The organism is Rhodococcus pseudokoreensis, assembly GCF_017068395.1.
Taxonomy (GTDB): domain Bacteria; phylum Actinomycetota; class Actinomycetes; order Mycobacteriales; family Mycobacteriaceae; genus Rhodococcus_F; species Rhodococcus_F pseudokoreensis.
The window spans coordinates 1-57,671 of sequence record NZ_CP070614.1; the positions used below are offsets into that span (position 1 = coordinate 1).

Annotated in this window: 47 protein-coding genes and 4 pseudogenes (1 of these 51 running past the window's edge); 38 read left to right on the top strand and 13 right to left on the bottom strand. The window is 63.1% G+C overall.

The genetic code is table 11. The features are described from left to right. Nucleotides 1-301: 301 nt before the first annotated feature. The 5 genes from JWS13_RS00005 to JWS13_RS00025 form a co-directional block, all read right to left on the bottom strand. Complete coding sequence (locus tag JWS13_RS00005; RefSeq protein WP_206003873.1) at nucleotides 302-4,489, bottom strand: telomere-binding protein; 4,188 nt, start codon at nucleotides 4,487-4,489, stop codon at nucleotides 302-304. Nucleotides 4,490-4,795: 306 nt separating this feature from the next. Then, entirely contained in the window at nucleotides 4,796-5,053 is a 258-nt protein-coding gene (locus JWS13_RS00010) for a hypothetical protein (RefSeq protein ID WP_206003874.1), read from the bottom strand. Nucleotides 5,054-5,433: 380 nt separating this feature from the next. Continuing rightward, nucleotides 5,434-6,081, bottom strand: coding sequence for a hypothetical protein (locus JWS13_RS00015; RefSeq protein ID WP_206003875.1), 648 nt, complete (start codon nucleotides 6,079-6,081; stop codon nucleotides 5,434-5,436). A gap of 164 nt (nucleotides 6,082-6,245) precedes the next feature. Next, nucleotides 6,246-7,166 carry a ParA family protein gene (locus JWS13_RS00020; RefSeq protein ID WP_206003876.1) on the bottom strand — a complete coding sequence of 307 codons (921 nt, stop codon included), beginning with the start codon at nucleotides 7,164-7,166 and terminating at the stop codon, nucleotides 6,246-6,248. 908 nt (nucleotides 7,167-8,074) lie between these two features. Beyond that, nucleotides 8,075-8,791 carry a hypothetical protein gene (locus JWS13_RS00025; RefSeq protein WP_206003877.1) on the bottom strand — a complete coding sequence of 239 codons (717 nt, stop codon included), beginning with the start codon at nucleotides 8,789-8,791 and terminating at the stop codon, nucleotides 8,075-8,077. Between the two features lie 862 nt (nucleotides 8,792-9,653). Between JWS13_RS00025 and JWS13_RS00030 the strand changes: the two genes are divergently transcribed. From JWS13_RS00030 to JWS13_RS00100, 15 genes are all read left to right on the top strand, one after another. Then, nucleotides 9,654-10,049 (top strand): hypothetical protein, encoded by a 396-nt coding sequence (locus tag JWS13_RS00030; protein ID WP_206003878.1) that lies wholly within the window; start codon nucleotides 9,654-9,656, stop codon nucleotides 10,047-10,049. A gap of 2 nt (nucleotides 10,050-10,051) precedes the next feature. Further along, nucleotides 10,052-10,765 (top strand): SAF domain-containing protein, encoded by a 714-nt coding sequence (locus JWS13_RS00035; RefSeq protein WP_206003879.1) that lies wholly within the window; start codon nucleotides 10,052-10,054, stop codon nucleotides 10,763-10,765. Between the two features lie 10 nt (nucleotides 10,766-10,775). Beyond that, nucleotides 10,776-11,627, top strand: coding sequence for a CpaE/TadZ family protein (locus JWS13_RS00040; RefSeq protein WP_206003880.1), 852 nt, complete (start codon nucleotides 10,776-10,778; stop codon nucleotides 11,625-11,627). After that, nucleotides 11,620-13,269 carry an ATPase, T2SS/T4P/T4SS family gene (locus tag JWS13_RS00045; RefSeq protein ID WP_206003881.1) on the top strand — a complete coding sequence of 550 codons (1,650 nt, stop codon included), beginning with the start codon at nucleotides 11,620-11,622 and terminating at the stop codon, nucleotides 13,267-13,269. The genes JWS13_RS00040 and JWS13_RS00045 overlap by 8 nt, the downstream gene beginning before the upstream one ends. Then, nucleotides 13,251-14,150 carry a type II secretion system F family protein gene (locus JWS13_RS00050; protein WP_241031970.1) on the top strand — a complete coding sequence of 300 codons (900 nt, stop codon included), beginning with the start codon at nucleotides 13,251-13,253 and terminating at the stop codon, nucleotides 14,148-14,150. Before JWS13_RS00045 ends, JWS13_RS00050 begins: the two co-directional genes overlap by 19 nt. Further along, nucleotides 14,147-15,058 carry a type II secretion system F family protein gene (locus JWS13_RS00055; RefSeq protein ID WP_206003882.1) on the top strand — a complete coding sequence of 304 codons (912 nt, stop codon included), beginning with the start codon at nucleotides 14,147-14,149 and terminating at the stop codon, nucleotides 15,056-15,058. The genes JWS13_RS00050 and JWS13_RS00055 overlap by 4 nt, the downstream gene beginning before the upstream one ends. Nucleotides 15,059-15,286: 228 nt before the next feature. Continuing rightward, nucleotides 15,287-15,511: a hypothetical protein gene (locus JWS13_RS00060; RefSeq protein WP_206003883.1), complete on the top strand. Its 225-nt coding sequence runs from the start codon at nucleotides 15,287-15,289 to the stop codon at nucleotides 15,509-15,511. Nucleotides 15,512-15,727: 216 nt separating this feature from the next. Then, nucleotides 15,728-16,075: a TadE family protein gene (locus JWS13_RS00065; RefSeq protein ID WP_206003884.1), complete on the top strand. Its 348-nt coding sequence runs from the start codon at nucleotides 15,728-15,730 to the stop codon at nucleotides 16,073-16,075. Beyond that, on the top strand, nucleotides 16,069-16,527 hold the full coding sequence (locus JWS13_RS00070; protein WP_206003885.1) for a TadE/TadG family type IV pilus assembly protein: 459 nt from the start codon (nucleotides 16,069-16,071) through the stop codon (nucleotides 16,525-16,527). Before JWS13_RS00065 ends, JWS13_RS00070 begins: the two co-directional genes overlap by 7 nt. Further along, nucleotides 16,524-17,021 (top strand): TadE/TadG family type IV pilus assembly protein, encoded by a 498-nt coding sequence (locus JWS13_RS00075; RefSeq protein ID WP_206003886.1) that lies wholly within the window; start codon nucleotides 16,524-16,526, stop codon nucleotides 17,019-17,021. The genes JWS13_RS00070 and JWS13_RS00075 overlap by 4 nt, the downstream gene beginning before the upstream one ends. Beyond that, on the top strand, nucleotides 17,018-17,290 hold the full coding sequence (locus JWS13_RS00080) for a hypothetical protein (RefSeq protein ID WP_206003887.1): 273 nt from the start codon (nucleotides 17,018-17,020) through the stop codon (nucleotides 17,288-17,290). Before JWS13_RS00075 ends, JWS13_RS00080 begins: the two co-directional genes overlap by 4 nt. Further along, complete coding sequence (locus JWS13_RS00085) at nucleotides 17,287-21,162, top strand: AfsR/SARP family transcriptional regulator (RefSeq protein ID WP_206003888.1); 3,876 nt, start codon at nucleotides 17,287-17,289, stop codon at nucleotides 21,160-21,162. The genes JWS13_RS00080 and JWS13_RS00085 overlap by 4 nt, the downstream gene beginning before the upstream one ends. A gap of 95 nt (nucleotides 21,163-21,257) precedes the next feature. Then, a complete protein-coding gene (locus tag JWS13_RS00090) occupies nucleotides 21,258-21,881 on the top strand; it encodes a hypothetical protein (RefSeq protein WP_241031971.1) in 624 nt (207 codons plus the stop codon). A gap of 298 nt (nucleotides 21,882-22,179) precedes the next feature. Continuing rightward, on the top strand, nucleotides 22,180-22,851 hold the full coding sequence (locus JWS13_RS00095; RefSeq protein WP_241031972.1) for a hypothetical protein: 672 nt from the start codon (nucleotides 22,180-22,182) through the stop codon (nucleotides 22,849-22,851). A gap of 351 nt (nucleotides 22,852-23,202) precedes the next feature. Continuing rightward, on the top strand, nucleotides 23,203-24,519 hold the full coding sequence (locus JWS13_RS00100) for an ISL3 family transposase (protein ID WP_206003889.1): 1,317 nt from the start codon (nucleotides 23,203-23,205) through the stop codon (nucleotides 24,517-24,519). On the opposite strand, the gene JWS13_RS46265 is transcribed toward JWS13_RS00100, so the two are convergent. Together JWS13_RS46265 and JWS13_RS46270 are read right to left on the bottom strand one after the other, a co-directional pair. Further along, nucleotides 24,440-24,955, bottom strand: coding sequence for a zinc-ribbon domain-containing protein (locus JWS13_RS46265; protein ID WP_420854982.1), 516 nt, complete (start codon nucleotides 24,953-24,955; stop codon nucleotides 24,440-24,442). The two genes, JWS13_RS00100 and JWS13_RS46265, sit on opposite strands and share 80 nt — an antisense overlap. Continuing rightward, nucleotides 24,935-25,213 (bottom strand): annotated as a pseudogene (locus tag JWS13_RS46270) (zinc-ribbon domain-containing protein); the annotation flags it as partial. The gene JWS13_RS46265 and the pseudogene JWS13_RS46270, both read right to left, overlap by 21 nt. A 93-nt stretch (nucleotides 25,214-25,306) precedes the next feature. Here JWS13_RS46270 and JWS13_RS46275 point away from each other — a divergent pair. Then, nucleotides 25,307-25,738, top strand: coding sequence for a hypothetical protein (locus JWS13_RS46275; RefSeq protein WP_012687137.1), 432 nt, complete (start codon nucleotides 25,307-25,309; stop codon nucleotides 25,736-25,738). Between the two features lie 14 nt (nucleotides 25,739-25,752). Then, nucleotides 25,753-26,793: pseudogene (locus JWS13_RS00120) on the top strand (IS3 family transposase); the annotation flags it as partial. Here the strand turns inward: JWS13_RS00120 and JWS13_RS46280 are convergent. Further along, a complete protein-coding gene (locus tag JWS13_RS46280; protein ID WP_206003891.1) occupies nucleotides 26,753-27,592 on the bottom strand; it encodes a zinc-ribbon domain-containing protein in 840 nt (279 codons plus the stop codon). The pseudogene JWS13_RS00120 and the gene JWS13_RS46280 overlap by 41 nt on opposite strands. A gap of 957 nt (nucleotides 27,593-28,549) precedes the next feature. Further along, nucleotides 28,550-28,669, bottom strand: a pseudogene (locus JWS13_RS46285) (hypothetical protein); the annotation flags it as partial. A 321-nt stretch (nucleotides 28,670-28,990) separates the two neighbouring features. On the opposite strand from JWS13_RS46285, the gene JWS13_RS00130 reads away from it, so the two are divergent. From JWS13_RS00130 to JWS13_RS00140, 3 genes are all read left to right on the top strand, one after another. Continuing rightward, nucleotides 28,991-29,638 carry a hypothetical protein gene (locus JWS13_RS00130; protein WP_241031973.1) on the top strand — a complete coding sequence of 216 codons (648 nt, stop codon included), beginning with the start codon at nucleotides 28,991-28,993 and terminating at the stop codon, nucleotides 29,636-29,638. A 370-nt stretch (nucleotides 29,639-30,008) separates the two neighbouring features. Beyond that, complete coding sequence (gene vapB, locus JWS13_RS00135) at nucleotides 30,009-30,230, top strand: type II toxin-antitoxin system VapB family antitoxin (protein WP_206003892.1); 222 nt, start codon at nucleotides 30,009-30,011, stop codon at nucleotides 30,228-30,230. Then, nucleotides 30,227-30,637 (top strand): PIN domain nuclease, encoded by a 411-nt coding sequence (locus tag JWS13_RS00140; protein WP_206003893.1) that lies wholly within the window; start codon nucleotides 30,227-30,229, stop codon nucleotides 30,635-30,637. The genes vapB and JWS13_RS00140 overlap by 4 nt, the downstream gene beginning before the upstream one ends. Nucleotides 30,638-31,180: 543 nt before the next feature. Here JWS13_RS00140 and JWS13_RS00145 read toward each other — a convergent pair. Then, nucleotides 31,181-32,653, bottom strand: coding sequence for a plasmid pRiA4b ORF-3 family protein (locus JWS13_RS00145; protein ID WP_241031974.1), 1,473 nt, complete (start codon nucleotides 32,651-32,653; stop codon nucleotides 31,181-31,183). Between the two features lie 478 nt (nucleotides 32,654-33,131). Here JWS13_RS00145 and JWS13_RS45150 point away from each other — a divergent pair. From JWS13_RS45150 to JWS13_RS00165, 5 genes and pseudogenes are all read left to right on the top strand, one after another. Continuing rightward, nucleotides 33,132-33,278, top strand: a pseudogene (locus tag JWS13_RS45150) (zinc-ribbon domain-containing protein); the annotation flags it as partial. A gap of 129 nt (nucleotides 33,279-33,407) precedes the next feature. After that, complete coding sequence (locus JWS13_RS00150; protein ID WP_241032015.1) at nucleotides 33,408-34,379, top strand: hypothetical protein; 972 nt, start codon at nucleotides 33,408-33,410, stop codon at nucleotides 34,377-34,379. A gap of 393 nt (nucleotides 34,380-34,772) precedes the next feature. Beyond that, on the top strand, nucleotides 34,773-35,234 hold the full coding sequence (locus JWS13_RS00155; protein WP_206003896.1) for a recombinase family protein: 462 nt from the start codon (nucleotides 34,773-34,775) through the stop codon (nucleotides 35,232-35,234). A 226-nt stretch (nucleotides 35,235-35,460) separates the two neighbouring features. Beyond that, complete coding sequence (locus JWS13_RS00160; protein WP_206003897.1) at nucleotides 35,461-36,171, top strand: hypothetical protein; 711 nt, start codon at nucleotides 35,461-35,463, stop codon at nucleotides 36,169-36,171. A gap of 900 nt (nucleotides 36,172-37,071) precedes the next feature. After that, complete coding sequence (locus tag JWS13_RS00165; RefSeq protein ID WP_206004216.1) at nucleotides 37,072-38,199, top strand: RNA-guided endonuclease InsQ/TnpB family protein; 1,128 nt, start codon at nucleotides 37,072-37,074, stop codon at nucleotides 38,197-38,199. A 556-nt stretch (nucleotides 38,200-38,755) separates the two neighbouring features. On the opposite strand, the gene JWS13_RS00170 is transcribed toward JWS13_RS00165, so the two are convergent. Further along, complete coding sequence (locus JWS13_RS00170; protein ID WP_206003898.1) at nucleotides 38,756-40,174, bottom strand: cutinase family protein; 1,419 nt, start codon at nucleotides 40,172-40,174, stop codon at nucleotides 38,756-38,758. A gap of 49 nt (nucleotides 40,175-40,223) precedes the next feature. Then, on the bottom strand, nucleotides 40,224-41,282 hold the full coding sequence (locus tag JWS13_RS00175) for a hypothetical protein (RefSeq protein ID WP_206003899.1): 1,059 nt from the start codon (nucleotides 41,280-41,282) through the stop codon (nucleotides 40,224-40,226). A 644-nt stretch (nucleotides 41,283-41,926) separates the two neighbouring features. Here JWS13_RS00175 and JWS13_RS00180 point away from each other — a divergent pair. The 6 genes from JWS13_RS00180 (at nucleotide 41,927) to JWS13_RS00205 (ending at nucleotide 50,879) form a co-directional block, all read left to right on the top strand. Next, nucleotides 41,927-42,913, top strand: a complete 987-nt coding sequence (locus JWS13_RS00180; RefSeq protein WP_206003900.1) for a conjugal transfer protein — start codon at nucleotides 41,927-41,929, stop codon at nucleotides 42,911-42,913. 15 nt (nucleotides 42,914-42,928) lie between these two features. Next, the gene (locus JWS13_RS00185; protein ID WP_206003901.1) at nucleotides 42,929-43,258 is read left to right on the top strand and encodes a hypothetical protein; all 330 of its coding nucleotides are present in this window, start codon (nucleotides 42,929-42,931) and stop codon (nucleotides 43,256-43,258) included. Nucleotides 43,259-43,924: 666 nt separating this feature from the next. Next, nucleotides 43,925-46,459 (top strand): ATP-binding protein, encoded by a 2,535-nt coding sequence (locus JWS13_RS00190; RefSeq protein WP_206003902.1) that lies wholly within the window; start codon nucleotides 43,925-43,927, stop codon nucleotides 46,457-46,459. After that, complete coding sequence (locus JWS13_RS00195; RefSeq protein ID WP_206003903.1) at nucleotides 46,456-48,642, top strand: hypothetical protein; 2,187 nt, start codon at nucleotides 46,456-46,458, stop codon at nucleotides 48,640-48,642. Before JWS13_RS00190 ends, JWS13_RS00195 begins: the two co-directional genes overlap by 4 nt. Before the next feature lie 420 nt (nucleotides 48,643-49,062). Further along, nucleotides 49,063-50,259 carry a M23 family metallopeptidase gene (locus tag JWS13_RS00200; RefSeq protein WP_206003904.1) on the top strand — a complete coding sequence of 399 codons (1,197 nt, stop codon included), beginning with the start codon at nucleotides 49,063-49,065 and terminating at the stop codon, nucleotides 50,257-50,259. Nucleotides 50,260-50,276: 17 nt separating this feature from the next. Continuing rightward, nucleotides 50,277-50,879: a hypothetical protein gene (locus JWS13_RS00205; protein ID WP_206003905.1), complete on the top strand. Its 603-nt coding sequence runs from the start codon at nucleotides 50,277-50,279 to the stop codon at nucleotides 50,877-50,879. Between the two features lie 385 nt (nucleotides 50,880-51,264). Here JWS13_RS00205 and JWS13_RS45860 read toward each other — a convergent pair whose 3' ends face one another. Further along, nucleotides 51,265-51,399: a hypothetical protein gene (locus tag JWS13_RS45860; RefSeq protein ID WP_259375192.1), complete on the bottom strand. Its 135-nt coding sequence runs from the start codon at nucleotides 51,397-51,399 to the stop codon at nucleotides 51,265-51,267. Between the two features lie 661 nt (nucleotides 51,400-52,060). On the opposite strand from JWS13_RS45860, the gene JWS13_RS00210 reads away from it, so the two are divergent. The 7 genes from JWS13_RS00210 to JWS13_RS00240 form a co-directional block, all read left to right on the top strand. Further along, a complete protein-coding gene (locus JWS13_RS00210) occupies nucleotides 52,061-54,193 on the top strand; it encodes an FtsK/SpoIIIE domain-containing protein (protein WP_206003906.1) in 2,133 nt (710 codons plus the stop codon). 16 nt (nucleotides 54,194-54,209) lie between these two features. Further along, nucleotides 54,210-54,539, top strand: coding sequence for a hypothetical protein (locus tag JWS13_RS00215; protein WP_206003907.1), 330 nt, complete (start codon nucleotides 54,210-54,212; stop codon nucleotides 54,537-54,539). 276 nt (nucleotides 54,540-54,815) lie between these two features. Further along, a complete protein-coding gene (locus JWS13_RS00220; protein WP_206003908.1) occupies nucleotides 54,816-54,989 on the top strand; it encodes a hypothetical protein in 174 nt (57 codons plus the stop codon). A gap of 89 nt (nucleotides 54,990-55,078) precedes the next feature. Then, nucleotides 55,079-55,669, top strand: a complete 591-nt coding sequence (locus JWS13_RS00225; RefSeq protein ID WP_206003909.1) for a hypothetical protein — start codon at nucleotides 55,079-55,081, stop codon at nucleotides 55,667-55,669. Further along, the gene (locus JWS13_RS00230; protein ID WP_206003910.1) at nucleotides 55,656-56,408 is read left to right on the top strand and encodes a prepilin peptidase; all 753 of its coding nucleotides are present in this window, start codon (nucleotides 55,656-55,658) and stop codon (nucleotides 56,406-56,408) included. The genes JWS13_RS00225 and JWS13_RS00230 overlap by 14 nt, the downstream gene beginning before the upstream one ends. A gap of 281 nt (nucleotides 56,409-56,689) precedes the next feature. Further along, on the top strand, nucleotides 56,690-57,103 hold the full coding sequence (locus JWS13_RS00235; RefSeq protein WP_206003911.1) for a hypothetical protein: 414 nt from the start codon (nucleotides 56,690-56,692) through the stop codon (nucleotides 57,101-57,103). Nucleotides 57,104-57,551: 448 nt separating this feature from the next. After that, nucleotides 57,552-57,671: the start of a hypothetical protein gene (locus JWS13_RS00240; protein WP_241031975.1), read on the top strand. 708 nt of this gene lie beyond the right edge of the window; only the first 120 of its 828 coding nucleotides appear in the window; the start codon lies at nucleotides 57,552-57,554; the stop codon falls past the right edge of the window.

Consider the following 57,671-nt stretch of genomic DNA (forward strand, 5'->3'; position numbering starts at 1 on the left):
TCGGTTTCGGTGTTGCTCATCTGTGCAGGCGGCACGGGGTCCGACGGTGCGAACATTCCTTGCGGTCCTTCGCCGCGTGCTGCTCATCAGATCGAAACCAGTGGAGGCGGCCGACATCGCCCACGGGAACCGCAAGGCAGACGCGAACAGTGAGAGGCGATGCGCCAGCAACGCGGTGACGGATCATCAGCGAGGACCGGCATCTCGAGTTCATCGCGGCTCATCGCCGAAATGAACGCCACCACACCACCACGTCGTTCACCACGCCATACCGTGTCCAGGTACCTAGCGCGTACCGGTCTTACGCCGAGCTCCAGCCTTGAGCGAGTGCCTCGGTCACGAAAGGCAGTCCGCCGGTCAACTTCCGCATCTCGTCCGCACGCTTACGCGGGTCGTCGCCGAGCTGGTCAGGATCGAGCCCGAACCGGCGAGCCAGCGCATCGGTGATCCACACCTGGCCTGGCTCACTCCATCGATCATTGACCGCGGTCCCCAGATTGAGGGTGTGCGCCAGCTCGGCGACATGGCCCACATGGCTGAACTCTTCGGGAAGGTCGCGGCGAGTGCCGTCCGGCAACCAAATGCCATCGACATCGACGATCGCAGCGGTCGCGGTGAAGGACGCGCGCGTGCGTGCGGTCTTCCGCGGTTGTGTCGTCTGGACTTCGGCCGGAGCTCGACCGTGGGCCGGTTGTTCGCGGGGTTCTTCCGTCGGCTCCGGAACCGGTGCCGACACCGGCTTCTGCACCGGTTCTTCCGCCGGCGTAGAAGGAATGGACGGCGCCTGACTGTTCGCGCGGGCAGCGACCGCTGCACTCCGCGTCGCCGCGGTGCTCCGCGTCCAGCAGGTGATGTGGACGGGCAAACCCTCGTATCCCACACCGGCAGGAGTGCCACACATCAGACACGGCACTGCGCCCATGAAAGTCTCGAGCTTTGCGCGATGCCCCTCGGCATCTGACGACTCCACAGCCTCAGCCTCCTCAACATCTTCGGTGAGCGTCATGGACTCTATGTCCGAATCACGACGCCCAGCGCTGGACTCGAGTAGTCCCAGCAGGTCAGCGGGCCGATCCGCATCGACGTCATTACGCCCTGTCGGATCCGGGCTGCTGTCGCCGGTAACTGCAGGAGTGTGCCCGCCATCAGGATCGTCACCGATCACTGCCCACAACCGAAGCGAGGTCAGGCGTTGGCGCCGCCCCTCACAATGGATAGTGCGCTGGACCGTGTACCGCGGCGTCTTCCCTGCCCGCTCCTCCGCGATCAAAATGCCCTCGTCGTATAGGGCCCGAAGCGCAGTGCCACGGTCGATTTGCGGGGCATCCGACATGGTCCCCGCAACCGCCTTGAGTACCTGCTCGAGCGCTGTCGACTCGATCAGCAGCTGCGCTTCCCCACCATCACGAGGCCCCGGATCCGACAACACATATCCCAGACGAATCCCACGTGCATCATCACGCCACTTGGTAATCCCCTGATACTCGCCAACGTTGGTGCGCCGCCACCCCAGACGTCCCGCCAAAGGCGACTCAGGCGCCTGCCCTGTCCGTACGTCGTCGACATACGCCAGTCCGGTACGGAGAGCGTGAGCAAGCAGCTCCCGCACCCGTGCCCCCGTACGCGATGGCAGATCCGGATCCGAGGCTGCGGCAAGGGCATCAGTAAGCCCACCGCGAACGATCTGCAGGATCTGTTCGACCTCATCCTGTGACAGGGCGCCGGCGTCGAGGAGGAAACGGGTCATCGCAACCCAGCCACCCCACATCTCACCGACCGCCTCCGCTTGGCGGACACTCTCTCCCGAATCGCGCAGGACCTTCGCATATGCCGCAGCCTCGGCGAAGGCATCAACGCGCACCTGCTCGAGATTCGCGGCCAAGTACTGCAAGAAACTCGCCATCAGCAGCGCTCGACCGTGACGACTCTCGTCCCGGTCGAGGTCCGTGAGCACTTCGAGGCTGATCTCATCCTTTTGCAGCGGAACTGCCAGCATGCGCTGTGCACCGGACCCGGGCCGCGGCATGACCTCGGAGGTCACGATCGCGGAGGCGCGCGGTGGTGTTCCGTCCAGGATGCTGAGACCGTCACGAGACGAACGCGAACGCTGCTCCCCGTTGTGCACCATCCGGGCGAACTCTTCGAGGCTCTTCTGTGCCGCACCCCAGTCCCGGGTAGGCGCGACGTCATCTGCCCAGTACAGTGCGTCCTTCGCTGAATGCAGCTTGATACGAAGCGCGTTGAGGGTGTCACCATTGCCCGACATCGACGACGCAGGTCGCCGCCGGTCCCACAGCTCACCCCAGTGATGCATCCCAATCGACGCCGTCGACGTCTTGTACGACCCAGGCGATCCCACCAGCAGCAACACCCACGGATTCGGGCCCAATGCCGACCGGTAGACATGGCCGAGCAGGGCCGAGGAAATCCGTGTGGGCAAAGTCGTCAGCATCGCCGCGGAGTCCGTTAGGAACGCATGTCGCAGCCTCCCGGACTCTTGGCTCGGCGCGGGCAGGTCGTAGCGCGCAAGCGGACCGCTGAGCAAGACCGGAGCGTTGCGCGCCCCCTCAGCGCTGATCGCCCCGCCGGCATGGACGAAGAACCACTCCCCCGCCGCATCACGTCGCCACCCGGTCGATCGGAAACGCACTGTCCGGGTAATGGTGCCACCGGCGACCTTGAGAGCGTCCCGCAACTTCGCCACACCCGAGGGTTTGGAATCGTAGGCGGGCGGTCCAGGCAGAGACTCCACCCAACCGCAGTCCCGATAGTCAATCGCATCGATCCGCAGACGCATGAATTCGCCGGAATCTGGATGCGTGTATCCGATGATCACGGCAGAAAGCTGCTCAGGAGCAGGCGGATTGGCCTCCTTCTGCCCCAGCATCCCTTCGCGGCCCATTAACTTCGGTGCATCGACATCGACGGAGTCATCGTGGGCTTCGAGATACTCCATTTCCACGATTCGGGCATCGATCCCGAGAACGAGTTTGGCCTGCTCGTCACCATCTTTGTTGGTGGTGATCTCGACGAGCTGACGATCGACGATCCGGAACATGGGAGCAGAAATCGCGACACCCCGACGAGACTGCTTCTCCCCGACTGGCGCCGATGCTCCCGCCTCGAACACCCCGGTGTGTCCGTGCTCGCGAGGTGAACCCCCCGAACCGCTGTCAGCAACCTCACCATTAGCGTGAACAACGTCCTCTTCGAGCGACTGCTCATGCTGCAGCGACGGCGGCACCGGAACTTTCGCCACGTCATGGGCGAGACGGGCAGCGCTACGGGCGAGCCGCCACATCGCCACCGCCTCATCGGCCGCGGTGCCCGCCCACTCTGTCCCGGCCTCAGCTGCCTGCCGCCGCGTGTGATCAACGACGTCACGCAAGGCTTCGAACCGGATCTCAGCCTCAGCAGCCCACCGTTTTGCTCGCTTGAATTCGAGCTCATCGTTCCCCTGGGCGTCGGCAAGTTCTGCCCTGGCCTGCGCCTCGGCCGCGGCCTTTTCGACCAACACGGCCTTCGCGCGGGCCATCCCGGCGATCGAATGAGCAGCGACCTCGCTGGCAGTGACAGGGATCAGACCCCCGAACTCAACGTCATGAGCCCACAGGCCAGCCTCGACATGATCCGTGAAATCCGACTTCGCAACGACCGTGCCCGGAAGTAGCAGGTCAACCTTTGCGCCGACTCCTCCCAGGAGCGAAACAAGGTCAACGCCCCGGTCCCAACCAGCGTCGTCGCGATCGAGCACAACACGCACCGTCGCCCCAGCGAGCAGCTCTGCACACTCGGACGGGAACGCCCGCCCACCCTGAGCATTGGTAGTGGCAACCAGGCCGAGCCGCTCGGCGGTGGCAACGTCCTTCTCCCCCTCGACCAGCCATATCGGTTGACCAGCAGCAACGGCAGCGATCACTGCCGGCATGCGATACAGCACCCGCGCGAACCCACGAGGCTTCTGCTTCACCCGCCGCCCGAGCGCATTGATGAACACCTGCCGAAATTGCTTGTGTCGCCCGAACTCGCAGGTCGTGCACTCTTCTCGCACCACTTCCTGCACCAGACTGCCGTCGGCATCGGTATAGGGATAGACCTCGACCTGTTCCCAGGTGTGCTCGACCTCGGCTGCCGCGCTTTTCTGCACGATGGCCTTCGGGAGCGCCCCCAACCTTCCCCGGCGCTGCCCGCCAATGCGCTGCAGCGGGGACCGTCCGACGCGCTTACCAGCAGGCCGAGACGGCAACGGCACGTCGAACAGGTCGCCAAGCGAAATCCCCAACGCACCGGCAAGGTCTTTCCCACTCGCCCCGCAGCCGTGGCAGTGCAACAGAACCTTGCCGCCATGACCGTCGTCGGTCCACGTCACCGAAAGAGAAGCGTGTGCATCGTCGTGAACCGGACACCGCGCCGAGAACTGCGTATCGCTGCGGATCTTCATTCCGCCGGCAGGTTCCAGCAGGTTACGCAGATTTTCGATCGACCACATGCGCCCACGAGACGACGGGATCGACCGCATGCGCCGGCGGGCCGACATTGATTGGACTCGGTCTTCGCCGACCGAGACGGACGGGGAAGTCACATCACCTCACCACCGACACGACGTGGTATACGTCGCAAGGTATGGGTGTGCCCATGTTGTGGGCTATCATTGGAATTGACCACCTTCCGATTTGTCGGTGCGGCCACCTACGAGTTGGTTTGGTCGGGGAACTGCCAGGTTCCCGTGGAAGTGCGAGTGAATTGCCCCCCTCCGCCGCCAAGCATGGGGGGCTTTTCGCTGTCTACGGACCCATCACGCGCCCTTGGCGAGCTGAGCAGTCCGCTGAGAAGCGTTCTGAACCTCGACTTCGAGCAGGCGCAGTTGATCCGGGTTGAGCTTCTTCGAAATGTATTCGGGCACGTCAAGCCCATGAACGAGCGCAAGAATGAGCGCCGAATAGTCGCCAGCAGGGATCCCCAATTCCTCCGCCCGCTGCTCATATAAGCGATGCTGCGGAAGGGGCGCACGGAGGGAGATCTGCCCGCGTGGTCCTTTGTGTCGCATTGCCATGAGGCAACACTAGAGCGAATCTGAATCAGCTTTAGGAATTGGGGTTGCGTCGGCGTGTCGCCAAAGTTCTGCTTACTCAGTATCGACGGCATATGTCCTCCTCGCGCCTGGCTACACCTCTATCTGAGGTAGATCGGCCTCGACCGGCCCTGTGACATTCCCGCGCAAACTTTCTTCGTGAGCTCCGAAGACGCACGACGCAACGTGTTGTGTCCTGCTTTTACGCGCGATCTGCCGCGAAATGAGTGGGGAGCATGGGGAGCGTTTCAAAGATCATGGTCAGGACATAAAAAATGCTCCCCACCATGGTGGGGAGCATGGTGGGGAGCACGGTGGGGAGCGCGGGAGCAAGACGCTCGAATGTGCGCGCGGAGCAGTTTTCAGCGAGTAGAAGAATCGGGCAACGTGCCAAGTTTCAACTGCAACGCCAAGGCGACAACGATGCTGCGGTTCGGCGCACCGAGTTCGTCCTTCTTGCGATCGAGCCAGTCGCGCTGTTCCTTGCTGAACCGCAACTGGACCTGGATCCCGCCCCGTACCTTCTGCTTCTTTCGTCGCCGCGGAACGGTTCCGACCGGCTTGCTGGGCTGCCGGAGAATGAGGGCAACCTCGTCGATGCGCTCCTCGAGTGCTTCTTCGGCGACATCTGCGTAAGTGCCGCCGATTCGGCCCTTTTCAGCCTTGAGTGCCTTCAAAGTGGGTGCATCGAGATACACGGGCATGTTCTCGATGCTCTCGTCACCCTGAGCCTCCGTTGGCGTATCGGTGTCATTCAGGGCGTCATCAGGCTCCGTGCTCGTCTTGATGGTGTCTGAAGTCTCTGCGGCGACGGTGTCCACAGCAGCGTTCGCGCGCGCCGTCTGGGCGATGCTGGAGCCGACGGAGTGCGGTTCTGTGATCGTCGCCGTGGTCAGTCCGTCTGCTACGAGTCGGGCATGAACATCGGAATCACCTGTGACTGCATCGCTTACCTGCTCGGTCGTGGCAAGAGAGGACGTCCTGCTCTCGACATCGGACGGTGCGGGCACCGTCGTGGCGGGTCGCTCGATCGGTGCTGGAGGCTCAGTCGCGGGTTTTGGGGCGTCCGGTCGGGCCTGTAGGAAAGTGGCCAGGCCCTCCCCTCGCTTCGGGGCGGGCGGCGCCGCGAATGCCCCTTCGAGGCTCGCCGGCCGTCGGTTCCGAGACTTACTCGTCATGCGACGACCTCTTGTTCGGCATCGAACTCGCTCATCCGCGCGAAAATCTCCATCGTGAGCTGCTCGTAGTCCTCAGCCAGACCGGAGGCGCTTCTCGCAAGGTATTCGTCGACGGGCTTCTTCCCTGCCCGGAGCGCCGCAAGGCGACTGACCTGCGCATTCGCGGCTTCGGACTCGAGTTCGTGGGCCAGCAATCCCTTGTCCCGGAGGTCGTACGCCGCAGTCTCCAGATGACGGATTCTGGTGGCGAAGACGGGCGCTGCGGCGCCGATCATCTCGGTGACACGGTCCCGGACCGCCTCCTCGAGGCGCTTCGAGCGGGACCCGATCTGAAACAGTGCGACACCGGCGAGACGCAACGACGGGTTGGTTTTGCGAGCGACGGTGAACGCCTCGGCGACAGCCTGCAGGCCGCCGATGCTGGCTGAATCGGCGCGTGTGGGGATGACGAGCGCGCGGGTGCACTCGAGGGTGCCGTTGATGATCGCGGGATAGCCCGGCGGCAGGTCGAAGACGATGAGGTCATAGTCCGACGCAATGGGGCTCAACGACGCATGGAGCAGGTCACCGAAGGTATCGGGACGTTGTGAGGGGTCCTCCATGCGTGCAGCGCGTCCGGCGAGGACGTTCGTGATGTCTGCGAGTGCGCGACCGCCGGGTACGACGTCAAGGTTGGTGCGGACATTCTTGATGATCGGGACCGGCGTGCCGGTCATGAGGGATGTCAGGAGGGCGTTGCCGTTGTCCTGTTCGAGTCCGAGGTCTTCGGACAGGTTCCCCTGGGGGTCGAAATCAGCGACGAGGACACGCCATCCGGCGGCAGCGGCGAGACCGCCGCAGTTTGACGACATGGATGTCTTGCCGACACCGCCTTTGCCGTTCGCGAACGCGAGGGTGTGCTCAACGAAGTTCGTCATGGAATTCGCTCTCCTAAGCGCGTCGCTGCGTTCCGCCGGCGGTATCTGATGCGAAAATCAGGCCGGGAAGCAACGTGGGTTTTCATCGTGGAAACAGGACGGGTAAACACGGTTGAGACCCAGCCGTATTTCCCATGGGAAATACGGCCTGTAACAAGGCGTTACGTCCGGTGGTCAATCCGGCTGCAACACCCGTGTTCATGCACGTAGCAAAACATACTTGATGTAGCGCTGCAAGTCCTACGTGTAAACACGCTGGTAAACCAAGTGGAAACCACGCCAGAAGTACCGGTGGTTAGAACAGTGGAAGGGCAACCGCAAACATCGGTATTACTACCGCCAGTGAGATAACCGGAATCTTAGTTGGAAAGTCAGCGGGAGTTCCTACGAGAACCTGAGCCATAAAAGCCGCGCGTTAGAGAGGTGGAGATCCCACCAGAAGAGGCACGGCAAACACAGCCGGACTACTCACCGGATCACTCACCGGATTACTGGGCCGAAATGAGGGCGGAACTGGTGATGGAACTAAAGCCAGGTTGAACAGTAGGAACGCCAGAGGAACTTGTACCAGAACAGAGGGGACAATTCGCAGGAGGCGTGATACCGGAATTTGCAAGGGAGAGATCGGTAGTCATCGCATTGGAACAGTCACCAGAAGATGTACCGCATCAGCCGCCAGGAGTGCAGACGGAACTCGCACGGGAAGGGCCAAGATAAGGGGTGCGTTACTCGCTGCCAGAGAGCCTGGGAGTGTCCGTACCAGTGATCGGAGTGAAATGCTCACAGAACGCGCAGTAGAACGGAAGAAGGAACTCGCCGGGCCGACAGCGGGCGCGACCGAAACTTCATCCGGAAGCTGCTGTCCCACTACGCCATAACTGGCAACGGAAACTTCACCACAAATCCGCTCAACCAGCTGATATGTCGGCAATGGGGGGAATCGGACGGAAGACCTGATGCTCACACCGGCGAGGATCTCCGACGGCTCCCCGATGTGATCTTTGGCGCTCGATCCGGTCCTGCAATCCATGCTCACCGACCAGCCCGACGGCACGTGCGAGATCGCCGGGCCAGCACCGCTCCGACAGCTCAACAAGGAGGTCGACGAGCGTGTCCTCGAGGACGTTCTCGGCGGCCTGATAGAGCGCCCAAAGTTGACGCAATTCCCACGCAAGGAGCAGGGGACTGGCGAACAAGAAACCAGCACACATTTTCTCGATCCGCTGCACTTGCGGATTGCTGATCTCGCGATCGTCATAGGGGTCGGCCCACGTAGCCAAGTAGGCGCTCTCAGCGCACTCCTGCACCTCAAGGTCCAGCAGCCGTGACAGGTGATTCCATCCCTGCAAACGGAGCCCTGTACGGGCCTGTTTCAGCGCCACCCCCATCGCCCGCTGACAGGTGAGCGCGTACTCACTGAGGGCGAGACGATAGGTTTCGAGCTCGCGGAGCTCGCCGATCGTCGTGAAGCTGTGCCGGCCGCCCGTGAACTCTGACGCCACCAGAATTGGTTCGTTGTCCCACCAGCGGTACTTCGACTGCTTGTACGTCTGGCGATGCCATACGAGATCCTCGATCCAGTGCGAAGCCTGATCAGAGTCAGGAAATCCGGCTGGCCGCGTCATAGACCCATGGTCGCAGGTCCACGCCATCGTGTCACGAGTCCCTCATCACGATGGCGCAACTCCACTGGAGCAACAGCAATGAAGCAGCATCCAGTGAACGACGATCACTCAGAACTCAAACAAACATCGAACTACAGTGCAGCGTCAGAGAACCGGTAGGCGAATAACAGCCGAACTAGATATACGACACGGGCAACAACGACGATGCGACATGCTAACAAGGTCCTACCAGATACCTACCGATCGGCGACCAGGTGCGAAACAGTCGCTCACCCCTACCCGTCCATATGGCCGAGATATCGACATCAACTATCAGGAGCTCGCGCCCAGTTGGCCGCAAGCGCACTAAGCGCGACCGAAATGCGACGAGTACGGCATGCGAGTGGTCGTTGACGACGTCTCACGTGCTGGGGCGACGATATGTGCACGGCGGAAAAACAATCGATGAAGTACGGTATGTGACCGAATGAGGCCCGGGGGTGAACTGTCTGTGCAGCTCAGCACCCACATGACGGGGGAGTTTGACACAGATAGGGGAGGGGTACGTCGACGAACCGTGTCCTGTGAGCCGCGCCGAGTGTCCCTATCGACCGGTATATGTCGGGGCGACACAGATGGTGTCCTTTTCGACGTAAGGAGGGACAGCACGTAATGAGACCAGCACACCGAACCGTTTGTCCAGCAGGGGATTTAATGCCCTGCACGACGGGACGGTGCATACAGTTACAGGGAGAGGTTCTGCGACGTGAGCGCGTCACCTTCACGGCCTGAGTCCGGTCACGCCCGCCCCGGATCCCTCGAGCACACCTTCGCTCCTCCTGCTCGCCATACTCCGCCGACAGAGAAGCAGAAGGAGCCACCAGTGACGCAGCTCGTGCCCGAGGTGCCGGCAGACGACGATCCCGTCGTCGCCTCGAACGTTCACCTACCGATTCAGACATCGGAGCGAATCGCGAAGGAATGCGAGAGCCGATCGATGACTACCGGCGAACTGTTCATCGAAGCACTCGAGGCCACGTACGACCGCCTCAATGACTTGATCCACCCAGGCGGAACAGTCGGTGGAACCCTGTTCAAGGCCAGGGGAATCGGATCGACACCGAAGCAGAAGACATCGACCAAGCAGGTCGCCTACTCGTTGCTCAGCTCAGATTTCGAGGTCATCGACCGACTCAAAGTTGAAGTCTCGGCCCGCTCACGCTCGCAACTTCTCACCGCCGCGCTCGACGCGCATCTACAGATCAAGGAAGACGACTGACCATGGGGATCACCACCAAGATCAAGGATCGTGCACTCTCCAAAGCCATCGGCGAAGAACAAGACACCACCCGCAACGGGACCGCGAAGCCAGATGCCGATTTCACCGCCACCTCCCGAACCAAAGTGCGCCGCCGCCCCGCCTTCCTTGCTGCCGGCATCGCACTGTGCGTCGTCTTCGTCGTCGGTGCTGTCGTCCTCGTCAACGGCCTCCGCCACGTCACCGAGGTCCTGGTCGTCTCGAACGGAATCAGCCAAGGCGAGAAGATCACCTCCGACGACCTGACCACCGTCCAGATCAACTCAGACGCAAATGTATCCAGCATCCCTATCGAGCAGAAGAACGCCGTCATCGGTAAGTCCGCCGCAGTGACCCTGCCCGCCGGCACAGTCCTCAACCCCAATGCCATCACCGAAGCGGTCATCCCCGGCAAAGGCCTGACCGTAGTCGGAATCACCGCCTCCTACGCCAAGCTCCCCGCGCAGCCCCTTCAACCCGGCGACATGGTCCGCGTCGTCGACACCCCACGCGATCAGGACGACGCACCCGTCCAGGGCCCCATCGCGACGAAAGCTCAGGTCGTCTCCACCAAAGAGATTCCGGAAACGGGCGAGATCACCGTCGACGTGATCGTTCCCGATGCCGAAGGCAGCTGGGTTTCCGCGCGCGCCGCCACCGGCCGCGTCTCCATCGTCCTCGACTCCAGCGAGAAGTAAGGCGCACACCATGTTCTTCGCCCTGACCTCAGCAAGCGGAGCACCCGGCGTCTCGACCACCGCACTCGGACTCGCACTCAGCTCCCCATCCGACCGCGTCCTATTCGTTGAAGCCGACCCGGTGGGTTCCTCACCGGTCCACGCCGGCTACCTGCAATCCGCCCGCGAGGCATTCGACCGCCGCGCAGACCGATCACTGATCAACCTCGTCGACCCAACACGGCGCGGCCAAATTTCGAGCGCATTCGCCGAACAAGCCGTACCGCTGCCCGGATCTGACGTGTGGGTCATCCCCGGACTGAAGCGGACCATCCAAGCCGACGCCATGACGAGCACCTGGGCCCCTCTCGGAGCCCACCTCAGCGGACTGTCCCGCCGGGGAGCGACCGTCATCGTCGACGCCGGCAGACTCGGACACCGGTCCGGTCCTGACGACCTGATCCGCCAAGCAGACCTCATCGCGATCGTCACTCGCCCCACCCTTACCGCACTGAGCGCATTGCACGGCAGCTTGGAGGTGCTACGCGCTCGACTCGAAGCGACAAAGGCACCCGCCGCCATCGGGCTGATCCTCATCGGAAACAGCCCCTACACCGCCGCCGAGGTCAGCAAGACCGTGAACCTCGACGTCATCACCACGATTCCTGATTCACCCCTGCACGCGAAAGTGTTCTCCGAAGGCGCAGAACTCACCGCCTTCCGACGCACCCGATCCACCTACCTACGGGCACTGCGCAACTCCTGGCCACGACTCGGAAGCTACATCGACGGCCACCGACCGGAATGGGTCAACGCACCCCGCTACACACCCGCACTGACCACGATCTCTGCGTCACCCCTACCAGGAGGGATTCATGCCTGACAACAACAACGATGCACCTGACCGGATGCCGTTGTGGCTGCTGCCGCAGTTCAACGAGCCCACCACAATCGACACCCCCTCCGATGACGGCACCACACCCTCTGATGCCGACTCCCACACCTCCGCCGCTCCCGCACAGCACCGCAACAATCACACCGCCGCGGGCCTGCTTTCAGCAGCCGGCCACACCAACGTCGCCACCTCGGCGGCGCCGCCGACTGCCGCCCCTCCATCGACGCACGTCGCGGGTGTGCTCACTGCACAGGAACGTAGACGGCTTGTACGTACCCTCGTCGGCGCGGTAACCGACGACCTCACCGCTGCAATGTCAGATCGGCGCAGCCAGATCGACGATCCCAAAAACCCCAACAAAGACCTCGCACCCTATACAGACGACGAGGAACGCGAACTCGTCCGCCGCTTCATCGTCGACCAGATGCAGCGCTACATCAACGCGACCATCACCGCAGGCCAGCAAGCCTTCCCCGTAGACGAACAGCACTCAATCGAGAAATCGATTTTCGACACGATCTGCGGCCTCGGGCCTATCCAAGCGATCGTCGAACTACCCGACGTCGAAGACATCTTCATCCATGGAACACGCTGCCACAGCGTCGACCCGGAAGGCGTCAAAACCTACCACTCGGAGATCGCCGACACCGACGAAGAGGTCATCGAGTGGATCACCAACCTGGCGCAGCGCGCATCCGGCGGCGGCCGCCTGTTCTCGCAGATGCACCCACATGTTCGTCTCAACCTGGAAGGCGGAATCCGCTTCACCGCGGACGCCTGGACCGTACCCCGCCCCGCGGTAGCGATCCGCATGCACCGACACAAGAATGTCACCCTCGACGACTGCGTCAAGATGAAGACGATGCCACCGCTTCTCGCGCGAATCTTCGCAACGGGGGAGCGGGGTGGCATGTCCATGGTCGCAGCCGGAGACATGGGATCAGGCAAAACCATGCATATCCGTGCAATCGCGAACTCCCTGCCCCTCGGAACCAGAATCGGCACCGTCGAGACCGAGCGCGAGCTCTTCCTCCACGAACTCGACGGCAGAACAGACGACGTCGTCTCCTACGAAATCCTCACAGGCGGCGGCGAAATCGACGCCAAATCAGGGAAGCAACTCGGCTCCGTAGGCCTCGGGGCAATGATGTACTCGGCCGTGCGCCATCGACTCGATCGCCTCATGGTCGGCGAAGTCGCCGGCCTGGAAATCATCCACATGCTCAAAGCAATGCAGTTCACCAAGGGATCCCTCTCCACCACGCACGCGCGAACCGCCCGCGGTGCCATCGACCGCCTCGTCACTTGCGCCACCGAGGACCACACCGTCACCGAGGGATACGCCACCCGCCAGGTTGCCTTCCACATCAACCTCATCTTCCACCTCGAAATCGACATCTCCCACGACGAAAACGGCAACCAGACCAAACAGCGCTACGTCGACGAAGTCATCTACCTCGAACCCGGTGAAAACGGCGAACCCGCCACCACCACCATCTACAAGGGAAAAGCAGGCGGTATCGGACAGTTCGGCAGCTTCCCCCCAGCAATGCTCAAACAACTACGCGCCGGCGGATTCACCGACACCGAAATTCCCCCCAACACCCTCGAGTGGGACGAAGCGAGCTGACCATGTACTCACTACTAGCAGTCGCACTGTCACTCACCCTCATCGCCGGCCTCGCCCTGATCTACCAAGGCTGGGACGACCGCCGCAACCCGACCACCCCCCAAAAACGTCGCCGCGCTCGCAAAGTGGACCAAAAGACACGAGCCCTACTCATCCTCGGCCTGATCGCAGGAGCTACGGCCTGGCTGGTCACCGGATGGTTCCTCGCCCTCGTCCTCCTACCCGCCGCATTCGCCGGGCTACCCAAGCTCCTAGGCAAACCCCCAGCCGAAAGCGAAATTGCACGCCTGAACGCAATGGAAGAATGGGTACGCAACCTCTCCGGAGTTCTCTCCGCAGGCGCCGGCATCGAGCAAGCCATCATCGCCACCCACAGATCAATTCCCGCGGCGCTCGACTCCGAGATCAGCCACCTCATCCAACGCCTCCGCTCCAACACCCCCATCAACGACGCGCTTCGCCGCTACGCAGCGGACCTCGACGACGCCACCGGAGACCTGATCGCCGGCGCACTCATCCAAGCTGCCGCCCTCCGCGGATCCGGACTCGCCGCCGCCCTCGAACGACTCGCCCGATCCGTCGCCGAAGACGTCCGCAACCGCCGCGCCGTCGAGGCATCGCGAAAGGGAGCCCGCACGACAGCGCGTTGGGTCACCATCATCGCGCTCGGCTTCATCACCGGACTGTTCGTCCTCACAGACTTCATGAACTTCTACAAAACCGCTGGCGGACAACTCCTCTTCCTCGGATTCATGACCGCCTTCGCGCTCGTCCTGTGGTGGATGAAAATCCTCACCCGCCCAATCAAGCTCCCACGCTTCATCGGCAAGCCCGCCCACCTCGACACTTCCGTGCCCGTAGCAGAAGGGGCCCAAGCATGAGCATCACCACACAAGCCGCGCTCCTCGGCCTGATCCTGTGCCTTGGCCTGATCTGCCTAGTCCTTCGATTCGCACCCGCCCGAGCCTCACTGAAAGAGGCGATGACCCACCTCACCGGAGAAGGCGCACACCTCCAAATCAACACCCCCACCACCGACTACAGTGACTTCCGCAGCCGCGTCGGCACCCGCCTCTACCCGCACACCATCGACATCGACTGGATCAAGATCCCCACCACCGACCTGGCAGTCCTTCGGATGAGTGTCCCCAGATTCCTCGGCGAGAAAGCACTAACAGCCCTCATCGGCCTCGCCCTCCCACCGATCGCTCACACCCTGCTGATCACAGCGGGGATCAACCTTCCATGGTCCCTGCCCGTCATCGGATCACTCGCCCTCGCTGCCGCACTCTTCTTCGCCCCCGACCTCGAAATCAAGAACAAAGCCAACGCAGCCCGGGAAGAGTTCGCCAGATCCCTCGGCGCCTACATCGAATTCGTCGTACTCAACCGCACCGGCGGAGTCGGAGCAGTCCAAAGCCTCGAACGAGCAGCCGCAGTAGGCGACAGCTGGGTATTCCGCCGCATCGACGAGGAACTCCAAAAAGCACAGCGAACAGGCCGCGCCCCCTGGGGACAACTCGAACGACTCGCAACAGACCTCAATCTCCCAGACCTCGCCGACCTCGTCGACATCATGACACTGACCGGCGAACACGGAGCAAGCGTCTCCGAAACCCTCTCCGCAAACGCATCCTCCCTACGCAACGCGATCCTCTCCAAAGAACTCGGCAAAGCAGGTTCAGCAACCGAGAAGCTCCATGCCCCCCTCGCCACGCTCGGCATCATCTTCATGGCACTGCTCACCGTCGCCGCGATCGGCAACATCTTCCTCGCCGGCGGCGTCTAGTCCGCAAACCCATGACCGAGCACACATCCCAGCCAGCAGCAGCCAGCGAGCCCTGAAATACTGCACCAACTATCACCCAGCAAACCTTCGAAGGAGCTTTCCGCCAAGGTACAACGCACGTAACAAAACCGGACCGCAACGACCGCAAACTGAGAAAACCCGCGACCGCCTGTCACAGGGACCACACAAACTGATCTACCTCAGATAGAACGAAGAACGGAGCCAACCATGTCCTACATCCGCAACCGTCTCACCAACACCGTGACCCTCATCGTCCTGACCATGCTGGCCACGATGAGCCTGCTCCACAGCCGAGCGACCCGCCGGAGCAAGAACGATCAAGGCAGCATGCTCGAGTACGTCATCATTGCAGCCGGCGTCACCGTCCTCGCCATCAGCGTGGTCGCGTGGATCGGACCCGTTGTCATGAAGTACCTCACGAGAATCACCTAGAGCAGAGGACGCAACCTCGGCTCGGTGTGCCACATGACGAGGAAGCAACCACACGGCCACTACCACCCACGATGAATCCGCCCACACCCAAGGACCACCTGCCCCTATACGGAGAAAGGGCCCACCACCGTGACCACCCCGCTGCCGTCACCATCCTGGCTCACACGGCTGCGCACACGGTGGCGCAGCGACGACCGAGGTGGCGTCCTCGAAACCGTGATCGTCTTCCCCATCGTCCTACTCCTCTTCCTCGGAGCGATCCAAGGGGCTCTGTACTTCCACGCCCGCAACGTCGCCATCAAAGCGGGCGAAGAAGGACTCCGCCAAACCCGTTCACAGATCGGGAACTCCGCGATAGGCACAGCAGCCGCATATGCCTACATCGCACAAACAGGATCCACAGTCCTCAAAGCGCCCATCGTCGTCGCCAACCGCACACCTCGCGACGCCAGCATCCAAATCGCCGGACAACCCATCACACTGATTCCGTTCCTCGAGCTGACGATCACCGTCAACCAGAACGCACCAGTCGAACGAATCACCACACCAGGGCAGGCATGGTGAACACACTCCGCGGACTTCGACGCCGCTGGACTAAAGACGACCGAGGTGCCAACACGCTCGAACTCGTCATCCTCACGCCAGCATTCCTGCTGCTCATCGGAGTCATCATTGTCGGCGGAATCGTCGCCCAAGCCCACATGAAAGTCCAACACGCAGCGTCCGAAGCGGCCCGAGCAGCATCCCTTGCCCGCACCGCACTCCAAGCAGCACCCAAAGCGCAGATCGCAGCCCACGACGACCTCGCTGCGAAAGGCCTCACCTGCGTCACCCTGAACGTGAACACCGACACCAGCGCATTCCGCACCCGCCCCGGCGTCGACTCACAAATCAGCGCCACCGTCACCTGCACCGTCAGCCTCGATGTACTGGGCCTCACCGGCATCACCGGCGTCCGCACCATCACGCACACCGCGTCCTCACCGCTCGACACCTACCGGGAGCGCCTACGATGACCAGCCTCCGCCGTTGGATCCGAACGCGAGTCGACCACACCAGCGACCGCGGATCCATCACCCTGTGGACCGTGATCGTGACCTTCGCGCTCTTGATCTGCCTCGGCCTCGTCGTCGACGGAGGCGGCAAACTCCAAGCCAAACAACAAGCCCAACTCGTCGCCGAAGAAGCCGCCCGAACCGCCGGCCAAGAAATCCTCACACCACTCGCCGCCCGCGGCTATGGATCCTTCGTCAACCCCTTCACCGCCCAAGCCGCAGCCCAGAAATACCTCCTCACCGCAGACGGGGTCCAAGGCGTCGTCGTACCCACCGGCCCCAACACCCTCCTCATCACCACCACCAAGACCTATCAACCGAAAGTGCTCGGCCTCATCGGACTCGGACCCCAAACCGTCACCGGCACCTCACACGTCAGCCTCAACCGCACCAACAACGGCGCAGGCGGTGCAATCCCAGGTGTAGGCGCCATCCCAGGAGTAGGACTGCCATGACCACGCGCGCCCACATCAGCGAAATCCTCACCGTCATCATCGCCGCACTACTCGTCGCGGGGATCCCCTACGCGCTATGGGCGCTCGCCGGAAATCCACTCCCACACACAATCCCAACCGTCGACACCATCCGAAACACCCTCACCATCCCCGACAACGGCACACTCTTCCTCCGCACCCTGACCATCACCGGCTGGCTCTCGTGGGCAATCTTCGTCGCCAGCCCCGTCATCCCGAGGCCCATGCCGAGCGAAGGGACCCGCCCATGAACACCGCAGCACACCGCCTCAAAGGCCTCGGATACCTCCTCACCCTCCTCACACTCCTGATCGGAATCCCCACCGCCCTCTACCTCTTCCAGGGCAACCCCCTCGCGCCCCTCGCCGAACTCACCTCGTTCAACGCACTCAAAGAACTCCTCCTCACCCAAGACGACGGCACCCTTTTCATCACCGCCCTCACCCTCCTCGGATGGAGCGCCTGGGCAACCTTCGCCTACACCACTATCATCGAAATCGTCGCTGCCGCACGCGGAGCCCGACCCCGAGAAATCAAAGGACTCCAACTCCAGCAACGATCCGCCGCCGCCCTCGTCGGCGGTGCACTCATGCTCATCACAGCCGGCACCGCCACCGCATCACCCATCGCCGACATGGCAATGACCAACGGACCCGCCCACACAGCACCCGCCCACGCAGCACCCGTTGACCCCAGCATCCCAGCCAGAACCAACGTCCCGACCTGGACCAAAGAACCCGCCACCACACCCACTGGCGACACCATCACCACCAAACCCGGCGACACCCTCTGGAGCCTCGCCGAACATCACCTCGGAGACGGCACCCGCTACCCCGAAATCCGCGACCTCAACCGCCACATCATCAGCGACGACAACTGGCTCCACGCCGGATGGGCCCTCACCCTCCCCGCCGAACCAACACCGCCCGTCACCGGCGCCTACACCGTCCAACCCGGCGACACCCTCTGGGACCTCGCCGAACAACATCTCCGCGACGGCACCCGCTGGACCGAGATCCGCGGCGTCGACGGCCCCCTCACCAACGACCTCCTCGTCATCGGTCAACAACTCGTCATCCAACCTGACATCCAGCTGGCACCGCCTCCGGCTTCGATCTCACCCCAGTCGCAGGGCGGCCCCGAACCTGCTCCGGCACCTGCGCCGGCACCGGAAGTTGCTGATGTGCCTGCGTCCGCGCCGGCACCTGCGCCGGAAGTTGCTGCACCTGAAAGTGCGCCGGAGATTGCGACACCCCCAACGGCGTCCGAAGTGGGCCCCGACACCACGACCGCACCCAACGCTGCCCCTGAAACAGACGCAGTCCCCACCCCGGCACCCGAGGCGACACCAACTCCCGCGCCAGCACCTGAAACCACACCTCTCGTCCCCACCGCCGTGCTCGGCACCGAAGCGCCCACCGCGTCGGTGCCCGAAACCGCACCTGCGCCGGCACCGGATTCGACGTTAACGCACGAGCAAATGCTGACCCTCTCAGCGGCCCCGCCAGCGGAAGCCTCACCCCCTGTACCCGCGGAACCGACTCAACCCAGCCTCGTGGTGCCCAACATCCCCGAGCAGGCCGAGATGGTCCCCGGCGGCGATGAAATGGCCCAAGCGGAGGCCCGAGCCGCCGCCGAAGCCGCCGCGAGGGTCTTCGGCATGACACTCGACCCGAGTGGGCAGGCCGTCACCCCTTCGCCCGCTCGGGCACCAGTACCGCCAGCCGTACCCCCTGCGCCGGCACCTGCAGCCGCAACCCCCGCCCCGGGACCCGCCGAAGCGCTCGCGCCGCCGCACACCCCCGCAACGACCGCGGAAGTACCCGCCCCTACAACGAACAAGCTGACACCCCCGCCAACACAGGCGCAAGAATCAGAGACGACAAACACGCAGTCCAACACGGCGGAAATGCAACCAGAAAATACGCCAGCACCAATACCGGAAATAGCACCAGAACCGGGAAATGCACCGCCGGCACCCCCCGTCACAGACCTTCCACCCACCCACATCCCCCTTGACACCAGCCCCGTCCCCACACCCGATAACACCGCCTCCACCACCGACCTCAACAACGAAGACGCCGGCATCTCCTCCTCTACCCTCGTCGGAGTCTCCGCCCTGGCCGCCGTCGCCCTCCTCGCCGCGCTCCGCACCTACCGCCGCCGCCAACAACACCGCCGCCAACGTGGAGAACGGATCCCACTACCCACCGGGCCTGCGGCCGTCGTGGAAGAAACCGTCCGCTCCTCTGCCGACCCCGAAATCCTCAACACCCTCGACGCAGCGCTACGGCACCTCGCCGACCACTGCCGCACCAACAAACAACCTTTACCCGCAGTCCTCGGGGTCTTCATCCACCCCAACACCATCGAACTGGCACTCCTCGACACCATCGAACTCCCCGCACCATGGGCGCGTGCCGGCGACACGAACGCCTGGTCCATCAACGCCGACGCAACAATCGACGCCCCACCCACTGCGATCAGCCCATACCCCTCACTCGTCGAACTCGGCGACCTCCCCGACAACTCAAGAATCCTGCTCAACCTCGAACAAATCGGCCACCTCGGAATCAACGCGGATCCCGACACCGCCCAGAGCATCCTCCGCGCCCTCGCCGTCTTCCTGGCGTTCTCACCCCTCGCCGACAACCTCAAGGTCACCCTGGTCGGCTTCTGCGAAGATCTACCGGCGCTCGTCGACACCGGCCATCTCAGCCACACCGACTCCGCCGACAACGTCCTTACCCGCCTCGCCCGCGCCGCCGCCACTGACGCCGAAACCCTCAAAATTGAAGGCATTCCCTCTATCTCCTCTGCCCGCACCACCTATGACGACAGCGAGATGACGACCCCGGAAATCATCCTCCTCGCCGAACCCCTCACACCCAAGCAGCGCGACACCTTCACCGAAATACTCGCCGCCGCTCCACGAATCGCCGTCGCCGCGATCACGGCATCTGACAGCACAGCCGACTGGACACTCACCGCCACCGGCACGGCACCCGCACGCCTTGCCCGTGGCGCCGGCGCAGCGTTTGACCTCACACCGGCCACTCTCACCAAGAACGACTACGCAGCGCTCCTCGAACTCCTCGACACGGCCCGCACCGAACCCAAGCCAACCATCGCGTCCCTCGGCGACATGTGGACCGCCGAAGTACTCGACCTCAACATCAGCGAAGCCGCCACCATCGACGACGTCCTCGCGGCGCCTGCCGCAGCCCCGCACCGTGTCAACCCACCCGCCACCACCGACACCGGTGACACCGATGTCGACGACACCACCCCCGACACCACACCAGACCTCCCATACATCTGGATCCGCCTCCTCGGCACACCCCAAATCACCCCCCTCAACGGAACAGACGCACCCGGCGGCCGCGAACCATCCCTCACCGAAATTGGAGCCCTCCTCGTCACCCACCCCGGTATCCTCAACCACGACCTCGACGCCAAAATCTGGCCCAACGACCCCCTCAACCGGGCACCCACCCCCGAACAACCAAAAAAGAAAGCAGTCCGCCGCCAAAACCAATTCACCCGCCTCCGCACCTGGCTCGGCGAAACCACAAACGGCGACCTCGCATTCCCCAAATCCGGAGACCGCACAGGCCGCTCCGGCTACCGCCTACACCCCGACGTCACAACCGACTGGGACACCTGGAACCAACTCCTCCAAGGACACCCAGCCAATGCCACCGACACCAACCTCCACACCGCAACAACCCTCATCACCGGACAACCCTTCACCCACACCGACCCCACCAAATACGCCTGGGCCGAACATCTCCAACACGAAATGCTCGCCGCACTCACCGACGCACTCGAAGAACATGCCACCCGCATGCTCCACCGCGGCGACACCCGCACAGCCCACCAACTCGCCACCCGCGGCCTCAACCTCAACGACGCCCACGAAGGACTCTGGCGCATCGCGATTATCGCCACCCACGCTCGCGACGACATCAACACCACACAAGCCCTCATCGACGAACTCCTGACCACACTCACCGAACTCGAAGAAGAACCCGAAGAAGAAACAGCAGCACTACTCAAACTCCTCGCAGACTTCCACGACACCACCGGCGACCGCCCCTACAGCATCAGTGCGGCAAGCTGATGCCCGACAACACACACGCTCAAGGTGTCCCATATCGGCGATACCTCTCGCACACCACCTATTCCATCCGCCACACCGGCGACGAAGGGGGACAGATGAACACCCGCAACACCTTCCGTAAGAGCACGGCACTCGCGATGGGGATCCTCACTGCCACCGCGATCACCGCGGCATGCGGAACGGACGACACCGACACTCCCGCCATCACCACCTCAGCGCAGCCGGTCCTCAATGGACCAGAAGGCTCGCAGAAGGCCCCTGAGCAGCAGGCCAGTGAAGCCGCGATCGCCAAGGTCAACGAGTTCTACGCGGTGCGTGGTGCTCTCGATGCGGATCCGGCTCAGCCCGTTGAGAGGCTCACGACGGTTGCCGGCGATCCTGTGCTCGGGAAGTACACCGGCGACATCACTCTGCGGCGCTCGCAGGGCGTGGCTAGCACAGGGCAGATCAGTGTCGTCAACTCGAAAGTGACCGACCTGGACGCGCCGAAAGATGCAGAAGGAAGTCCCATCGCAGGACCGGCGTGGGTTCACGTCGAAGCATGTACCGACATCACCACCTGGAACTCGGTGCATGCTGACGGCTCGAGCGCGATGGACCCGAACCGTGGCACCTACGAGCGCGTGAAGTTCACCGTCCGAAACGCCGAATGGCCAGACGCCAACGGATGGCGCGTAACCAGCCAAACGGTCGAGAAGACCGACAGCTGCAACACCTAGGGAAGAGAACCAGATGAGGCGATTGGAGCAAGCCGCAGCCCTGGCCAGTGCGGTGATCCTGGTCATTGCTGCACTCGGTGTTGGACTCGCCCTTGCCCAGCCAGGCATGGGCGGCGGAGGCGTCGATGTCGTCCCGGGTGCTGATGGTGGTGCGAACGTCGTCGTCCAAGGCAACTACACGCAGGTCCCGTCAGGTGCAGTCAACTCCGGATCACCCGGTAGCCCTGGTAGCTCGCCGGCCGCCTCATCCGCCCCCTCCGGTCCACCCATGCGATCAGTTCCCACGAGTAATCCCAGTGTGAACGGACTACAGAACGCGGAAACTGGCGGCAACAACTTGTGGTTGATCGACCAACCGGACGGCACGACCATGCAATGCGGTGCCGGGCGGTGCATCACCCTCAGCCCCGATGTGGGCGTGCCCGCAACGCCGTCGGCTGTCGATATTGCGAATGCCGTCCAAATGGCAATTGCAGCCATGCAACTAGCACCCCCGCCGATCTGCATGACGCCGCACAATGGAACACCCCCGCCGGGAACAGGACTCGTCGGGCTATGGAGCTGGTTCTTCTTCTGCCCTGAGCAGATTAATGAATCAAATACCGGCCCGGTCAGCCGCACTGCTGCAGTTCCAGGATTTCCTCTGGTGGTCAACGCCACAGCTGTGAACACGAGCGTTTTGGCGAATTGGGGTGACGGTTCCGTGCCGCAGCTCTGTGTCGGCGTGCCGTTCACTCCATATGTGGACGCCTTTGGTGCGCTGCCGAGTCCGACGTGCAGCCACCACCTTGAACGGTCCTCCGAACTGGAACCTGGTGGAGGCGTGTTCCGTCCGAGTGCGACCTCAAATTGGCTCGTGACCTGGTCTGTTGCTTCTCCAACGGGGGTTCAAGGAGGAGTTGTCCCAATATTCCTGACATCTCGGACCGAAATCAGGGTAGGGGAAATGCAGGTTCTGGTCACCAATTAGGCATCGAAATCTGACGCACGTAGGGGCCACGTTCGTCTTCCGACACCACATGTCACTGCTCATCGCGCGCCCTGGTGGCTCAAGATGACATCGATTGTTTTTGTTGCAATAGATTCAGCTGAGTCGGTGACGGTCGCTTCGATAAGGATTCCGGCTACGGGTGGAAGCACGTGCCGCCCCTGCGATTCACGGATCCGCACGACGGTCCAGCCGGCGGCATGAAGGACGTTTGTTTTCTGGCTCTACTGATCGATCTGTGGGCGATGTGAGGGCCATATCAGGGCGCACGCCGTTGTCCCCGTAGCGTTCCGGCTTGTCTAAGGTCAGGTCGCTACAGATGTGGAAAACGGCGTGCGCAACAACAGGATATGGGGTCGGATCCTCGGTGTCGAAAAGACGGTCGTGGAGGGTGTCGAGTTCGACGATGACATGGGGTGCGTGGTGGTCTCAGTGCGACCCACGCTGCGAGCCCGGTCACGGTGCGGGGTGTGCCGGCGTCGGTGCCCGGGATATGACGGCGGGGCGGGGCGCCGCCGGTGGCGGGCCCTCGATGCCGGCCTGACCACGGTGGTCATCGAGGCGTGGGCGCCGCGGGTTGTGTGCCGTGAGCACGGGGTGGTCGTCGCGCACGTGCCCTGGGCCCGGCACGGGGCCGGACACACGAGGCGGTTCGACGAGACGATCGCGTGGCTGGCCACGCACTGCTCGAAGTCCGCGGTGTGCGAGTTGATGCAGGTCGCGTGGCGCACGGTCGGATCGATCGTCGATCGGGTGTGGGCGGACACCGAGCAGACTTTCGATCGTTTCGCGGAGTTGCGGCGGATCGGGATCGACGAGATCTCGTACAAGAAGGGCCACAAGTACCTGACGGTGGTCGTCGATCACGATTCGGGCCGGCTGGTGTGGGCGGCGGAGGGCCGCAACGCCGATACGCTGCGTGGATTCTTCGATCTGCTCGGACCCGAACGGTGCGCGCAGATCACCCATGTCACCGCCGACGCGGCGCCCTGGATCGCGAAGGTCGTCACCGAACGCTGCGCCGAAGCCGTAAGGTGCGCGGATCCGTTTCATGTGGTGGCCTGGGCCACCGCCGCGGTCGACAAGGTCCGCAGAGGCTCCTGGAACCGGGCGCGGGCGAAAGCTCTGCCACGCAGGCAGTTCGGAACAAGAAGTCGCGCGGCCGACAACGCTCCCGATCCGCACCGCGAGCGGGCCATCGTGGTCAAGAAGAGTCGGTGGGCGCTGCTGAAGAACCCGGAGAACCTGACCGGCAAGCAGGCGGTGACGCTGCGGCTGATCGAACTCGAGGACCCCGTCCTTCACCGCGCGTACCTGCTCAAAGAATCTCTGCGGTTGGTGTTCCAGATGCGGCACGAGGACGCTGTCGTCGCGCTGGATCGGTGGATCGGCTGGGCCCGCCGATCCCGAATCCCCGAGTTCGTCGCCCTGCAACGCAGCATCGTCACCCACAAGGACTCGATCCTCGCCGCGATCGAACACGGCCTGTCGAATGGGCGGATCGAATCGGTCAACACCAAGATCAGACTCATCACCCGCGTCGCGTTCGGCTTCCGCACCCCCGAGGCTCTCATCGCCCTGGCCATGCTCGGACTTGGTGGCCACCCGCCACAACTACCCGGCAGGAATCACCCACGAATGAGTCAGTAGGGCCTGTTTTCTTATCGTCGCGCCGCAGGCTCGCGCGGTGCCAGTACCAGCTGTCGAATTCTACTGCCGTCTTGAGGGTTGGAATTGCGAGATCAACTTTGCTGCGGCACCCCTGGACGGTATGCGGACCGTCGTAGTCCACACCGAAGTGGTTGGCGATGATCGAGCAGATGGCCTGTTCGCGGCGGGATGTCTGGCTAAGAGTGCATTCTGGGCATCCGGTTCCACTCGACCGTTTGGCGACCATGGTGCGCCACTCGTGACCGTCGTTGCACTGCCACCAAACGAACTTGTTCGCTCCCAGCGTGACGTCCGCCGGCGTGAGGGTGTTGCGGTCGGGATGCCATTGGGACGCTAAATCTGGACGCAGTGATGCGAGGTCGTTGAATCCAACGAGAACGCGGTGACCTGAGCAGAACACGCATCCATTGCCCATGTTCGAGCGGCTATTCGGGGTGTCCATCCACTCGTGGTCTACTGGGCCACGCCACCACACCTTCTTCGTAGAACCGAAGCCGATCTCTATGGCAGTGAGTGTGTTTTTCGTTGGGTGCCATTGTTCGGCGAGGGAGGGGTGTGTCGTGGCGAGGTCGTTGAAACCCACCACCACGCGATGGCCCGAGCACACAGGGCACCCTGTTCCCGCGGTGATGCGGTGATCAATTCGCGTCTGCCAGCTGTGTCCATGCTTCTCGCAGAGCCACCACCCTCTCTGTCAACCTTCACTGAGACACAATCTGTGTCTGTAATCAGTGAGGTTTTGAGGGCGAGTTCGGAGTAGGAAGCATTGAGTAGCGAAGAGACCGCGGACCGGATGGATCCGGTCGGTGTGCGACCCGGTGAGGTGCCCGACCCCCAAGTGGCCGAGAAGGCGGTGCGGCGAACGTTCACCGCGAAGTACAAGCTCGCCGTCGTCGAGGAATACGAGCGAGCCGACCACGGTGAGCGGGGGGCGATCCTGCGGCGGGAGAACCTGTACTCGTCGTTGCTCACCGAATGGCGGCGTCAACGCGACAGGGGTGCCCTCGCCGGCTTGTCGGTGCCGCGCGGACCCAAGCCCGCAGCCGGGCCCACCGAGAGCGGATTGGCTGCGGAAAACGCGCGGCTGACCGCGGAGCTCGAGCAGGCCCGGGACGTGATCCGCATCCAGGGGGAACTGTCCGCGCTCTTGGAGAAGCTCTCATCGAGCAGCGTGGAGAATCGCGGGAGCAGGCGTTGACGATGATCGATCACGCGATCGCCGAGTTGACGCCGCTGATCGGGGTGCGCCACGCGTGCACTTCGACGGGTCGTGCACACGCCAGCTACTATCGTGCACACCCGAAACACGCTGGCATACAGGGCACCTCACCGAAAATCCCCGAAGTCGGGCCGGCGAACGCTTCCGGGCGGGAGAGTGCGCAGCCGCGGGCATTGTCGAACGCGGAACGCGTGCGGGTCCTCGAAGTACTGAACTCGCAGCGGTTCGCCGACATGGCTCCCGCGCAGGTGTATGCCACCCTCCTCGACGAGGGCATGTATCTGTGTAGCGAGTCGACGATGTACCGGATCCTGCGGGAGAAGAACCAGACCGGGGACCGTCGCCGGCAGGCCACACACCCGCCGAAGGTGAAACCGGAACTGGTTGCTCATCAACCGAATTCGGTGTGGTCGTGGGACATCACCAAGTTGCACGGGCCGGCGAAGTGGACGTACTACTACCTGTATGTGATCTTGGACATCTACTCCCGATACGTGGTGGGGTGGATGATCGCCCCCCGCGAGTCGAAGACGCTGGCCGAACGCCTGATCGCCGAAACCATCCGGGAGCAGAACATCGGCCGTAACCAGCTGACCCTGCATGCCGATCGAGGGTCGTCGATGACGTCCAAGCCGGTCGCGTTGCTGCTCGCCGACCTCGGGGTCACCAAGTCCCATTCACGCCCGCACGTGTCCAATGACAACCCGTTTTCGGAGTCGCAGTTTCGCACGATGAAGTACCGGCCGGACTTTCCTGGGCAGTTCGACAGCATCGAGGCCGCACGGATGCACGGCAAGGAATTCTTCGATTGGTACAACTTCGAGCATCGCCATTCCGGGATCGGCCTACACACCGCCGCCGACGTGCACTACGGCCGAGCCACGGAGGTGCGCCGCCGGCGTGGCATCGTCCTCGATACCGCGTACGCCGCGCACCCCGAACGATTCGTCCGCAACCCACCGGAACCACCGGCACTGCCCACCACCAGCTGGATCAACAAACCACGCACCGAGGAGGAGAACCCGACACACTAAACCTGCCGAAGCGCTGTCTCAGAAAGGTTGACAGGTTCCGCCAGGCTGAGTGGCCGCTTCGCGGTGCATAGGAATCCAATGGCCGATCGTTTCGCGTGGGATGCCATTCACGCGCGAGGTGGGGGTGCTGTGATGAAATTGTTTCCGTGCGCAGAACTGATAATCGGCAAGTCGGACAAGTTGATCCGCACCGAACGCGGGTTTCGACGGTCATCGTCCATTCATGACCGGTGGTGCATCTCCACCATGCAGAGAGGGTGCTTGTGGCGCGTATCTGAGTCGGGCGGAGAGGATTCCTCTCAGGGGCCCACTCTAGTGCGAGGTGGGGATGGGTTGTTGCGAGGTCGTTCTGGCCGGTCTGGAAGGTTCTGCCAGAGCATATGGGACAGCCGCTGCCTTTGGTTGTTCTGTTCCGGACGGCCGTTCGCCACTCGTGTCCTTCTGTGCATTGCCACCAGATAGGGCATCTCGATGCAGGCGTTACTTCTGTGGGACGCAGAGCGTTCTTGGTGGGATGCCATTCGCGTGCGATCTCCGGCTGGTGTGTGGCGAGGTCGTTGTGTCCGGCGAGGACTCGCTTGCCGGCGCAGATTGGGCATCCCTGCCCGATGCCGCGCTTCTTGATTGTTGCGCGGTAGGCGTGGTTGTGGGCCGGGCATTGCCACCAGGCGTGAGTGTTGCTGCCTTTGGTGAACTCGGCCGGTGTGTGTTCGCCGTTGAGTGTGGGATGCCATTCTGCGGCGATGTGGGGCAAGTGCGTCGCGAGGTCGGTCTCGCCGGGGATGGCGCGTGCGGGCATGTGCTGATTCTTTCGGATGGGCCCGACAGTTTCGGTCAGCGGGGAGGCGCTTTTCGGTGCCGATGAGGGATGGGTTCGCCGTGGATGTCGAGGGGTCGATCCGATCTGGACACCTTTCGAGAAGTATCACACGGGATGTGAGCCCGAGGACTTCGGCCTGTCACGCGTCTAGATTGCCTCTTCCCGCAACCAGCAGCCGAGTCGGTAACGTGCGGGAGACCCGCTCCATCAATGGACTATCCACCTAAGGAACCCATCCCAGTGGTAACTGAGACAGAAGGCAATCGCGCCGTTCCGGGGACGTTGCCGACACCCCCGAAAGCATGGCACAAGGCGGTGTTCGGCACCGGAATTTCCCGTGGCACGCTCAGGGAAGTCCGCAAGATCGTGCCAATGGAGCCCGCCTGCATGGCTGTTGCCTCGTAGCTGGACGGACAATGCGACACGAAGACCGGAGCGCTTCCGCGGCCCGAGGTCGAAGAATTTGTGAGTGCATCCGCCAAGCTGGACGGACAATGCGACACGAAGACCGGAGCGCTTCCGCGGCCCGAGGTCGAAGAATTTGTGAGTGCATCCGCCAAGCTGGACGGATCGTGGGCCCGCAGCAAGGTGCGCACCCTGGTCTCACTCGATCGAATACTTCCGTGAGGGTCAGGTTGCCAGGCCGAGGCGCGCAAGTTGCCGAGAGACTGAGTCGCGCAGAGGTTCTGATTTCACTCCGGGACCGAGGCGCGCTGCGCATTCCGTGCTTTTCTCGTGCGGTCGAACAGGACGTCCCACTCGTGGTCACCGAGCAGGACCGCCGGTCCGCCCGCCGGACGTCTTCCCAGCTTCCCTTGGCGTAGGCGTCCCCTGGCTAGTCACCGACGGTGGGCACGTAGCCGTCCGTGTAGGGCCAGTTCACCAACGTATCCATCATTGTTTCGTCGGTGATCGAACCGGCCGAGCGTTGGTAGATCACCTCTTCCGGGTTTCGTCGAGTTCCTCGGGCTGTTGAAGGACGTGGTGCGCGGCGAGCCGGTGGACCTGAGTCGGGGAAATGTCGAGGAGGTCGGCGATCTGCCGCAGCGTGAGGCCTTCGCCCCTGTGCCCTGCCGATCAGCCGGAGACGGTCGAGGCGCAGGAGGTGTTCCCGGGCAGACTTGGCGGCAAGAACGCTTCTGGTGTCGGTGACGGTCATCCTCGCCCTTTCCCGCATCGGTGTTCCCAGTTGGAACACCGATGTGGACGTTTCCGCTCCTACGGTGAGCGCGACCGGAACTGTCGGCGTCCGATTCGGCCCGCGTCGCCGACCCGCACTCGGGTCCCGTGTGACGTTTCCGGTTGCCTGCCGCCGTCACACCGTGGGTGAACTGGTAGACAGACCAGGTGTGGTGGAACGCTCTGGTAGGAGGCCGAATGCCGCGACCATCATGGGTGAGTACGACGGCGTCCGCCCTCGGTGCGGAGCTGGCACGCATCGGTCTGACCGTCCCCACCGACCGACTCGAGGACCTGCTCACCGACCGAGTCGCTGCCGTAGCGGAGCAGATGCGCATCACCGAACGCACCGCCCGTCAGTACTTTGACCACGACACCCTGCGCACCCTCGCCCGTGAACTGGCCCTGAGCGTCAAAGAAGAGGCACCCGGCGCCGACCTGCTGACCCTGCCCCGCACCATCGCCATGCCCCTGCCCACCCTCGGTGCGACGTTCGCCGCTCTCGTCGAAGTCGCCGCCCTCGCCGGCGCCGACAAGGATCCCGACGCCCCGGCAACGGCGATGGCGATGATCTCCACCCTCGGCGTCCTGACCCGAGACCACGACGGCGACCTCCCCACCGTCCGGGTGCCGGAGCCGCTCCTCATGCGCGCGGCGCGGCTCATCGAGAACGCCGCCGACCTCGTACACCACGGCTGCGCACTACCACCCGACGTCGCCGAGGACGTCCGCCCCCACCTGCAGAAGGCACTGCGCGACGACGCCGCCCGGCTCCGGGCACTGATCCCCGACACCGGCCGACGGTCCGGCGCGGGTCTGTGGGCGGTTCCCGACGATCCCCGGTGAACATCGTGGCTGTTCCAAGTGCATTCGTGTCGCAGAAACGAACGAATGAGACGACGCGAAGTAGCGCATGACTATCCAAGGCGGATCAACCGGCGTCCCGTTCGTCGGCTCCGGGATGCTTCACCGGACGGGCCTACCGGAAGGATTCGGCTCAGCGCGGTCCAGTCACGGGCGGATTTCGGGACGTGCCGGTCGTTGTTCCACGTGGGGACGCATTTTTGACCACCACACGCGAGGTCCGCGTCCATGCCTGCACCCGATGTCCGTGAGGTTGGTGCTCACCCGCTGATGCTGTGCAACATAGCGGGCGTCAGCGTGCGAGCCTCGAAACTTGTCACGTGATATCATCTGATATCTAGAGGAGGTTGTTATGTCTGACGTTTTGATCCGCAACTTTCCCGCGGAGGACCTGGCGCTGCTCGACGAGCACGCTGCCCGCCTCGGGATCTCGCGAACCGAGTACCTGCGCCGTCAGCTGCAGCAGGAGGCACGTCGAACCATCACCACGGTGTCGGCCGCCGACCTAGTGCGGTTCTCCCAAGACTTCCCCGACCTGGCCGACGACGAAGTCATGCGCGGCGCCTGGTCATGAGTGACCCGACGTGGCTGATCGACAAGTCCGCGATGGTGCGCCTCGGCGCCAGCCCGGACGCCGAGCAGTGGGCCAATCGAATCCAGCGCGGTCTGGTCCACATCTGCACCGTGACGCTGCTCGAAGTCGGCTACTCGGCCCGTACCGCTCACGACCTGACGCGGGTACGACGCACCCCACCGCTTTCGGCCATGCCCCTGGAGTATTCGACACCCGCGATCGAAGACCGCGCCCTTGATGTGCAACGGCAACTGGCCGAACGTGGACAACATCGTGCACCGTCGATCCCGGATCTGCTGATCGCGGCGACCGCGGAGATCAGCAACCGAGTCGTTCTGCATCTCGACAAAGACTTCGATCTGATCGCAGCGATAACCGGCCAACCAGTCGAACGACTGGTGACCTAGCGTCGGAACCCGCGACCGGCCCGGTCTCACCACGAGGGGACGCGCACGTAAAAGCCGGATAGTCGCCGGCGCGCTGGTCGATGACATCGCGAGACTGGCTGGTGTCGAGGACTGCCATCTCGACGAGCAGGCCGGTGTCCGAGCGGTGTTCGGCGCCGGAGGTCATGTCGCCTCGAAGGAACCACTTTGGACTTTGCGAGACGACGGAACGCGTCAGAGCCGGGGATCGGTGCCACTCCCACTCCCACTGCCTGGGGCGGGTCGTCGGTGTCCTCGATGTCGAGTGCGTCGACGGCAACATCGATGATGGCAACTTTCGAATTCACCGGTGTCGGTTCGGTGAGGTGGTGCATGTTCGGGCCCGCGCAGTCGGGAGACCGACGGGCGACGCCGTCGGGCACGGGCTACCTTCCGGATGATGCTACCGGACACGGGCCTGCGACCTGGATCGCTCGACACCAATCCTCAGTGTTGCTCCGGTCGAGGATCGGCTTTCGGGCGGTTCAAGCACTTGGCTCAAGGCTGCGCCGAGGGGTACTCGGGTCAGGTCGCTCTGCTGTGGTCGGGTCCGATCACAGCCCGGGCGGTGGCGGCGACGGCAGGATCCATCCCGGTGAGCCGGCCGCGGTGCGTCTTCCCGGATAGAAGCTCGAGGACGTCGAGTGTGGGGCTGACGACGGCAGCGGTTCCGAGGGTCGGGCTGCCCTTCGCGCGCCAGCCGAGGCCGACCAGCAGGTTTCGGATCTCGCTGGTCCATTCCTCGGCCGGGATGCCGCTCCCGACGACGGCGAGTGCGATCCAGCCTGCCTGTCGGTCGAAGTCGGTCCTGCCCACCGGCAGTCGGGACATAATGTGCCGCCACAGCGCCAGCGGTTGGTCACGACTGCGGCGGGCGAGCGCGGTCGGCGCCAACCGGCCCTTCCGCACACTCACCAGGCCGAGCGCCCGCGCGCTGTCGCGGAGCTGCGCGACCGGCCACGTGAGGTCCTCGCGGTTCGCCTTGCCGATCCACCACCCGGTGACGCCGGTCCGCTCGGCGAGCTGCTCGACCACCGCCGGCGGAAGGTAGCCGGCGCTCGTCAGCCGCACCCCGTCGCCGATCACGTCGAGGAGGAAGGCGTACGGCTCGATCAGGCGTGCGGCGTCTGCCTCGCTCACCTGGACCGCGGCGGGTGGCGCCGTCCGTGCCAACACCTGCGTGAGCGCCTGGTTGCCGCCCCGCTCCAGTTGCTCGCACAGCGCGGCCAGCTCCCCGGCCACCGGGACCGGCGTGGCCACCGCGGCCGCGAGCGCGGTCGTCGCCTCGTCGACGTCGAACCGGTCGGGGTGCCAGTCGAGCGGCAGCCAGTCGCGGGCGTGGCCGGCGTCCTCGAACGGGGCCGGGACGGACCCCGGGTCGCACCCGCCCCGCACCCACGCCGCCAGCTCCGTGTACCCCCAGATCCCGCCGCAATCCTCGGGTGGGCAGGCCATCCGACCACCGGTGCAGCGCACCGCGGCGGGCGGCTCGTCGAGGACGGCCTCCACCGCGAGCACGTGGTCCCAGCCGTCCCCGAAGTCGTATTGGTACCAGAGCCGGTCACCGGTGCCGGTCAGCACCTGATCGAGCCGGACGCCGTTTTCGAGCACGCCGTCCTCGCCCTCCTCGACGTCGAATGGTGTGATGAAGTACGGCGACCGGGGATCGCTGCCCGTGCGGAACCGGTGCAGATGGCCGTCGAGCCACCCCATCGCGGCCTGGATCACCCTGTGCAGCCGGTCGAGGGTGAGGTCGCCGGGCAGCTCGAGCCGCCGCCACACCGGCGGTTTGGCGCCCACCAGGTCGAGCCGGACCCGAAAGCCGCGAATGCGGGTCGGCGCATCACCGACCACGGGCTTCGGGACTCGCAGCACATTCTCGAGCAATCCCATCGAACGATCCGCCCCGATCACACCCAGGAACGTCTGTTGCTGCTCCGGGGGTAACTCGGCGATGAGCTGCTCGGCGAGCCGTCGTACGTCGTCTGAGGTCGGCACGATCACCAGTCAACCATCGACCGTGAACGGACGGCATGCCCAGCCGATGCACGAACCCGGGTGCCGAGGATGCTCGGCGTCGCACGCTCGACCGTCTACCGCCGTCTCGCCTGATCGGCACCGTGCCAAATAGCGTCGGCAAAACGTGCCAGGTAGCGCCATCACCGGTGACTGCCCACCCGGGTCAGGGAGTGTCCGAGAAAGGAACGATTTGATGGACGCAGCCGATTCGATAGGAACAGCCGATCGATCGCTGAAACCCATTGCCGGTGCGGAGACCGGGTGCAGCGATTACCTGGTGGACCGGACCGCGTCGGGTTGGCCGGCGGTCGTCAAATAGGACCGACAGTAGAAGATCGGTAGAGAAGAACGATGTTGTCTTACGGATGTGTGCGAAGCGTCTCGATCGGTGCGCCACTGAGAGTTCTTGATAGAACAGAGAAGTATTGATACCGATAGTGAGCCTTGAGGGGGGCGTGTGCGTTTCAAAGATGAGCACCCAGAACTGTTTCGCCAGCTACATCCGACCCGCAATACGGGGGTCGATCTTGATTCGATCACGAACTCGTCCCACGAGATGCTGTGGTGGCGATGCTCCGTGGGACACGAGTGGCGAGAGACACCGTTGCAACGGCGATCGCACGCGACGTGGAAGAAGGGGGATCTCCACGCATGCCTGTACTGCGTAGCTCCTGGCTGCCTCGTCTACAGCTGCGGTCATCGCAGGTTTCGGCGCAGTGAATCCACCTTCCGTGTGCTGGCCCACCCGTGCGACAAGTGTGAGATCACACAGCACGCACAACTGATTCTCGACGCGCTGGACGATTCGGCCGCGGCCGCGGTCCGCCATCTCGATGACAGCCCGTTTTACGCCCTGTTCTGCGGCACGGCGGCCGAGGCAGTCGAGTGGTGGGACGAGATCTTCCCGCTGGTGGAGGCATATTTCGTGCGGATGGTCAGCGTGTACGTCGCTATCCAGGCCGTCGAGCATCGTCCCACGCTGAGCGAGCCGACATCGAGTCTGCTCGGGGCGTGCATGCTGCGCATCCTCGATGCGCTGCCACAGGACTGCCGGGAGGAGATGCACTCGGCCGTGCCGGAAGATGCCGGGCACTTTCATTCCACGTATCTTCCCGGCCGGCACACTGTCGAGCTCGGATGGGCGCTGAAGAAGCTCGGCTTCGACATCGTCGATACACCCCTACCGGACGATATCGAGCGGCGCGTGCAATTCTGCGAGCGACAGCGCTTCTCCGCGACCGGTGAGCTACCCCCGGTCAACCTCGCAGGTAGGCACTATCCCGCCTTCACCCACATTTCCCGGGACCGCGAGAGAGGGGCATTGTCCGAACTGCGGCGGTTCCGACCGAAGCAGCCCCCACCGCGTGTCACGGCAGTCCGGGTCACGCTCGGCGAATCCACACCCGCCGCGACCGACGACCCTCTCGGTCGAACGCACATCGGTTACGCCCCAGATCTGCCGCTGCAGGAACTGTGGGAGCGGGGACGCGGAGTGTGGAAGCTGCGTGCCGATCACGTCGCTGCCTCGACGATCGTCCTCGTGGTGTACGACAAGACAATTGTTCTGGTTGCGTCGATCACCGGACTGACCCTGCACCGTGGCGGTCTGGCCATTCTCGGTGAGCCGCTTACCGATCACCCTCTCATCGGTAGGCCTGATCCGCTTCATACACCGAATCCCCTCGCTTATGGCGTCATCAGGTGAGGTCGAACATAGTGGGCGGGAGCCTGACCTTCAACGTGCTTTGGTCTCTGGTGCAGTTCGAACGCTTCATCCCCCGCACCCGCAGGCTCGCCACGCGGCGGCTATCTCACGGATCCCATAGCCCGCGGGGTGCGCTCGGGTCTCGTCGCCGCGGTCGACGAGCGCACGCCCAGTGCGGCGTCGAGTTGGTTGGGATGTACAGCTTCCTGGGCAGTGGAACTCTTCGGGGGACCGCGCGAGAGCACGTTCTGGGCACGCACGAGAATGGCTCACCGACCACGGCTACCCGCGACCCTCGCGCGAGGTCGGATGGGTTCCCCAGCGAATAGCTGCACCAGTCGTGCAGTCGAGTTCTGAACGCGTGCCGCCCACCTCTGAAATCCGGACCAGCCGGTGATCCTGACCGTGCACGAGCTCAAACGCCTCGCCCGCAACGCCGCCGAACTGATGATCCTCTCCGCCGAGCTGCAGAGCGGCGGAGTGCAACTGGAGCTGCTGGCCGGGCCGCTGACCGGGATCTACGACCCGCACGGCGTGGGCCCCATGCTCTCCGCCGTGCTCGCCGTTGCCGCCCAGCCCGACCGCGACTACATCCGCGAGAAGACCCTCAAGTGCCAGCAGGCCGCCATCTCCCGCTGCAACCATGGCGGCCGGCCGAAGGTGATCGACGATGACGACGTGCTCTTCGCCCGCGTGCTACGCGCGAAGGGCACCCCGATGTCCGACATCGTGAGGAAGCTGAGCATCAAGACCGGCAAGAACGCCGGCCAGCATCCCTCCGTCGACTCTCTACCTGGCACTTTCCGACAACGACGCCTGACCTGGTCAGCAACCCTCGGCCACTTTCCGGTGTAGATCCCACCCTATGGAGGCCCTTCTCGAGCGCTGCGGCGCGCTGTTCGGGGGTGTGGGAAGTGCCGTGGTAATGGTTCCTCTCTGGTGAATCTGTCGTTGTCTACGGCTATGTAGGGAGAAACCTAGACCACGGCAAGGACAATGATGGCTCCCGTGATGGCGGGGTCGTGCACCGGACGCTGGCGGGAGTGTGCTGAATGGGATTCTCGTGTGCGCGGCCCCATCGTTGACCAGCGAATTCAGCAGGCCGGCCGGTAGGGGTGTCCAGGGCAGCGGATACTCTGCCGTCCAGGATTTCGATATGGAGGGTGAGCGTGTGATGTCGTCGGGGCGATGGGTTGGTGTGGTCGGTGGGCTGGCGGTGATGAGCGTGGTGGCAGCATGCGGGGGTTCGCCGACGAAGGATCCAGCGCCCTTGGTGTTCGGGACGGAGAATGCGTTGCAGGGTCCGCCTGGCACCCTTCCCTCGCCGGAGCAACAGGCCGGTGATCAAGCAGTGAAGGCGGTCTCCGCGTACTTTCAGGAACTCCTAGCGATCGAGAAGGACCCGTCCGTGGATCTGGCTCGTCTGGACCGGATTTCGGGTCAGCCGAATACTGGCAAACTCCGATTCGACTTCGACGAACTCAGGAGCGCCGGCGTGGTAGCAGTGGGCACTGTGGACGTGATCGCGACGACGGTGCTTGAGGTGAAGGCCCCGAAAGACGAGTACGGGAACCCGATCCCCGGTACGGCCACGGCGTCACTGCGGGTGTGTGTCGATCGATCGGAGTATGACCGGAAGAATCGCAATGGAGTAAGTGTGCTGCCTCCTGACCATCTGGACGCCGAGCTGTCAAAGCCGTCGATGGAGAATCCGGCATGGCCTGACCCATCGGGATGGCGGGTGGTGTGGGATCAGATTATGGACAATTCAACTGCATGTGACGCCCCCTAACTGTCTCCTAGCGGTGAAATGTGTTGCAACGGCGCTCTCGGAGCTGTGTGGCTCATTTCCAGACGCGTGTCGGGCGTGCCGGAACTACTTTCCGGGCGGGTGATCACCGCGAGATCCGCCAGGCCAAACCGAAACCTGGGCGCACCGACCCGTCGGCCCTTCCGTCCTCGTATGCAGACCTCGGCGGGAAGGATCGGGGTGTGGGACAACTCGGTCACAGAATCAGTGCGGTGCAGAATCAAACGTGTACTGCTGCACCGGCAGAGGTGGGCCATCCGCGTCGAGGCGGGCGGGCGATCTTCGCCCGGATCCACAAATACAACCGCTACCTGCATTCGACATCTGGACCATCTCTCGCCGATCGAGTGCGAACAACAGTATCGTCAGTCACGTTTGTCCAGCGGCCCGAAAGCCGTATAACCCGTTGTCCGGCAGGCTGGGACCACGCCAGCCAAAGTTCAGGCCAGCGGTTGCAATGACAGGCAGGAGAAGGGGGAAATGCTGAACGAATCACGAGTCGAGAGCAGGATGCTCGCGATATTGTCCGAGCACGACCTCGATGGCCGCCCTATCGACGCGCTCAGGGTGCCGGGCTTGGGTCGCACCGTTGTTGCGGCCACTGGCCAGTGTCTCCACCGGTCGACGAGGAGCGGGGATGACGCGGCGCGACCTCGTTGTTCTCGCGGTCAGTGCGACTGGTCCGGATCCGCAGGTGCATTTCGGCAGTCGAGATCGCTGCAGTGAATACCGCGACGAAGCTGTACTCACACTGAGCGCCTCAGACTTGGCGGCAGCTGATCTGTGAGTCTTTCCGCGCAAACCCGGTCCTTCAGTTCCGGGATAGCCGATCTGGTTTTGTCGGACGGTGTGGCTAGTGTCTGGGTTGTGGCGGGGAGGGTGGTGAAGCGGGCGTTCAAGTACCGTTTCTATCCGACTGCGATGCAGGCGGAACAGCTTGCTCGGACGTTCGGGTGCACCCGGTATGTCTACAACCGGGCGTTGGCGGAGCGCTCGCGTGCCTGGTCGCAGGAGCAGCGGCGGGTGACCTACGCGGACACCTCGAAGATGCTCACCGGATGGAAACGGGACACCGAGACCGCGTGGTTGGCGGAGCCGTCGAAGGGGCCGTTGCAGGAGTCGCTGCGGCAGTTGCAGGGCGCGTTCGACAGGTTCTGGCGCAAGCAGTCCCGCTACCCGCAGTTCAAGAAGAAGGACCACTCGAAGGATTCGGCGACCTACTACTCGAACTGCTTCACCTACCGCGGCGGGCAGCTCCGGTTGGCCAAGCAGTCCGAACCCCTGGATATCCGGTGGTCGAGGCCGCTACCGGAGGGGGCCGTGCCGTCCCAGGTGACGGTGTCGCGTAATGCTCGCGGGCAGTACCACATCTCGATTCTCGTCGAGGACACGATCCCCGAACCCCCGCCGACGGATCGGGTGGTCGGGCTCGACGCCGGGATCACGAGCCTCTACACACTCTCGACGGGGGAGAAGATCACCAACCCGCGTCATGAGGGCAGGGACCGTGAGCGGATGGCGAAGGCGCAGCGGGTGCTGGCCAAGAAGGAGAAGGGATCCCGGAACCGGGCCAAGGCCCGACTGAAGGTCGCGAAGATTCATGGCCGGATCGCCGATCGGCGCCGCGATTATCTGCACACACTCTCCACTCGGCTGGTGCGCGAAAACCAAGTGATCGCCATCGAGGATCTGAGTGTGCGGAACATGGTCAAGAATCGGTCGTTGTCTCGGGCGATCTCCGATGCGAGTTGGTCCGAGTTCCGGTCGATGCTCGAGTACAAGGCCGACTGGTACGGGCGGCGGGTGGTGGCGATCGACCGTTTTTATCCGTCGTCGAAGACCTGCTCGGTGTGTGGGGCGATCGCGTCGACGATGCCGCTGACGGTGCGGGAGTGGGCGTGCCGATGCGGCGCCGTCCATGACCGGGACGTGAACGCGGCGAAGAACATTTTGGCCGTCGGGCTGACGGTGGCAGCCTGCGGAGATGGTGTGAGACCGCCCCGCACATAACGTGTGGGGAGGCAACTGTCGGTGAAACAGGAACCTCGGGACGCGAGTCCCGAGGGGAATCTCGGTCGTTTACGGCCGAGAGGACGTCAACCTGAGATGTTGCACATGTCGAGCGTCTGGCGAAATGCAACGCGATAGCGCGAGGGGCCTCAGATCATCGCAGAGAAAGATAGCAGTCTGTCCGTCGTCCAGGACCTGGGCTACAGAGTTGTGGACTGAATGATGAGTCAGGGCTTCGTGTTGACGGGAATCGGTTGGCTGAGGTTCCGTCACGTCGCCGCAATCTACGTTGCATTCGCGATCGTTCTTGGCGCTTTGCGCGGGGCCTGGGAAGGCGGTTCGCTCGTCCGATGGTCGTTCTGGGTTCTCGAACTGCCGGGGCGGCGCCAACGCCTGACCTCGCGGAAGAACTGAAAAGTTGAAGTCGGGCATGAGCAGGCATGCAACCACAATGTCACTGTGACAGTACCTTCCGGCGATTGTGGTCTGCACCAGCAAAGGCGGAAGCCGCACCGGAATAGGTGCGGCTTCCGTCTTTCGCGCGTTGTGTGCCCATTCAGGCAGCTATGCCTTGACCGCCGTTGTCGATCTGGGTGCGGAAGTAGTTCACCAACTCCTCGGCCCCGGTCCGTCCGGATGCGTTGATCGGCGTGGAGGCGTACGAGTTATGTGAGTCGACTGCAAGGAATGTTGCGTAGTTGAGGACCTCATCGAGCACACGTCCGGGCGTGAGTTCGTCGGCCATCTTGTTGAGCATCGGGAACTGGTCGAGTGGGAGGGCTCGAAGCGTTTTGCGTACTGCGTTGTTCAGTTGCCCGACGAGCTTTCCTAGATCGAGTGGTATGGCGCCGTAGTTCTGGATCGCGGCATTCGCCGAGATGCGGGTGACGGTAGCCCCAATTGCGACGTACTCGTTGATCGGAAGTCTGGCGATCAGATCGCCGAAGGTTTTGGCGAACTGTGAAGCGAAGGTGATCAACTGGGGGGTCAGTTCACCAACGAGCTGTGTCACCGCGAGGATGTCTCCGCGGCTGGCGGCGTCTGTGAGGCGCGTGGTCGAGGCTGCGATTGCTTCGACGTCGGACCCGGGTACCGCTTTGGAGGCCACCTCGTTGGTGAGCTTCGAGACGTGACCGGAGAGCTCCATAGCGAGCCGTGGAACGGTCAGAAAGTTTCCGGACACGACGCTTTGGTTCAGTGCATCAAGTGTGGATGTGATCGGAACACCATCGAGCCCGAGGAGTGTGGTGATGATCGCGGCTACGGATTTGACGGGATCCTGTGCGTCGATCCGCGAGCCGAGCGTGCCCATGAACTGGGTTGCGATGCTCTGCTCGGGGGTGTTGCAGTACAGGTCTTCTTCGGCGCACACATTGACGGCGATGTCGTTGAGCGCACCGAAACCTTCCGGTCGTGCTCCTGCGAATCCCACACCTGTGGTGGGTGCTCCCAGTGCTTTGCCGGCACCCTTCTGCGTCCCAGGATCGGCCATAAGGCCGACTGCGAACATGCGGTCCCGATCGATCGGACCGTGCCCGTTCCCGATTTCGCTGGCCAGATCACCGGCGGCGTCGGCGCCTTGAGAGAAGCCCGTCAAACCGAACTTCGTGTGGGGGCATTCTGCGGCGCGGTCATTGATTTCCTGAGAGGCATTTCGGATCGCCTGCTCCTTGCTGGTGCCGTATGTCTGTGCCTTGTCGTCGACGATCACTGACATGTAGGGCACGTAGAACGTCTGCAACACAGTGCTCGGGTATTGGTCGATCAGGGGATTCGTGACGTTCGACAGTATCCCGTGCGGTTCACTTGGGTCGGCGCCTTCGGACGTTTCGGTGGTTCCGGGGATGGCGAGGAGAAGGTGTTCGGGGCATCGGGTGGCGGGCGCATTCTGGTTCGCTGTTGCCGCTGGAACTGTGGCAACTCCTATCGCAATAGTTGCCGCGAGAGCTGAGAGTATGGTTCGCTTCGCCATCATTTTCGACCTCATCAGTGGTGTCCTGTCTCGCTTTGAAGGGTCCGGTGTGTCAGCTCGCGAGGGCGAGAACTGGGGTTGATTTGCGCGATGTGTGGTGTATGTATCGCCGCTTGGCAGCAGGGCGTGCGATTCCCATGCGGTCGCAGACTGCGTTTCGTACAGCCTTCACGCCGCGATGGAGGCGTTGCCGTAGGGCCGGGTAAGTGAGTTCGAACTCTGCTGCAAGTGCGACCAGGTCGGCGCTTTCTTCGAGGAGATAGGCGCGGGTGATGAGCGTGTGATCGCGTTCGGAAATGATTTTGTGTGCGACCGCCCACTGAAGCACGCCGGTCGCACTGGGGTCCGCGAACTCGTCATCGTCGGTCGCCGGATGGGTTGCGGATTCGTGGGTGGCGAAGAACTCCGTATCGACTGGAATCGTTTCGATGGAGGGGGACTCCTTTACGAGCGCCCCCAAGGTCTGGAGGCTCAGCGAGCCCGGGATGCTCTTCCCTGTGCCGCGGAAGGTGGCGATAACTTCCATGAAGGCGCACACAGTGACTGAGGCCCGCTCGCGGTACCTCGTCGCAGGATCTCCTGAGCTGACGCGGGCGTGCCGGGTGAGCCGTCGAAGTTTGGGGACCATCAACGTTACGAGCGCTTGTCCCGCGAGTGGTGAGCCGTCCTGGTAGAGCGCGAGGAGAGCCCCGAACAGCGCATCCGGGTCGGTGTAGCTCAGTGCGGCTAGTTGGGGGAACTCGAAGACCTGGCTCAGTGCGGGTTTCATCGTGCGCCACTGGGCGAGTTCGCGCTGTGCTGCGGGCTGGCCAATGACTCGCGTCCAGTCGATGAGGAGTTGAGAGAAGACGGATTCCGTGGCGCCGATGGGGGCGGATTCCGGGATGGGTGAGAGGGTCGCGTTGGTGGCGTCCACGTCGGGCTCCTCGAGCAGATGAGAATGGTCTGCTGAGTAGGAAATCAAGCCCTTATAACCTCTGAGCTGCACGTTCTTATCACCGGTGTGGTCTCCGGTTATCACCGGTGACAACGAATCGACTGGGTGCGCCGTGTCGTGAGATACGCGATTGTCGCGCTCTTCGGCGTGCGAGAACAGGTCGAATTCACCCATCAGATACACCTCTCCAGGTGGGTTCGGCGCGATGGTCAGTCGCGCCCTCAGCAGGACGAACAGGGCGACGGTATCGCGGAAGCGGGACGCGTCAGCCAGGCCGGTTTTCCCCTCCCATTCGGCAGTGACAAGGCAAGGCCGTCCTGACCGGTGATGACGGGAGGCGGCGAAAGCCGCTGCGGGAAGAGAAGTTTTTCTGCCCCACCTGTCACAGGGTCTGTTCGGGCGGATCTACCTACAGGTAGAGGACCAGCGAACTGCGACCATGGAGGACTTCGAATGACCGAATCCGACCAACTCGACCGTGCGCACTTGAACGACGCCGCGTACGTATTCGGGATCCAATCGGCCATTCGATCGGCGCTGGGGGAGTTGACCTCGAACCCACTCGACTCCGACGCAGGTGCACGGGTGCGGTCACTGCTCGGGGAACCGTCAACCCGTGCTCGGGCCGCCCTGGGCCGCCTCGAGTCCGCTCGTCGACAGGACCTAGCTGCATGTCCAGTTCGGCTCGTGCCCGCCATCGCGGATGAGGAAGTGGGTGCGTGATGAAGCGACCAAAACTCACCCTGCGAAAAGCGAAGACTAGGCCGGAAGAGTCTCCCATCGAGTCGTGGACGGGACGGCAAGATCTCCTTACGCGTGTGACCCGATACGGGCTCCTCACTGCGATCGGTGCCGGTGCCCTGGCTCTGCTCCTGATCCTCTTCGGATTCACCGGATCGACGCAGAAGACTCCCACACAACGAACGAATGACGCGGCGGATATCCGCGGTCAAGCGACGGCATCCGATTTCGCGCAGCAGTTCGTCATCGCGTGGCTCGAGGCCAAGCTGGGGGAAGAATCGACCCTTGCCTCATTCGTGCGGACCGATGGATTGCGACTCCCGGATGAGGCGGCCTTCACTGTGTCCGATGCACGGGTGGCGAGCATCGAAGAATCCCGTCCGGCGAGGACCAGCGGCTCTGCGCCGGCTGCGGACGGCGCACCGGTTCGCGACGACCGCCGGATCTACACCGTCACCGTCTCGGCGTCCGTGTCGGATCCTCGACAGACGAAACCCTCGGAACGCCGCTACTTCTCCGTTCCCGTGGTGATCACCGATGGCGGAGCGCGCGCCGCGTCGATTCCTTCACCAGTTCCGTCGCCATCGATCGGTGCGGATGTGAGCCTCGGCTACCGCTACCGCGTGGGGCCGAGCCATCCAGTCACTACGGCAGTGCAGCAGTTCCTCGCTGCCGTGACCTCCGGCGAGGGCGAAGTGTCGAGGTACATCACCCCGGGAACGAACCTGCGGGCGATAACACCGCCGCCGTACGCGGGGGTGACGGTTCTCGACTTGGTCTCCGACCGTGACTTCACCGGAGACACCGCGGCAAGCGCACCGTCAGAGGGAAGGAAGACCCGTGTCCTCGCCACGGTCGATCTTGCGGTTTCCGATCGGCAGAGTACGACGGCCCAGTACCCGCTGACGCTGACTGCCCGCGGGGGCCGCTGGGAAGTGTCCGCTCTAGATACCTACCCCTTGCTTCCCGTCCAGAAGTCGGCGCCGGCCGTCGGCTCCCCGGGTACTTCACCGACCTCCGCTGTAACGCCGACAGCGGCTGGCACTCCAGCTCCAGCCAACTGACCGAAAGGAACCATCATGTCCATCACAGCGCAGGTCTTCGACCCCGGGTCGGCAGTAGTCGCACAGGGAGTTATCGAGTGGGTCAATACGAAAGCAACCGAGGTGCAGAACACCACCCGCATCGTGATGGGGGCTATTTCGGTCATCGGCATCTGTGTCGTGGCCGTCAAGAGCCGATTCGCCCTCGCAGCGATTCTCGTGGCCATCGCCGTCGCGGGTCTTCTCAACTGGGGTGTCTGGAACGTCACTGACGTCAGCGACAAGATCGGAGACGAAATCAACGCGGCACCAACTGAGGCGGTCGCCCTCATTGCCCCATCCATCCCGTCCAACGTCGGCGCCTGACGCGGCGAATCAGGTAGGGGCACGGCGGTGACTGAGCAGAAGAATCGGGACGTCGCCAAGAACTACACCAGGGCTCGCAAGTTCCCTCAGTTGATCGGGACGACACCAGAGGGTCAGCGCCTGCCATTCGGACCGTATACCTACACACAGTTCATCGGTGCGGGCGTAGTGGGCCTGGTCCTCTGGCAGACAACTGGACTCTGGGCGACCGGCTCGCTGATCCGCAACGTCACCGTGTTCGCGATGACCATGGCCGGCACCGTATACGGGCTGGGACGGTTGCCGTTGGGCGGCCGAAACCCGCTGTCGATGGTGCTTGGTGTCGGAAAGGCTCTCACGGGCGGAACTCAGACGCCGGGAGTCAGCGGTACCCCGCCGCGGCGACCACGAGTTCGAGCGGTCACCGGTGAGGTGACAATCATCCCGTCCACAACATGGGTGAACACGGAACTTGCCGCGGCGAAGATAGTGGACGCCCGATCTCCGGCGGACACCGATGTGGTTACAGACCTCGAGAAAGTGCGGCGGCGGAACACTCCCATGCGTACCGGTCGTCGGCGCACTGCACAACCATCTCCAGTCCTACCTACGTCTGCGTCGACCAACGCGGACAGGCTCGTCGCGATGGCCATTGCCTCGCGATCGATTCGAGAGAAGGCCTGACCCATGCTGCAACAGAACTTGTTCGTCCACGAAAACCTGCGCTGGACACGATCGGGGGTCGTCTGGGCTGACTTCATCCTCTCGGGGATTGAATACGGCTACCGGCCCGATTCGGACAAGGAACTCGCACGGGCGATGCACAAAATGCTCCTGCGTGCTCTCTCGGGGGAGGCGCTGCTGATGGGCGTGTGCGCGAGCCTGAATCCATACGCGGTGGTCGAGCGGATGACTCGTGGCGTAGATCTCGATGCACATCCCGACTGGGAGGCAGAGTGTGAAGCGTCCATCCCCACGCTCGAGGCGTACAACCCCGGCCGTCGCATTTTCTGGCTGTCGGTACCCCTGGCCACCAGTGGATGGAAAGAGCGGGCCAACGCAGCGTGGTCGTCCGCCGTCACCTCCATCACCGACCAGGTGGGGCTGTCGCGACAGTCCCCGTCGGCTCAAGAAATTGCGCTTCGCAAGAATCAAGCGCAACTCATCGCCAACGACATCCCTGCCTACTTCAGCCCGACCCCTGTCACTCCGGCGCAGATCTCATGGCTGCATCAGCATTCCCTCCAACGAGGAGTTGCCCTCGACGCCGACCTTCCCCGCGGAATTCCCACCGAAGGCGAGGTGAAGACCTCTTCGTCCTTCACCGCGTTCCGCCTGGACGAAGGTGCGCAAACCGACCGTGTCTCTACCGGGGTGCGTTCGAAATTGCCGACCCTGCAGAGGGTCCTCAAGCTTGACCAGCCGTGGGAACTGGAACCACCGCCTCCGAGCTACCAGTGCGTTCTCGCCTTAGCCGACTTACCGGCTGGGGGAGTGCTGTTTCCGGGGTCGGAGTACTACACCCTTGCCGACGCGATCCCTGGGGCCGACATCGATTGGGCCATTCGGTTCCGTATTCGTTCTTCCGAGGAAGTGCGCAAGAAGAATCAGCGTGCTCTGGTGAACCTCAATGAGCAGTACAACCAGCGGGAAGGGGAGCTATCACACGGCCACAGTGTCCTCGACTCCGCCGCAGATGATCTGGCTGAGTACGCCGCAAAGATGGAAGCGGACTCAATGGAAGTCGAGGTCGAGTCCACGACGTTGTTCGTCGTCGGAGCGGATTCCGTCGACGGTGCCCTCGCCCTTGCCCGGAGCTTGGCGAAACTGTTCGAGGGTTCCAACTACAAACTGGTTGCCCCACTCGGGTTTCAGGAAGACCTCTGGCACGCAGCCAACCCTGGAACGCCGGCACCGAAGATCGTCGGGGAGTTCAACCAGATCACGACCGCCACGGACTTCTCCGCCTATGTTCCGTGCACGCACAGCGAGCTCGGCGACTCGGCGGGTGCGCTCCTCGCGCTCAACATCACCTCCGCGCGGATCGGTGTTGTCCACCATGACCTTGCGTCGAAGTCCGAAGCCGATGTATCCGGATCGTTCGGGGCGAGCGGGAACCTCGGATCCGGAAAGTCGATTCTCCTCAAGGTGATCACCGGTTCCTTCGTTGACCGGGGCGGTAAGACCGTGATCGTCGATCACACAGAGGCCGGCGAATACGAGGTCTTCGCACGAACAATCACCGATGCCACCATCGCGAGCTTGTCCGATCCGCAATGGAGCATCGACCCGCTACGGATCTTCGACGCCTACAAGGGCGCCGAGGTCGCGGCCACCGTGCTGATGCCGCTTCTGCAGATTCAGCCCGATGACGACTTCGGCGTGACACTTGCGATGGCGCTCGACCCGGAGTATCGGCGAGAGCACGGCCTTCTCGACGGCGGTCTGCCGGAACTGATTGCACATCTGGACAACACCGACTGCCATCTCAAAATGCACCATGAGTTGGCACGGAAGATCGGTGTCTACGCGAAGAAGTCGTATGCCGCCGCGATGTTCCGTAATCTTCCTCCGCTCGATCGGGGGGCGCCGGCCATCGTCTTCCGCACCGAGTCGGTCAAGCTGCCGTCACAGAACGAACTCCAGCACGACCACTTGTTCCGGCAGATGAGTCTGGAGAAGCGATTCGGGCGCGCGGCCTACACGCTGATCGGACTCATCGCCCGTGAGATTTGCTTCGCTGACCCCGCAGAGCCGGCCCTGTTCCTACTCGACGAGTGCCACCGACTCACCCGACAGGAGGAAGGCCTCGATATCGCAATCGAGTTCCTGAAGGAGGGCCGGAAAGAGAGCGCATATATCGGCTTGGCCTCTCAGGATGCGTTGGAGGGAATGGGTAATGAGACGCTTCGGGGCCTCATCCCCACGAGGTTCGGAATGCGGCAGACGGACCGCAACCTCGCCCGCAACGAACTCGCGTTCCTCGATTTGGATCCAGCCGACCCGGACCTGCTCAAGGAGCTGACGGAACAGACCTCACCGGTAGTGGGCAAAGACCCTGAGACCGGAAAGGAGTACGTCGAACCGCACCGCCGCGGTGAGGGATACATGCGCGATGCCTACGGCAACATCGGGCGAATCAAGGTGCTTTTGCCCTCTGACCCGCATCGAGCTGCAGCGGTCCTCACGACACCGGCCTCCAAGGAAAAGGTGCACTCATGACCGCCGTCAATGCCGGCGGCCCCTCGGCACCGCTGTCGCTCCGGCGCGCGGCGGGCGCCATGCTCGTGGCCGTCGTCGTGTTCGCTATTCCCCCCGCATGGCGGGCGGCTGTGGTCAACACAGCACGACCGATCGCCGGCTGGATGTGGAGGACTCGGCTGCGCCGAGCGATGCTCCGGGTCGTGGCTGGATGGCATCTGTTCGGCGCTGTGATGCTGTGCATCGCAGCACCAGCGCGGGCAGACACCTCCTCTGGGATCCCGCACAACATCGTGTTCGGGTGGATGGACGTGAAGGATTCACACGGTATCTCGGTGTGGAAATACTTCATGTCCATCGACGAGGGCAGCGCCCGCAACGGATCTCACGTCGTGTACTCGATCATCATCAATATCGAATACGAGGGGTACCGCGCCCTCACCGGCGCAGCCATCTGGTTCATCGGATGGGCATTGTCGTTCGAGTGGATGCAGATGCTCGTGGCTCCTGTCCGGACTCTAGGTGAAGCGCTCACCTCCATGACTGGTCAACTCAACTTGTCGACCACGTTCCTCACCGTCACCGCCGCTGTGGTGGGCCTGTGGGTGATGCGGGGACGGTACTCCACCGGCATCTATGAGCTCATGGTCTCGTGCGGGATCGCAGCAGTAGCTGTCGGTGTCCTCTCGAATCCGGTGGAGACGATCGCAGGAACCGACGGACTGATCATGCAGACCCGCGACACCGGGCTACAGCTCGCCGCCGGATTGGCAAATGAAGGGAACACCGACGCGGACCCGGACCAACTCGTACAAAGCCTGCAGGCCGAACTCGCCGACACATTCGTGCGGCAACCGACTCAACTCATGAATTTCGGGCGGGTTCTCGACACCGAACCTGACGGTGCACGCTGCATCGAAGCATGGGACGCCGGCCACGAGGATGCACCAGGCAACACCAAGGACACGCTCAAAGACAACGTCAAAGGGTGCGGTGGTGAAGGCGCGAAACAGATGAAAGACTTCGCCGACCACCCAGGTCCGGGACAAGTACTAGCCGGAATAGTCCTCGTTCCAGCCGGTTACGTGGTCCTCATATTCGGTGCAGTACTTGCCGGGGCGCTGATAGGCGCTGTCGCATCGGCATTGGTTAGCTCACTGAAAATGATCCCAGGTTTGGTGGTGGGCATCCTCCCGGGTGCAGGCCGCGGATCTCTACTCAAAGACCTCGCCACGGTTCTGATGTCACTGACGATCATGCTCTTCGCACTGGTCTTCGTCGTCGGCTACATGATCGTGGTCCGTGCTTTCTTCAACGGCAACGGCGACAACCTCATCCAGAAGTTCGTGTTCGTCGACATCATCTTGGTGATCGGCATCGTGATGTTCCGCAGGGCCATGAAACGACTACGGAAGGTGTCCGATGCGTTGGCTGCGAAGATGGCGGCCCGGCCCGGGGCCTCACCATCGGGGATTCCCCGGTCAACCCCTGCAGCGTCACCACTGCAGAGCGCGGCGCGTGGAGTGCAGAAGGGGCAGCAAGCATGGCGCACGGGGAAGAAGCTCGCGGCCACGTCGGGTAAAGCAGCCAGCGCGACCGGTAAGGGGCTGGCAGTCGGCGGGAAGGTGGCCGGCACGGCAGCCCTGGCCCCGGTGGCTGCTGCGGTCGCCACTGCATATGTCGTTCCGAAGATGGTCGACAAGGTCAAGAACCGTAGAGGTGAGCCGACCGCCGCTGACAAAGAGTCTGGTGCGGGTGAGACCGGTTCCGGAGACACCACGAGCAGCGCAGTTGCCGAGAAGGCGAGTCGCGCAGCGGGTGCAGTGGTGACGAACCGAGTAGCTGCACCGAAACACTCGGCCACTCCCAGTGGCATGTTGCGACCTGGTGAGGTAACCAAGCCCGGTATCAAGCGTCCCCTGAACGCCGCGCCGCAGGTGAATACCGGTGCGGCAATGGGCAAGGTGCACGCGGTGCGCGGATCGTCTCAAGCAGGCCCTGATGGTGCGAAGTTCCGAAGCTTCCACACTGACAACGGCGCGGCACTCCTCCTTCCGGAAAGACCGCGCCGCGAGGATGCCAGCCGCCTGCGTCACTCCCAGTTCGGCTCAGCAGAGGGATCGACTGGGCCGTCATCGCCAGTTCCGACGCCAAGAAGGCCAGTGCGGGCGGCCCCCTCTGAGGTAGTCCGGACGCATCGGTAGGCGACCGTGAGCATGAAGAAGTGGGCGACGATCTCGGTTGCCTTCATAATCGCCGCTGCCACAACGATCATCTGGGTACCTCTGATGGTGGTCACCGTCATGGGAACCGATCCTGGCTCGAGCTGCTTCGGGCAAGGATCGAACGCGCCCGCTGGCGCCGACGTTGCGCCGACGGACCCAGGCGTTCTCGCGGACGCTCAACGGGGGCATGCACGAATGATCGTCGCTGTGGGCGAGCAGATGTCAGTTCCCCCGCAGGGGATCGTCGTCGCGCTCGCTACCGGATCACAGGAATCCGGTCTCCGCATGCTCGCCAACGATGGCACCGATCCGCGGCTCGCACCCGATCAGCGTGACGTCGCCGAATCGTTGAACTACCCACACGACGGGGTCGGACGCGATCACGGCAGCGTCAACTTCATGCAGCAGCAGTACCCGTGGTGGGGAACCGTGGACGAGCTGATGAACCCACAGATCGCTGCTGTGAAGTTCTACGAGGCGCTGCTGAAGGTTGCTGGGTGGGAATCGCTGCCGGTGGCCGTCGCCGCACAGACAGTCCAAGGGTCGCAGTTTCCCGACGCATACGCGGACGACGAAGTGATCGCCCGGCAACTTTATGCGGAGCTTCGCGGGGCTGGCGCTGACGCTCCTCCGCTACCAGAAGGGCACGTTCACGCCGCCGCCAGCGGTGAGGCGTATGAGATGGCCGCCTCCGAAGTGTTGTGCGGCAATGGCAAGGCAATGGACTGCGCACCCACTGCAAACCCCGCCGAAGAAGGACTGACACCCGACGCCCTGCGAGTTATGCGGTGCATTACCGAACACTTCGGCCCGCGCCCCTGGGCCAACGTTGGCGAGCGCCCCTCAGGAGTGGACCGCGATCACCAAGAGGGCCGCGCAGTCGACGCGATGATGACTGACGGGGAGGACGACTACCGCACTCCAGGCGGGAAGGGGAAAGGCGACAAGATCGCCGAGTTCGTAGTCCAGAACGCCGACGCACTCGGCGTCAAGTACGTCATCTGGTACGAGAAAATCTGGACCCGAAACGGAAATGGGGTCGGCACTCCAGGGTCGTGGGCACCCTACGACTATCCACTCGGCGGCAACAGTACCGACACCGTCGCGCACAGAGATCACGTACACGTCAGTGTCTATGGAAATGCCGCAGCCGGTTCAGCGCCGGGTGCCGCCGGTGACGGCAATTCGCGGTCGCCGATCGACCCCGGCAAGTACACACTCACCTCCGGATACGGCTACCGCGACAATCCCACCGGATCCGGAGGACAGTTCCACGCGGGACTGGACTTCTCCGCCGACGCAGGAACCCGCATCTACGCCACCAATGGCGGGACGATCACCGAGGCAGGGAATGCCGGCGATGGATATGGCAACAAGGTTGTCATCACCGACGGGAACACCTCCTACCTCTACGGGCACCAGATCGACGGCGGAATCAAGGTTCGCCCCGGCGATGTCGTCGAAGCCGGTGCGGAAATCGGCGCTGTCGGCACCACTGGTGACTCCACCGGCAACCACTTGCACTACGAGATCCGCGTCGACGGCAAGAGCACCGACCCCATGGCCTACCTACAAAATCAAGGCGTGAATGCTTGAGAACGGAAGGGACAACGATGCCTTCGATATCAGCGAACCGTGGCCCGGCCAGCGATGGTGATGACGCCGGCGACCACAATCCAAAGGCGCAGAAGCGTGTACCCAGCTGGATACACCGCCACCCGTTTGTCACCTTCGGGGTCGTAATCGTCGTCGGATGGCTGTTCTTCACGCTCGTTATAGACCGAGCCGAAACAGTAGATACCCACGATGTGGAGGCGCCGGCAACGAGCGATGTCACCGGTGACGAGGCCTTGCCCGAGACCACGCCGACCACCACCCCGCCCGCCGACACGCATTCTCACGAGCCCCTGGGACTTCCTGACCAGCCGAGGCTAATAGCCCGGAGCTTCGCCCAAGACTTCACGAATCCAGCGCCTGGATGGTGGGATCGCGTGACCCGATGGACCACACCCGCACTCGCCGAGGCATATCGGACAACCAATCCCGCACGCATCTCGGCAGCGAAGTTGGAACTGATCACCGAGCAGGCGACAGGGACATCGGTAGTCGACTTCATTGCCAACTACGACAACGGCATGAACGTCGGAATCCGCGTCGAATACGTCGAGCGGGAATGGACAGTGACCAGCTGCGTGCCGATGAAGACTGCGTACTGACCCATCCCGCTCCACCTTGCAAACGATCAGGCCCCGCTCAACCTCGCCCAGGACGAGCGGGGCCTTCCTCATGCCACCACTGCTGACGATGAGTGATCTACCGGGTGGCGAGTGTTCGGATACCACCTGAGGAAGACCGGCCCTCGTGCAATGCCCTGCTGATGCCGTGACCGCCCCGCGCGGTGGACGGTGATAACGAAACTGTCCCCGAAGGGTGCGGTTCGCTCCGATCCGTACTCACTTCGTTGCGCCGTTCGGAGCGTAACGCACGTGTCAAGGGGATGGGGTCTCAAAGTGCTGGTTGTTGTCCGGACTCAATGAGTCTGATGTTGACTCGGTGAAACTGATGCCGAGGGCGGTCAATCTGTTGTCCGGCTCAGTGATCTTATGCCGGTGCGGTCATGATCGCCACCACGTTGGTGTTGGTGTCCGAGCTGATACACCCGTCGACGGTTTGCGCGTGGTGGGTGGTGCGACCACCTGGACTACCAGCGTCTTTGAGTTCGGCTTCGTCAGCCATGTAGGGCAGTGCGGTCCACCTTTCACTGGTTGACGTTGGGCGGCGAGCTACGAGTGGACTGCGCAACCATGCCGTCCGACACAAAAACGCCCTCCAGCGCCACGCGCATCAGATTCAACGAGCCGCGAGCGAACATGGCGGCGCAATCGAAACTGACGCACCACCGGGACGGCATCACGGCATCAGATCCACCGAGTCAGGACCGGAGTTCGGCAACTTTCCGCTGAACCGGATGCGGTAGGCGCCCGGTAGGCGAATGGGCACCTACCAGAGTGCGCTGAACGAGCTTCCGAACCCATCGCCGGAAATTCCTCGGCTGCCAGATGTCACAGGGACCCGCCCTACCCCATCTCCCTAAAGCAGAAGCCGCGGAAACCAACTGCGGCCGGCAAGGAGGCATCACCATGACCGAGGCGAATCAGCCCAAGGACATGATCACGTCGATCCTGTCCTTTGTCGTAAGCGGGCACACTGGCCGTGTCCTTCCCGGTGGGACGAGCTATCCCACCCGCAGCCGCCCCGCCCTCGAACCGAAACCTCGGAAATGCCTTCACCCGGTGTTCAGGATTGTCGGTCGGGGCGAAGACCGGTGAGTCTCGCTACTATGCGGGCCCCTCACACTGGCCGCTCGCTCGCCCTCGAGCCGCGGCAGCACCCCTGGTTGCGCAATGCGACGATCACCGCGGCCGGCGGCGTTCTTTTCGCCGCCACCGCTCCGTTCGCTGGACTAGACGACTGGGCTGCACCCGGCGCCGTAGCCGTCGCCTCAGCGTCGGTCGGTGTGGGCGCACACGGCTACCGAACCCAACTACGTGAACTCGAAGTCGACCGCGCAACCGAACAGCTTTGCCACGTGATGGGACTGAGTAGTCCGAGTCGCGAAGGTCTGCGCGCATCACGATGGTCGAACCGGTGGCCGGGCCGCCCCGGACGACTTGTTGTGCGCTACCCGTCCGCGAAGCTCGCACTCGACCCGAACTTCATCCCCCGCATCACCGAGGTGCTCTCCGGCCAAATGTGGGGGGACTACCGGGTCAGCAAGCATCAACGCAAACAGTGCCGGATCGTCTTTGTGCCGGAGATTCGATCCGATAACTGCGCGGAGCAGCCAGCGGTATCCGCACGGGCGAAGCGCACGATCCTGACGTTGCTCGGGCCGACCGGGCGGGTGACGAAGACCGAGTTCGATCCCAACACCGGCGAGCTTGTCGCCCTCGAAGCCACGCATGAGGCAGGTGTGAAGCTCGCCCCATCCGGGTATCGCACCCGCATCGAACGCACGGCCTCAGCCAACCTGCCCGGCCGGTGGCGGACACGCTGGAACCTCGAGACCGATTGGGTCCGATTCGAAGTGCGACCGACCTTCGACCCCAACGTCTGGCATCCCGCAATCACACTCGACGAAGACTTCGACCCGCTCGTCAACTATGACGCTGTCCGAATCCCGTACGGCATCGACGAAGACGGCAATGTGATGTCCTGGCGGCCGGCCGTCGACCCGAACGTGATGCTCGTCGGAGCCCCGGGAACCGGTAAGACGGTCACCGCGCATACCCTCCTGACCGAGATCGCATACCGGGCATGGATCGTCTGGGTCGCCGATGGCAAGGGGGTCGAGTTCCTTGGGTATCAGGACTGGCCCAACGTGCAAATCGTCGCGTCGAGGATCGAGCACCAGGTCGCCGTCATCCACCGCGCGTGGCAAGTGATGGAAGAACGCTACGACGCAATCGTCTCGGGGAACGCGAAAGAGACCGACTTCGAGCCACTGGTTCTTTTCGTCGACGAGTTCGCGGACATCCGCGGCAATCTGCTGAACTGGTACTCAACCATCAAGGGCAAGGGTGACCCGACCAAACCCCGGACCCTGCAGGAGATCGCAAGCATCGGGCGAAAGGGTCGCACCGCCCGCGTCCATCTCATTATCGGCACCCAGCGGCCCGACGCCGAGTACTTCGGCGGCGACATGCGCGACAACTTCCGTATGCGCGTCTCGATGGGCCGACTCTCACCGCAGGGCGCCATGATGATGTGGGAATCGCCCGCCATCGGTACCACGATTCCACGGGGCTGCCGTGGCCGTGCAACCACGATCAATGATGCCAACCGCGATGTCGAGATTCAGACGTATCGAACCCCCGACCCGCGAAAGGTAGGTGATGGTGATGAGGGATACGAGCTCTTCGAGATCCTGCATCCCCCGGTGACCCGGCACGAACGATTGGTGATCCTCGACCCGGAGCCTGATCCAGTCGATATCGATACCGGCGACTCGACGGAAGAGGTCGAGATCCGCTTCCGTGACTACGTGCAAGCCCCCTGGGGCAGAGCAGCAGACCACCCTCTCCACGATCCGGTCGCGCAACGGGATAGGAAATACATCGGGCAGGTTCGCGGGGCGAACCCCATGTCGGTCCTTGGGCTTGATGAAGGACAGGCATCGAGCAGCAGCGAGACACGAATGGCCTCGCTGCTTGCCGACGCTGTCAATTCGCTGCACAGGCCAGAACTCTCAGTAGTCCCCGCTATGTCGGACGATGACGTCGACGACTGGGAAGGGTTCAGTGAGGCTGAATCTCGCTCGCCAGGAGACCTACAAGTCGGGGACTTGATCTTGGTCGACGAGGAGACCGACCAATGGGCTGTCATCGATACCGACCCTGGCCCCGATGAATTCGATGACGACGACCACATCGCCATCACTTGGCGTGGTGATGGCGATCTTGAGGGAGTGATTTCCATGCCCTATGACTCCGAAATCGCCTGCCGTAAACCACTCGAGTTCAGCTCCTGAGAGAAGCGAGACGTCGATGAACAACACCCAGTCCGGGCAGAAGGCGCTCAACGACAACGACCTCCTCGCCCTGATCTTCTTGTTCCCATTCCTGCTTCCCTTCGCACTTGCGCTCGTACCGCAATGGAGGGACACGGCAGCCACATGGCTGCTCGATCATCAAGTTCTCGTTACCGCCGCCGATGCGTTGTGGGTCCTTCCCGGCATCGATGCCGGCGTCGATGGTCGCCGACTGATCATCCTCATCGCTGTTGCCGTGATCTTGATTGCCGGATCTTTAACGGCTGTGAGAGCGGCGTATCACCGGCGCGCTTTCCGTCGTCTGCAGAGCGGAGATCGTCAATGACTACGCCACAAGATCGGGGTCAAAGAATGGACGTCGCCCAGGATGCTGCGGTACCGTCAGGTTCGTCCATTGAGATGCGGTCTCACCAACCGTACAAAAGAAGAGAGAATCCAATGTCCTTGGATACCTGTGTTTCGCATACCCCTATGCAACCGGCCGAGGCCAACCATCACGCCCGAACTATCGGAGACAATGCGGTCGTCCAACTGTCCCGCTCCACCGCTACAGTAGGGGCGGAGCTGGACACGTCGAGGAAGGGTTGGTCCCCTGATCCGCGTGTTCGGTTGGGCGGCGTTCAGCGCCGATCCGCCCGTCGCGGCGAGCCGTCTAGGACAACTGCTCGTCGCGGCGGGTCCGCTGGTCTTCCTCCCGGGACAGTTCCGGTCACCGGTGGTGTTCGCGCCCACCTGCAGGCGCTCCGTCGCGCAGGCTTCGCCCTCCGCGACCTGACCTCTCTGACCGGGCTGCCGTCACGTGACCTCGGCGTCGTTCTGCGATCGACCACTGTGTACGTCTCAGAAGATGTCGCCCGACGCATTATGTCAGTCCAGTTCCAGCCGACTGGCGATCATCGCCGCAAAACCCCCGGTGTCGGCGCCAAGCGACGGATTCAGGCGCTGGTAGCCCTCGGGTTCCCCCGCCATGATCTGGCTGCACGACTCCGCCGCAGCCCGGCAGTTCTGAACGATCTCCCTGAAGACGGGCTGATTACTCGCCGCCTGTGGTTCGAGATCTCCGCACTCTATGACGAACTGTCGATGACAGCCTCGGCGCCGGATCCGGACGTTCGGGACTGGGCACGCATCGAGATGGGGTGGGCGCCTCCGTTGGCGTGGGATGACGATGAGATCGACGATCCTCGGGCGCGGCCGCACCAGCCCAAGAGTGTTCTCGGTGTCGATGACGTTGCGATCAAGCGCTGCCTCGATGGTGACCGAAGCATCGAGCTCGCCCCCGACGAAGTCCAGGTCGTCCTGGCGCTATCCGAGCGCCAGAAGTGGCCGCGCCGCAGGCTCGCGGCCGTCCTGGGCACCTCCGAGGAAGCGGCAGCTCGTCGATTGGTTCGTTACCGTGACCGTATGCGAACCCAGGGTGGAGCGGCCAGGGCGGTTGACGATGCTGCCGCGTGACGCGGATCGACGCGATGACTTGCGTGTGGTGTTGGCCGTTGCGTTCCTCTCGCTCGGTGTGTGGGTGATCGCATGGCTCCTCGGAACCGCATCTCTGGGTCTAGGTATGAGCGCTTTCATTGCTGCAACCGTGACCGCTGGTGCATCGCTTCTCCTCGCCACCCCACTGCAGCGTTGGTGCACGTTCAGTGGCATCGACTTCGATACTCGCACCTCGAGGAGAAGCGTCGTTGCCGCCGCCGCGGTCATCTCTAGTTCTGCGGTCGTTTTCGCTCCCATCGAGCCAACGCTCGCGGCGTGGCTGTTCTTGATACCTCTGGCGCTCTGGGCGGCGGTGGTGGATTTCCGAACGGGCAGAATTCCCTCTCCGCTGACGTACTGGGCTGGTGGCGGAACACTCGTGCTGCTCACCGTTGCCAGTGCTGTGGAACAGAACTGGTCTGCGCTGCTTCGAACCTTGCTCGCTGCCGCAGCGTCATCGCTGGTGTTGTTCACTCTCGCGGTTCTCACCGGAGGTGGGATCGGGATGGGGGATGTGCGGCTCATATTCTCTCTAGGCGCCGTTCTCGGATATTTCTCGTGGCAGTGGGCGGCTGCCGGTCTCATCGTTCCGTTGCTGCTGATGTTCCCTGTTGCGGTTGTCCGCATGGTTCGTGAACGTGGCAGTGCATCTTCGGGAATCGCCGCGGGGCCATACATGGTTGCTGCCTGCGTCCTGCTGACCGCCTGCGCGGCATAGCAACTAGAGCGTGCTGCGGCTTCACAATCCTGAGTTTCGCGGTTCAACCAGCAACAATATGTTCGCAGTGTCTTTCGGTGTCCAGGATGCCCGCTAGATTCCGGCTATTGCAAGTGCGCCCGCACAGATCCTCGGAAGGAGGCCGCATGAGGGAACAGGATCGTCCCACAGTGGTAGCCGGGCTCCTCGCCGTTTCCGCGATCGGTGGTGTGGTCACGGCAGACGTTCCGTGGCTCATCGTCGGACCAGGCCCGGACCCCCAAGGAAAGGACAAATAACAGATGGCACCCGCCGGCAAGAAGTCCGATTCCGCACGTAAGGCAGCCGAAGCCGTTGCCCAGAAGGCGCTTCAGGACAAGGTCGCCCTGGTGGGGGCGATCGGGGAAGCGCAGGCTGCCGTGGAAGAACTTGGTGAAGAGAAGGTGGAACTCGAGCGCCGACACGAGGAAGAGCGTGACGCTCTCGAAGGAAAGATCACGGACGCGGAGCAGAGGGTACGCGGTGCCTACGACACCGCGGTCGCGGGAGGATGGACTACGAGGGACCTGGCAGACATGGGCATCAATTCGCCCAGAAAGAAGCGTAAACAGCGCCGCTCACCCGCATCAACGACACAACAGGACGAAGCCACGCCGCAACCGGCCAACCCCCAGCCGACACCCGACCCTGAACTTCAACCCGCACACCAGTACTGACCACAGTCATGAGCACGCAGGGAGGACGACATGCACCACGACCGGCACGCCGACATGAGTGCGGTCCCGCAGCTACTTTTGCCCTGCAGATCCTGCGAGCTCGAGATTCGCGCCGGCGTGACTACGAGTTACGTGCGGCCGGCGGTGTGGGCGGTGATCCTCAAGGATTGTTGCCGTGGATACCGGCGTCAGTCGCACCTCGTCTGTCAGGAGCACTTTCTCGAGTTGGTATCGCAGAAGTTCCCCGCACGTTGCGTGTCATGCGGAACGGTCAGTCGATCGTTGGCGGATGTAGTCGACACAGCGATGACTCTCTGCGGCCAGCCGCCAGTGACTGATCGCTGTCCTCCGGGGATAGCCAGCTGAAATGGCGAAACGTTCGTATTCGAGTAGCCCTGACGGCAGTGTAGGAGTCGTCGATATCGATCATGGCGACTCCGATAACGCGATGAAGAAGCAGGCCGACGTTGTTACTGAGGCGTCGTTCATTGATCGCGAGAGGGAACGTGACGGTGCACGCGAAATCGATGCCGCCGTGGAAGGAATGTCACTGACGCGGGCAGCGAAG

What these genes read in the sequence shown, in the direction of transcription:
- JWS13_RS46280 (WP_206003891.1), bottom strand. Translation starts at nt 27,592, where the DNA reads ATGCCCGCACGCGCCATCCCCGGCGAGACCGACCTCGCGACGCACTTG.
- JWS13_RS00090 (WP_241031971.1), top strand. Translation starts at nt 21,258, where the DNA reads ATGAACACCCGCAACACCTTCCGTAAGAGCACGGCACTCGCGATGGGG.
- JWS13_RS00205 (WP_206003905.1), top strand. Translation starts at nt 50,277, where the DNA reads ATGCCTTCGATATCAGCGAACCGTGGCCCGGCCAGCGATGGTGATGAC.
- JWS13_RS00060 (WP_206003883.1), top strand. Translation starts at nt 15,287, where the DNA reads ATGTCCTACATCCGCAACCGTCTCACCAACACCGTGACCCTCATCGTC.
- JWS13_RS00025 (WP_206003877.1), bottom strand. Translation starts at nt 8,791, where the DNA reads ATGACGCGGCCAGCCGGATTTCCTGACTCTGATCAGGCTTCGCACTGG.
- JWS13_RS00200 (WP_206003904.1), top strand. Translation starts at nt 49,063, where the DNA reads ATGCAGCAGCAGTACCCGTGGTGGGGAACCGTGGACGAGCTGATGAAC.
- JWS13_RS00235 (WP_206003911.1), top strand. Translation starts at nt 56,690, where the DNA reads ATGGCACCCGCCGGCAAGAAGTCCGATTCCGCACGTAAGGCAGCCGAA.
- JWS13_RS00070 (WP_206003885.1), top strand. Translation starts at nt 16,069, where the DNA reads ATGGTGAACACACTCCGCGGACTTCGACGCCGCTGGACTAAAGACGAC.
- JWS13_RS00185 (WP_206003901.1), top strand. Translation starts at nt 42,929, where the DNA reads ATGTCCATCACAGCGCAGGTCTTCGACCCCGGGTCGGCAGTAGTCGCA.
- JWS13_RS00225 (WP_206003909.1), top strand. Translation starts at nt 55,079, where the DNA reads ATGTCAGTCCAGTTCCAGCCGACTGGCGATCATCGCCGCAAAACCCCC.
- JWS13_RS00035 (WP_206003879.1), top strand. Translation starts at nt 10,052, where the DNA reads ATGGGGATCACCACCAAGATCAAGGATCGTGCACTCTCCAAAGCCATC.
- JWS13_RS00005 (WP_206003873.1), bottom strand. Translation starts at nt 4,489, where the DNA reads ATGTGGTCGATCGAAAATCTGCGTAACCTGCTGGAACCTGCCGGCGGA.
- JWS13_RS00215 (WP_206003907.1), top strand. Translation starts at nt 54,210, where the DNA reads ATGAACAACACCCAGTCCGGGCAGAAGGCGCTCAACGACAACGACCTC.
- JWS13_RS00130 (WP_241031973.1), top strand. Translation starts at nt 28,991, where the DNA reads ATGCCGCGACCATCATGGGTGAGTACGACGGCGTCCGCCCTCGGTGCG.
- JWS13_RS45860 (WP_259375192.1), bottom strand. Translation starts at nt 51,399, where the DNA reads ATGGCTGACGAAGCCGAACTCAAAGACGCTGGTAGTCCAGGTGGTCGC.
- JWS13_RS00020 (WP_206003876.1), bottom strand. Translation starts at nt 7,166, where the DNA reads ATGACGAACTTCGTTGAGCACACCCTCGCGTTCGCGAACGGCAAAGGC.
- JWS13_RS00230 (WP_206003910.1), top strand. Translation starts at nt 55,656, where the DNA reads ATGCTGCCGCGTGACGCGGATCGACGCGATGACTTGCGTGTGGTGTTG.
- JWS13_RS00040 (WP_206003880.1), top strand. Translation starts at nt 10,776, where the DNA reads ATGTTCTTCGCCCTGACCTCAGCAAGCGGAGCACCCGGCGTCTCGACC.
- JWS13_RS00175 (WP_206003899.1), bottom strand. Translation starts at nt 41,282, where the DNA reads ATGGGTGAATTCGACCTGTTCTCGCACGCCGAAGAGCGCGACAATCGC.
- JWS13_RS00140 (WP_206003893.1), top strand. Translation starts at nt 30,227, where the DNA reads ATGAGTGACCCGACGTGGCTGATCGACAAGTCCGCGATGGTGCGCCTC.
- JWS13_RS00075 (WP_206003886.1), top strand. Translation starts at nt 16,524, where the DNA reads ATGACCAGCCTCCGCCGTTGGATCCGAACGCGAGTCGACCACACCAGC.
- JWS13_RS46265 (WP_420854982.1), bottom strand. Translation starts at nt 24,955, where the DNA reads ATGGGCAATGGATGCGTGTTCTGCTCAGGTCACCGCGTTCTCGTTGGA.
- vapB (WP_206003892.1), top strand. Translation starts at nt 30,009, where the DNA reads ATGTCTGACGTTTTGATCCGCAACTTTCCCGCGGAGGACCTGGCGCTG.
- JWS13_RS00085 (WP_206003888.1), top strand. Translation starts at nt 17,287, where the DNA reads ATGAACACCGCAGCACACCGCCTCAAAGGCCTCGGATACCTCCTCACC.
- JWS13_RS00010 (WP_206003874.1), bottom strand. Translation starts at nt 5,053, where the DNA reads ATGGCAATGCGACACAAAGGACCACGCGGGCAGATCTCCCTCCGTGCG.
- JWS13_RS00055 (WP_206003882.1), top strand. Translation starts at nt 14,147, where the DNA reads ATGAGCATCACCACACAAGCCGCGCTCCTCGGCCTGATCCTGTGCCTT.
- JWS13_RS00195 (WP_206003903.1), top strand. Translation starts at nt 46,456, where the DNA reads ATGACCGCCGTCAATGCCGGCGGCCCCTCGGCACCGCTGTCGCTCCGG.
- JWS13_RS00190 (WP_206003902.1), top strand. Translation starts at nt 43,925, where the DNA reads ATGCTGCAACAGAACTTGTTCGTCCACGAAAACCTGCGCTGGACACGA.
- JWS13_RS00080 (WP_206003887.1), top strand. Translation starts at nt 17,018, where the DNA reads ATGACCACGCGCGCCCACATCAGCGAAATCCTCACCGTCATCATCGCC.
- JWS13_RS00170 (WP_206003898.1), bottom strand. Translation starts at nt 40,174, where the DNA reads ATGATGGCGAAGCGAACCATACTCTCAGCTCTCGCGGCAACTATTGCG.
- JWS13_RS00045 (WP_206003881.1), top strand. Translation starts at nt 11,620, where the DNA reads ATGCCTGACAACAACAACGATGCACCTGACCGGATGCCGTTGTGGCTG.